This is a genomic window from Mesorhizobium sp. M4B.F.Ca.ET.203.01.1.1 (assembly GCF_004791025.1).
Lineage (GTDB): Bacteria > Pseudomonadota > Alphaproteobacteria > Rhizobiales > Rhizobiaceae > Mesorhizobium > Mesorhizobium abyssinicae.
On the sequence record NZ_SRUO01000002.1, the window covers coordinates 626,391 to 682,068 of the forward strand.

Sequence of the window (55,678 nt, forward strand, 5' to 3'; positions counted from 1 at the left end):
TCGTCACCGCCAGCGCGCCTTCCTCGCCCGCCGCGCCGGCGAGCGGCGATGAGGACTCGGATCAGACCACCATCGGCAATGCCGTCTCATCGGCCGACATCCGGGAACTTGGCGGCCAGGGGGTGCCATGGGCGAATGTCGGCACCGGGTCGCGCGGCTCGATCACTGAAATGGTCGAACTGAAGGACGCCGGCCTGACCTGCCGCCGCTTCACCGCCTCGCGCGAGAGTTTCGACGGCGTGTCGCTGTTCAAGGGCCAGCTCTGCATGGCCGCCGCCGGCGGCTGGCACATGCAGGAATTCAAGGCGCTCTGAATTCAGTCGCCGATCGCGTCTTGCGCCACTGGAATTTCTTCCTATGCGAGCGCATATAGGAAGCGACCATGAACTCATTTTCTCTTGCAGGCAGGATTAATGCGCGACCCCTATGAGGTGCTGGGCGTTGCCAAAAACGCATCGGCGAAGGACATAAAATCGGCGTACCGCAAGCTCGCCAAGAAGCATCATCCGGACCAGAATCCGAATGATCCCAAGGCGAAGGACCGTTTTGCCGCCGCCAACCAGGCCTACGAGATCGTCGGCGACGAGAAAAACCGCGCCGCATTCGATCGCGGTGAGATCGACGCCGACGGCAAGCCGAAATTCCAGGGTTTCGAGGGCGCTGCCGGCGGTGGCGACCCGTTCGCAGGCTTTCGCCGACAGCAAGGCCCGGGCGGCGCGCATTTCGAATTCCGCTCGGGCAGGCCGGGCGGCGATCCGTTCGATGGCAACAGCGACATCTTCAGCCAAATCTTCGGCGACGCCTTCTCCGGCGCCCGCGGCGCCGGCAGGAGCGGCGACCGCCGTCAGCCGGTCCAGGCCGCCGACCTCAACGTCACGCTCGACGTCACCATCGAGGAGGCCGCCACCGCCGACAAGGTGACGGCGATGTTCCCCGACGGTCGCAAGATGGCGGTGAAGCTGCCGGCCTATGTCGAGGACGGCCAGACCATCCGTCTGAAGGGCCAGGGCGAGCAGGGACCGGGCCAGCCGGGCGACGCGCTGGTCAAGATCCATATCCGCCGCCATCCGCGCTACCGTGTCGAGGGTCGCGACCTGCATGCCGATCTGCCGGTGGCGCTGGCCGACGCGGTGCTGGGCGCCAAGGTGGCGGTCGAGACACCAACCGGCCGCCTCGCGGTCAATGTCCCGGCATGGTCGAGCTCCGACAAGGTGCTGCGGCTGAAAGGCAGGGGTTTGCCGGAGAAAACCGGCGGCCATGGCGATCTCTATGTCCATGTCAGGCTGATGCTGCCCGAGGGCGGCGACAGCGAGCTGGAAGCGCTGATGCGTCGCCAAAAGGGCTGAGCTTTGGAGTTTTCTCCCCCGGACAGTCCGCTTTGAGCGCTTGAAGGGGCTCTGTGCCTGTGCGATAGGCTCTCCACAAAGCAGACATTCTTGCGGAGAACGCTCACATGGCGGGTGGACAGGGCCTGATGGCCGGCAAGCGCGGGCTGATCCTCGGCGTTGCGAACAATCGGTCGATCGCCTTCGGCATCGCCAAGGCGTGCGTCGATCATGGCGCCGAGATCGCGCTGACCTATCAGGGCGAAGCCTTCAAGAAGCGCGTCGAGCCGCTGGCGGCGGAGCTCAACGCCCATGTCGCCGGTCATTGCGACGTCACCGACCCGGCAAGCCTTGATGCCGTCTTCGCAGACATCGCCAAACATTGGGGCAAGCTCGACTTCCTCGTCCACGCCATCGCGTTTTCCGACAAGGACGAATTGACCGGCCGTTATGTCGAGACGACGCGCGACAATTTCCTGCGCACCATGGACATCTCGGTGTTCTCTTTCACCACCATCGCCAAGCGCGCCGAGCCGCTGATGACCGATGGCGGCTCGCTGTTGACGCTGACCTATTACGGCGCCGAAAAGGTGATGCCGCACTACAACGTCATGGGTGTGGCAAAGGCGGCGCTGGAAGCGAGCGTGCGTTATCTCGCCGTCGATCTCGGCGCCAAGAAGATCCGCGTCAACGCCATCTCCGCCGGCCCGATCAAGACGCTTGCCGCCTCCGGCATCGGCGACTTCCGCTACATCCTGAAGTGGAACGAGTACAACGCGCCGCTGAAGCAGACGGTCACCCAGGAAGAGGTCGGCGATTCCGGCGTCTATTTCCTGTCGGATCTGTCGCGCGGCGTTACCGGCGAGGTCCATCACGTCGATTCTGGCTACCACGTCGTCGGCATGAAGGCGGTCGACGCGCCCGACATCTCGACCGTCAAGGAATAGTTCTCTCCGCCGGCCCTCCGCCCAGACCCTGGCCCGACCTCCGGAAGACCTGATGTATCCGCTCGTCTATCTCGTGCGCCACGGCCAGACGCAATGGAACACCGAGCGTCGCCTGCAGGGTCAGGCCGATACCGACATCAATGCACTTGGACGCCAGCAGGCGACTGGCAATGGCCGGCGCTTGGCCGCGATGATCGGCAAGGGTGAGGATTTCGACTTTGTCGCCAGCCCGATGCGGCGCACGTGCGAAACGATGGAACTGCTGCGGGCGGCAATGGGGCTCGACCCGCTCGCTTACCGGACAGAACCGCGTCTGGTGGAATTGAGCTTCGGCGACTGGCAGGGTTTTACGTTTCGTGAGCTCGAAGCCCGGCTTCCGGGATCGACCCGCGGGCGCCGCTCGGCCAAATGGGATTTCCAGCCGCCCGGAGAGGGCGCGGAAAGCTATGAGATGCTGCTCGAGCGGATCAAGCCATGGTTCGACGCGCTCGACCGGCAGACGGTCTGCGTCACCCATGGCGGCGTGATGCGCTGCCTTTTCCGCTTCGTCATGGGCGTGTCAAAACAGGAGGCGGCGGGCCTGGAAATCCCTCAGGACCGCCTGCTCCGGCTGCAAGGGCGGAGCCTGGAGTGGCTGTGAAGGCTGCAGCCTGTCGAATTCAGATCAGGCCGGCCTCATCTTAGATTTAGTTGGCGTCGCTATCCGGCAGCTGCATGTCGGTGACCACATTCTCGCCATTGGTCACGTCAAAGGCGATGACGATGTCCATGCCCGGCTGCAGCGCGTCGAGATCGGTTTCGGCGTTGAGCTTGTAGGACTTGCCGTCGTCCAGCGTCAGCGTCAGCGTGTCCTTGTCGACCTTCTTGATCAGGCCCTCGGTCTGGCCGGCGAACGCGGCGGCGGTGGAAATCATCAGCATGGCGGCAACAGCGCCAATCAGGGTACGCATCGTCGTCCTCATTATCATTGCGCCGGCATGGCTAGCGGCGGGTCCTCAACGGCGGATGGAAGAAAGCAGAAACCAAGCGAATGTGTCAAAAGTAAAACTGGCTTCGTCACGACCTATTTCGCTCAAGGTGCGATCGCGAGTTCCAACGACGGTTCCTTTCACGAGAAATGAGTGGCAGCCACTCGCGCGGCGTGCTCTTGATCATTGCGGCAGGGTGGGGCAGCAGCCCTGGCCGTTCGTGGCAGCGCAGGTCTCCCCGCACACACAGTTTGACCGCTTTGCAAAACGCCAATAGAAGGCAGCGTGCAGCGCTGCGCGTGTTTTTTGACGCGCAAGGGACGCCGCACCACTTTGGACTTCCGGCTCCGCCGCCGGGCAGGGCGTTTTCCATGTCTCACAACACTTTCGGCCACCTGTTCCGCGTCACCACATGGGGTGAGAGCCATGGGCCGGCGCTCGGCTGCGTCGTCGACGGCTGCCCGCCCGGCATCCGTTTCAAGCGTGAGGACATCCAGACCGAACTCGACAAGCGTCGCCCCGGCCAGTCGCGTTTCGTGACGCAGCGCCGCGAGCCGGACGAGGTCAAGATACTCTCCGGCTTCATCCTCGACGAGGACGGCGAGACGATGATCACCACCGGCACGCCGGTGTCGATGCTGATCGAGAATGTCGACCAGCGTTCCAAGGATTATGGCGAGATCGCCCGCCAGTACCGGCCGGGCCATGCCGACTACACCTATGAGGTCAAATACGGCCTGCGCGACTACCGCGGCGGCGGCCGTTCCTCGGCCCGCGAGACGGCAGCTAGAGTGGCGGCAGGCGCCTTGGCCCGCAAGGTAGTGCCCGGCATGGTGGTGCGCGGCGCGCTGGTCTCGATGGGCGAGAAATCCATCGATCGCGCCAATTGGAACTGGAACTTCATCGGCGATGCCGACAATCCGTTCTTCACGCCGGACCCGGCATCGGTCCCCGTCTTCACCCAATATCTCGACGCCATCCGCAAGGCGGGCTCGTCGGTCGGCGCCATCATCGAGATCGCCGCCGAAGGCGTGCCGGCCGGCCTCGGCGCGCCGATATATGCCAAGCTCGACCAGGACATCGCGTCCGGCCTGATGTCGATCAATGCCGTCAAGGGGGTCGAGATCGGCAACGGTTTCGAGGCAGCCCGCATCACCGGCGAACAGAATGCCGACGAGATGCGCATGGGCAATGACGGCAAGCCGGTGTTTTTGTCCAACCACGCCGGCGGCATCCTGGGCGGCATCTCGACCGGGCAGGCGATCGTCGCCCGTTTCGCCGTCAAGCCGACATCGTCGATCCTGACCCCGCGCAAATCGATCGACAAGGACGGCAACGACGTCGAGGTGATGACCAAGGGCCGCCACGACCCCTGCGTCGGCATCCGCGCCGTGCCGATCGGCGAGGCCATGGTTGCCTGCGCCATCGCCGATCACTATCTGCGGCACAGAGGACAGACGGGGAAGGGAATAGGGGAGTAAGGCAATAGGGGAATATGTTACGTCGCGTTTCGCCACGCCAAACATTTTCCTTTTCCATACTCCCTTACTGCCCTATCCCCTACTCCCTGGCGAGCGAAGCGAGCATTTCCATGCCATACGACCAGAAGAAGATCGTCGAAGCCATCCGCGCCTTCGAGCGCGGCGAGATCGTCGTCGTGATGGACGATGACGGGCGCGAGAACGAGGGCGACCTGATCGTCGCCGCCGTCCACTGCACGCCGGAGAAGATGGCCTTCATCGTCCGCAATACCTCCGGCATCGTCTGCACGCCGATGCCGCGCGAGGAGGCAAAGCGCCTCAACCTTGCGCCGATGGTGGCCGACAACGATTCCGCCCACACCACCGCCTTCACCGTCAGCGTCGATTTCAAGCACGGCACCACGACCGGCATCTCCGCCGACGATCGCACGCTCACCGTGCGCAACCTTGCCAACGGCAATGTCGGCGCCTCCGATTTCGTCCGTCCCGGACATATCTTCCCGCTGGTCGCCCGCGAGGGCGGGGTGCTGATGCGCTCCGGCCATACCGAAGCGGCCGTCGACCTCTGCAAGCTTGCCGGCCTGCCGCCGATCGGCGTCATTTCCGAACTGGTCAACGACGACGGCACCGTCAAGCGCGGGCCGGAGGTTCAGGCCTTTGCCGAGCAGCATGGCCTGAAACAGGTCTCGGTCGCCGATCTCATCGCCTACCGGCAGCGCAAGGAAACGCTGGTCGAGCGCGTCGCCTGTTCCGACATCGACACGCTTGGCGGCAAGGCGCAGGTCTTCACCTACACGCTGCCCTGGGATTCGATGCATCACGTCGCGATCGTCTTCGGCGATATCCGCGACGGCGAGGAGGTGCCGGTGCGCCTGCATTCGGAGGATGTCGTCACCGACGTGTTCGGCACCAGCCACCGGCTCGACGCCATCATGAAGGCGATGGGCGAGCGAAAGCGCGGCGTCATCGTCTATCTGCGCGAGGGTTCGGTCGGCGTCGCCCATCAGGAGCGCAAGCGGCCGGTGAGCGGCGAGCGCGAGGATCATGAGGAAGCCCGCCGGCGCGAAAGCGAATGGCGCGAAATTGGCCTCGGCGCGCAGATCCTGAAAGATTTGGGCATTTCGTCGATCAACCTGATCGCCTCGCGCGAGCGCCACTATGTCGGCCTCGAAGGTTTCGGCATCCATATCGCCAAGACCGAGATCCTCTAAGGCGCCCGGCCCCTTGCAGGACCGGACGCGCACGACATCACTCCGCGGGAACCGCCTCCGCCTCACATCCGGCAAGATCGCAATCCGGACCGGCCAGGCTGCGCTGGCCGATAAGAACCGTCGCCAGCGCGATCGCGCCCGCCGCCACCGACACAAGAAAGCCGTTCTGCGCGCCGAACGCGTCCACCACCGCGCCGGCGGCGAAGGAGCCGAGCGCCATGCCGATGCCGATTCCGGTCGTCACCCAGGTGATGCCCTCGGTCAGCATCGCTTCGGGCACGCGCCGCTCGATCAGGCCGAAGGCGGTGATGAAGGTCGGCGAGATCGCCACGCCGCTGACGAACACGGCAAGCGCCAGCAGCGGTACCGTGCCGGCGGCCAGCAGCGGCAGCGTGGTGAGCGCGATGACGGCGACGGCGACAGCCAGCTGGCGTTGCAGCGGCATTTTCAGGTTGAGCGCGCCGATGATGATGCCGAGCACGAACGAGCCGAGCGCGTAGACGCCGATGACCAGGCTTGCCGCTTCCGGTTGGCCGAGCTCCTTGGTGATCGCCACGGTGCTGACTTCCGTGGTGGCGAAAGTGGCGCCGATGAAGATCAGGGCGAACGTTATGACCTGAACCGGCCGCAGGCGGATCGCCGAGCCGCGTGAACCATGTTCCTGTGGCCGCACGTTGGGTTCGGTCGCGCGCTGCAGGATGAAGGCCGCCGAGCCGAATGCGAGGAACAGAGTGCTGGCAAGCATGCCCGCTTCCGGGAACAGCGCGGTGCTCAACCCGACCGACAGCGATGCGCCGGCGATATAGACCAGTTCATCCGCTGCAGACTCGAAGGCGAAAGCGGTATTCAGCTCCGGGCGGTCACGGAAGATCTCCGTCCAGCGGGCGCGCACCATCGCAGGTATGCTGGGCATGGCAGCGGCAAGCAGCGCCGAGGCGAACAGCGTCCATATCGGCCAGTCCTGGTTGGCCGCCGCGATCAGCACTGCGAAGGCGAGCACGGCGATCACCGTGGTCGGCACGACGATGCGCGTCTGACCGAGGCGATCCACCAGCCGCGATATTTGCGGCGCAATAAACGCGTTCACCAGCGCGAAACTCGCCGAAACGGCGCCGGCCAGCCAGTATTCGCCATGCGTCTGCGACAGCATGGCGACGATCCCGATCGGCGCCATGGCGATCGGCAGCCTGGCAACGAAGCCGGCCGCCGCGAAACCCTTGGTGCCGGGGGCTCGAAATATTTCCGTATAGGGATTTTGCATGCTCTGGCTCCTCGACAAGGGACGGATCGGCAATTACATACGTTGCGTATGAAATCAGATAGATCATACGCCGCGTATGTCAATTGGCATACGATGCGTATGTAAGTTGGGCCAGACCGTATGCACCGACCTCGCAAGGAGATGATTGCCGAGACGCGCGCCAAGCTGATCGCGGCCGCCCGCCACGCTTTCGGCACCATCGGCTATGCGGACGCCTCGATGGATGATTTCACCGCCTCGGCCGGGCTGACGCGCGGCGCGCTCTATCACCACTTCGGCGACAAGAGGGGATTGCTGCAGGCGGTCATCGCCGAGATCGACGGCGAGATGGCTGCCCGGGTGAACGAGGTGGCGGCGAGGGCGCCGACCCGCTGGCAGCATTTCGTCGACGAATGCACCACTTACATCGAACTGGCGCTGGAGCCGGAGATCCAGCGCATCATGTTCCGCGATGCTCCGGCGGTACTGGGTGATCCCGCGCAGTGGCCGAACGCCAGCGCATGCACGGCGTCGATGACCGATCACCTGACCAGGCTGCAGGAGGAGGGGGTGGTCGTGGCCGACCTCGATCCCGAGACCACGGCGCGGCTGATCAACGGCGCGAGCAGCCAGGCTGCGCAGCGGATCGCCAATTCGCAGGATCCGGAAGCGACGTCGAAAAAGGCGGTGGCTGCGTTCAAGCAACTGCTCGAGGGGCTGCGCAAGCAGCCCTGAGCACACGGTCAGCTAACCATGACGCGCGGTTTGTGCACCGGTTTTAGGTCGGCGCGGCGTCGCCAAGATTGACAATCGCCGGGGCGAGCGCATCCTCCTCAACCATCTCTGAGGCGGGAGAGTCGGGCCATGTGGGACTTCAGCATCGGCCGGTCGGTGTCCATCATGATCAGGACATGGCCTTTCATCGTCTTTCGCATGGTTGTCTATTTCGGCATCACGCTGGCCTACATCATGGCGACCGGGACCGGGGCCAGCGTCGGCTATGGCGTCGGCCACATCTCCACCGATCCCGATGGGCCGCTCTCCTTCGCGCTATGGGGTGGCGTGGTCGGCTTCGGCATCGTCTCGGTAGCCGTCTACTGGATCCGCGAATACATCCTCTACGTCCTCAAGGCCGGGCATATCGCCGTCATGGTCCATCTGATCGACGGCCAGGACGTTCCCGACGGCCAGAACCAGATCTCCTATGCCAGGGCCGTGGTGACCGAGCGTTTCGCCGAGGCCAATGTGCTGTTCGTGATCGACCAGCTGGTCAAGGGCGCCATCCGAGCCATCACCGGCCTCATCGGCGGCATCGCCGCCTTCCTGCCCATTCCCGGTCTCAACGGCCTTGTCAGCTTCATCAACACGGTGATCCGCATGTCGCTGACCTATGTCGACGAGATCATCCTCGGCTACAACATCCGCATCAATTCCACCTCGCCCTTCGAGACCGCCCGGCAAGGCGTTGTGCTCTATGCGCAGAACGGCAAGACCATGGTCAAGAACGCGGTCTGGCTGGCGGTGATCATGTGGGGCGTGTCCTTCGTCATCTTCCTGTTGATGCTGGCGCCGGCCGGCGCCATCCTCTGGGTCATGCCAGGCCAGCTTGCCGGCTGGGCCTTCGTCCTGGCCATCGTTTTTGCCTGGGCCTTCAAGGCCGCCTTCATCGAGCCCTTCGCCATCGCCTCGCTGATGCAGGTCTATTTCGCCACCATCGAGGGCCAGGCGCCCAATCCGGACTGGGACCGCCGGCTGGCGGAAGCCTCCTCGAAATTCCGCGAACTGAAGGACAAGGCGCTGGCCTCGTTCGGAGGCTCGCGCTGGACGCAGCCCGCACCCCAATAGCCGGGAAACCAGCCTAATCCCTGTTGAACGTTCCTCTTTGGCGGCGCGAAAACATGGCCAAACCGGTCTTGCGCGCCTATATCGGGGCATGGTCACCAGACTTTACACCCACCCGGTCTTCCTCGAACACCTGACCCCGCCCGGCCACCCCGAGCGGCCCGATCGCCTGCGCGCCATCGAGCGCGTGCTGGACGACGAGGCATTTTCGGCGCTCGACCGGGTCAAGGCGCCGGAAGGCGACCAGGCGACCATCCTCTATGCGCATCCCGAGAATCACGTCGCACGCGTGCGCGCCGCCATTCCGGAAACCGGCATCGCTTCGATCGATGCCGACACCAGCGCCAGCCCGAAGAGCTGGCAGGCGGCGGTGACGGCGATCGGCGCCGCCAATGCCGCTGTCGACGACGTTTTCGACGGCCGCGCCGCCAATGTCTTCGTCGCCGCCCGGCCGCCCGGCCACCATGCCGAGAAGACCACGGCCATGGGCTTTTGCCTGTTCAACACCGCGGCGATCGCCGCTCGCTACGCGCAGAAGAGGCACCAGGCCGAGCGCGTCGCCATCGTCGACTGGGACGTCCATCACGGCAACGGCACGCAGGATATCTTCTGGGATGACCCTTCGGTGCTCTATTGCTCGACGCACCAGATGCCGCTTTATCCGGGCACCGGCGCCAAGAGCGAGACCGGCGCCGGCAACATTGTCAACGCGCCGCTGGCGCCGCGCACCGGCAGCGAGACGTTCCGTGACGCCTTCCTGTCGCGCGTGCTGCCGTCGATCGACAATTTCGCGCCCGACCTGATCATCATTTCCGCCGGATTCGACGCGCACCATCGCGACCCGCTGGCCGAGATCAACCTGACCGAGGAGGATTTCGACTGGGCGACCGGCCAGCTGATGGAGCGCGCCGCGCGCCACAGCGGCAACCGGCTCGTCAGCCTGCTCGAGGGTGGCTACGATCTGCAGGGACTGGCATTTTCGGTCGCCGCCCATGTCGGGCGGCTGATGAAGGGATGAACTATGGCTGGTGAAGCTAACGAGGACGTCAAGGCGATGAGCTTCGAGCAGGCGCTCGACGCGCTGGAGAAGATCGTCGACGATCTTGAACGCGGTGACGTGCCGCTCGACCAGTCAATCAAGATCTATGAGCGCGGCGAGGCGCTGAAAGTCCATTGCGACCGGTTGCTGAAGGCGGCCGAGGACAAGGTCGAGAAGATCAGGCTGTCGCGCGACGGCAAGCCGGTTGGCACGGAGCCGCTCGACGCCGAGTAAGGTGTATTGATATTCAGCCGGCCTGCAAATGGCGGCTTCCTGAGCTTCCGGTGGTGCACAATCCGGGCAGGAGGGGATCGGGCAGCAGGTAAGGAGTTTAAGCTATGTGCCGCAACATCAAGACCCTGGCCAATTTCGAACCGCCGGCAACCAATGACGAAGTGCATGACGCGGCACTTCAGTTCGTGCGCAAGCTGAGCGGATCGACCAAACCCTCAAAGCGCAATGAGCACGCCTTCCATCACGCCGTCGAGGCGATCGCCGCCATCGCGCGTGAATTGATCGACTCGCTCGAGACCAACCAGGAGCCACGCAATCGCGAGGAAGAGGCGGCCAAGGCGAAGGCCAGGTCCGCCCTCCGTTTCGCCTGAGGTCGAGATGAGCTTCTTTCCGGGAAACGATCCTGAGCCTGGCGATGCGTTCGCCTGCGACCAGATCGAGCTGATGGTCGTACCCAACGCCAAGGACATTGGTGGCTTCGAGGTTCGCCGCGCGCTGCCCACCGCGAAGCGTCGTCTGGTCGGCCCGTTCATCTTCTTCGATCGCATGGGCCCGGCCATCCTGCGCGCCGGCCACGCGCTCGATGTGCGCCCGCATCCCCATATCGGCTTGTCGACGGTGACCTACCTTTTCGATGGCAAGATCAGGCATCGCGATTCGCTCGGCACCGAAATGGTGATCGCGCCGGGCGATGTGAACCTGATGACCGCCGGCCGCGGCATCGTCCATTCCGAGCGGACGCCGGAGGAACTGCGCGGCGCGCCGATGTCGATCTCCGGCCTGCAGACCTGGCTGGCGCTGCCGGACGGTAAGGAGGAGGTTGCTCCGGTCTTCGAGAACACGGCCGTGATCCGCTTGCCCGAGATCGATGCCGAGGGCATCAGCGGCCGCGTCATCATCGGCGCTTTTTCCGGTCTGCGCTCACCGGTAACCGCAGCCTCGGACACCCTTTATGCCGATCTGAGGCTGGCGCCCGGCGCCAGCGTCAAGATCCCGCCCGATGCCGAGGAGCGCGCCATCTACACGCTGGAAGGCGAGGTCTCGATTGCGGGCGACCGTTTCCCGGCCGAGCGGCTGCTGGTGTTCAAACCGGGCGACGAAATCGTCGTTTCGTCCGAGCGCGGCGCCCATTTCATGCTATTCGGCGGCGCCTCGCTCGGCTCCAGGCGCTACATCTGGTGGAACTTCGTTTCGTCGTCGAAGGAACGCATCGAACAGGCGAAAGAGGAATGGAAGACCGGCCGCTTCGATATCGTTCCTGGAGACGAGGAAGAGTTCATTCCGTTACCGGACAATTAACGCCAGAAGCATCCGCGTCATTGACACGCATTTACATTCGCCGGGCGGCGGCATATTTCGCCCATGATCAACGTGCATGAACGTCAGGTTTGACCAGGCCCTTAGCCGTGAACGCAAAGCCCGATACGCCGCTCCTCGACAAGGTCCGCATCCCCGCGGATCTGAGGACGCTTGACGAAAGCGAGCTGCCGCAGCTCGCTTCGGAGCTGCGCGCAGAGCTGATCGACGCCGTCTCGCACACCGGCGGCCATCTTGGCGCCGGGCTCGGCGTGGTCGAGCTGACCGTTGCGCTCCACTATGTCTTCAACACCCCGGACGACCGGCTGATCTGGGATGTCGGCCACCAGGCCTATCCGCACAAGATCCTGACCGGCCGGCGCGACCGCATCCGCACCCTGCGGCAGGAGGGCGGCCTTTCCGGCTTCACCCGGCGTGCCGAGAGCGAATACGACCCGTTCGGCGCCGCCCATTCCTCGACCTCGATTTCCGCCGGTCTCGGCATGGCGATGGGCCGCGACCTCTCCGGCGGCCGCAACAACGTCATTGCCGTCATCGGCGACGGCGCCATGTCGGCCGGCATGGCCTATGAGGCGATGAACAATGCCGGCGCGCTCGATGCCCGGCTGATCGTCATCCTCAACGACAACGACATGTCCATCGCGCCGCCGACCGGGGCGATGAGCGCCTATCTGGCGCGGCTCGCCTCCGGCAAGGCCTATCTCGGCCTGCGTGATTTCGGCAAGAAGCTGACCTCTTATCTCGGCAAGCGCGCCGATCGCGCCATCACACGAGCCGTCGAGCATGCGCGCGGCTACGTCACCGGCGGCACGCTGTTCGAGGAGCTCGGCTTCTATCACATCGGCCCGATCGACGGGCACAATCTCGAGCACCTGATCCCGGTGCTGAAGAACGTCCGCGACAATGGTGACGGCCCGGTGCTGATCCATGTCGTGACCCAGAAGGGCAAGGGCTACGCGCCGGCCGAAGCCGCCGCCGACAAATATCACGGCGTCAACAAGTTCGACGTCATCACCGGCGCGCAGGCCAAGGCGCCTGCCAACGCGCCGAGCTACACCAAGGTCTTCGCCGAAAGCCTGGTCCAGGAGGCGCGCGAGGACGACCGCATCGTCGCCATCACCGCCGCCATGCCGAGCGGCACCGGCCTCGATCTCTTCGGCGAGGCCTTCCCGGCCCGGACCTTCGATGTCGGCATCGCCGAGCAGCATGCCGTGACCTTCGCCGCCGGCCTCGCCACGGAAGGCTACAAGCCTTTCTGCGCCATCTATTCGACCTTCCTGCAGCGCGCTTACGACCAGGTCGTCCACGACGTGGCGATCCAGAAGCTGCCGGTGCGCTTCCCGATCGACCGCGCCGGCTTTGTCGGCGCCGACGGCGCCACCCATTGCGGCGCCTTCGACACCACCTTCCTCGCCTCGCTGCCGGGCTTCGTCGTCATGGCCGCCGCCGACGAGGCGGAACTTCGCCACATGGTGCGCACCGCCGCTCACTATGACGAGGGTCCGATCGCTTTCCGCTACCCGCGCGGCAACGGCGTCGGCGTCGACATGCCGGAGCGCGGCTCGGTGCTCGACATCGGCAAGGGCCGCATTCTCAAGGAAGGCACCAAGGTGGCGCTGCTTTCCTTCGGCACCCGCCTGCAGGATTGCCTGATCGCTGCCGAGGAACTCGGCGCCGCCGGGCTTTCCGCCACCGTCGCCGACGCCCGCTTCGCCAAGCCGCTGGACGAGGATCTCGTGCGCCGGCTCGCCCGCTCGCATGAAGTGCTGGTGACGGTGGAAGAGGGCGCGGTCGGCGGCTTTGCCAGCCAGGTGCTACAGTTCCTCGCTCATCAAGGCCTTCTGGAAGGCGGCCTCAAGGTGCGCCCGCTCGTGCTGCCGGACGCGTTCACCGATCACGCCAAGCCCGAGAAGATGTACGCCGATGCGGGCCTGGACGCGGCCGGCATCGTGCGCACGGTGTTCGCCGCCCTCGGCCACGCGGCCAGCGCCAGAAGCGCCTGACTCAAGATATCAGCATCCTGAATCGCTTTGCCGGCTTGCTGTCGTAATCGATTGTTTACGCTGCCATTTGGCGCTTTGCTTACCCTGTCTCTTGGCCGTTTCTCAACGGCGGCCTGCTAGAAGCCTGCCGAGGGATAGGGGCAACGACAATGAACAGGTTTCTGTGCGGCATCGCCTTTTTGGCGCTCGCCGCTGGACCGGCGAAGGCCGAGACGCGCTACGACCGCAATCTCGAAAAAGCGGCGATGGACATAGTCGCCGGCAAGATCGGCGACATCCGCGGCGGCTTCTCCTACAAGCAGGTTCCGCAGCTCGTCGTGCTGCCCGAGAACGCGCCGGCGGTGCCGGTCGAGCCGCAGCGCCGGCAAGCTTCCGGCGACGGGAATGACGGTCTGGCGCCCGCCGTCGAACGGCCGGATTCGCGGACCATCTTCTAATCCCCTTCTTGCCTTCGCGACCGGCTTTCGCCAAGGAAGGCCGATGAACTCCACTTTGCTAGCCAGCGCGCGCCTCAGGCTCGACGAACTGCTCGTCCAGCGCGGCCTGTTCGCCAGCCGCTCGCGCGCCCGCGACGCCGTCGAGCGCGGCACAGTGACGGTTGACGGCACCATCGGCCGCAAGCCCGGCCAGAGCGTCCAGGCCGATTGCCACCTCGCAATCGACGACCCAGCGCAGGCTTATGTCTCGCGCGCGGCGCTGAAGCTGATCGCCGGCCTTGACCGGTTCGGCCTCGACCCCACCGGCAGCGAAGCGCTCGACATCGGCGCCTCGACCGGCGGCTTCACCCAGGTGCTGCTCGAGCGCGGCGCCGCGCACGTCACCGCGATCGATGTCGGCCACGGCCAGATGCATCCGGGGATCTCAGGCGATCCGCGCGTGACAGTCATCGAGGGCCGCAATGCCCGCGATCTCTCGTCCGCCGACCTGGGCGGCGTTGTCCCCGATTTCATCGTCTGCGATGTCAGCTTCATCTCGCTGAAGCTGGCGCTGCCGCCGGCGCTTGCCATCGCCGGGGATGGCGCCAGGGCGCTGCTTCTGGTCAAGCCGCAATTCGAGGCCGGCCGCGAGGCGATCGGCAAGGGTGGCCTGATCAGGGATCAGGCTGACGCCGAACGCATCGCCGGCCTGCTCGGCGACTGGCTTGGCGGCATTCCCGGTTGGCGCGTGCTGGGGCGGCATCCTTCGCCGATCGAGGGCGGCGACGGCAACCGCGAGTTCCTGCTCGCCGCCATCAAGGATGAAAAATGAGCGCGCGTTTCACCATCGCCAGGCTTGGCTCGCAGGGCGACGGCATCGCCGAGGCCGACGGCGGCGAGGTCTTTGTCCCTTTCACGCTGCCGGGCGAGACGGTCACCGCCGCCCGCGAAAAGCACCGCGCCACGCTGATGTCGGTGCTGGAGGCATCGCCGCTCAGGATCGATCCGGCCTGCCGGCATTTCACCGAATGCGGCGGCTGCGCGCTGCAGCATTTCGAGGCTGAGGCCTACCGCCAGTGGAAGCGCGAAAAGGTTGAGCAGGCGTTGAAGGTCAAGGGTATCGCTTGCGATGTTGCCGCGCTGGTGCCATGCGCGCCCGAGACGCGTCGCCGGGTCGTCTTCAGCGCCCGGCGCACCGAGGCCGGCATGCTGCTCGGCTTCGTGCGCGCGCTTTCCTCGGAGATCATTCCGATCGAGGAATGCCCGATCTCGCTGCCGACGATCGTTGCCGCGCTGGGTCGCCTGCGGGCGTTGGCCGACCTGGTCTGCGCCACTTCGAAAGCCTTCCACATGACCGTCACCGTGACCGCATCCGGTCTGGATGTCGCGGTCCAGGACGGAGGCAAGCTGGGCGATCATCAGCGCCGCATCGCGTCGAATTTCGTCACCGCCGAGGGGTTGGCCAGACTATCGGTCGATGGTGAGATCGTCGTCGAGCCGAAGAAGCCTGTGGTGCAGTTTGGATCGGTCGCCGTAGCCGTGCCGCCCGGCGCTTTCATCCAGGCGACCGAAGCCGCCGAGCGGACCATGGCCGAGCTGGTCGGCCAGCACCTGTCGCGCGCAAAAAAGGTCGCCGACCTGTTCGCCGGCTGCGGCAGCTTCGCGCTGCGGCTTGCGGCGAAGTCGGAGGTTCATGCCGTCGAAGGCGACGCGCCGGCCCTTGCAGCGCTCGACCGCGCCTTCCGTTTTGCCAGCGGACTGAAGCGGGTGACGAGCGAGCGCCGCGACCTGTTCCGGCGGCCGCTGACGTTCAAGGAATTGAACGCCTTCGACGGCCTGGTCTTCGATCCGCCGCGCGCCGGAGCCGAGGACCAGTCGAAGCAGATCGCCCGCTCGGACGTGCCGCTGGTGGCCGCAGTGTCCTGCAACCCGGTGACGCTGGCGCGGGATCTGCGCATCCTGATCGATGGCGGTTACGCGCTGAAAAGTGTCGCTCCGATCGACCAGTTCCTGTGGTCGCCGCATGTCGAGGCCGTCGCACTGCTGGAGAAGCCGAAGCGAAGGCGGTAATCGCTCAAACCCTGGTGCCGCCGACCGTCATCTGGTTCATCCTCAGGTGCGGCTGGCCGACGCCCACCGGCACGCCCTGTCCGGCCTTGCCGCACATGCCGATGCCGTTGTCGAGCTTCATATCGTTGCCGACCATGGTGACGCGGTGCATGGCGTCCGGCCCGTTGCCGATCAGCATCGCGCCCTTGATCGGCTGCGTCACCTTGCCGTCCTCGATCATGTAGGCCTCGGTGCAGCCGAAGACGAATTTGCCCGACGTGATGTCGACCTGGCCACCGCCGAAGGAGACCGCGTAGATGCCGTTCTTGACCGAGGCGATGATCTCTTCCGGCTGCATGTCGCCGGCGGTCATGTAGGTGTTGGTCATGCGCGGCATCGGCTGGTGCGCATAGCCTTCGCGCCGTCCGTTGCCGGTCGCCTTCATGCCCATCAGCCTCGCGTTCTGGCGATCCTGCATGTAGCCGACCAGCTTGCCGTCCTCGATCAGCACGTTGCGCGCCGAGGGCGTGCCCTCGTCGTCGACGGTCAGCGAGCCGCGCCGTTCGGGTAGCGTGCCGTCGTCGACGACGGTGACGCCTTTCGCCGCCACCTGCTGGCCCATCAGCCCGGCGAAGGCCGAGGTCTTCTTGCGGTTGAAGTCGCCCTCCAGCCCGTGGCCGACGGCCTCGTGCAGCATGACGCCCGGCCAGCCACTGGAGAGCACGATGTCGAATGTGCCGGCCGGCGCCGGCACGGCCTCGAGATTGACCAGCGCCTGCCTCAGCGCCTCCTTGGCTGCGTGCTTCCAGCTCTCCTCGACCAGGAACTCGCCGAAGCTCTTGCGGCCGCCCATGCCGTAGGAGCCGTTTTCCTGGCGGTCGCCGCTGCCGACCACGACCGACACGTTGATCCTGACCATCGGGCGGATGTCGCGCACCATCTGGCCGTCGGCGCGCACGATCTCGACATGCTGCCAGGAAGCCGCCAGCGAAGCCGTCACCTGACGCACGCGCGGATCCTCCGCGCGCAGCCAGGCGTCGATCTCCTGCAGCAGCTTCGCCTTGGTCTCGAAGGAAGGCGAGGGGATCGGGTTTTCCTCGCCATAGAGATGGCGGTTGGTGCGGGCGGGCGGCGCGGCAAGCGTGCCGGAATAGCCGCCCTTGACAGCCGAGACGGCGTCGGCCGCGCGCAGCAGCGAGGCTTCGGAAAGATCGCTCGAATGCGCATAGCCGCTGGCCTCGCCGGCCACCGCGCGCAGTCCGAAACCCTGGTCTGTGTTGAAGTTGGCGGTCTTCAGCCGGCCATTGTCGAACATCAGCGCCTCGCTCTCGCTGTATTCGAGGAAAAGCTCGCCGTCGTCGGCGCCGCTGATGGTCTCGGCGACGATCTTCTTGATGCGATCGTCGGAAATGTCGAATTGGCCGATCAGGCTGTTCATGGCAGGTCCGTCCGCAGGATTGGTCGTTTCCCCCGATGTAGGGGCGAAGGCGCGCCGAGACAATCGGCAACAGCGCCGATCACCGGCGGTGTCAGGCCCCCGACGTCGTCGAAGCCTTGCCGGCCAGGATCAGGGGAGGGCGGCAAAACCGTCGGCGAAACCCTTGAGGTCGACGGGAATGCCGATGCCTTCTTCCGGCGTCTGGAAGACGATGAAGGTGGCCGAGGTGCCGGTCTTCAGCGTATCGAGCAGCGGCTTTTCGAGGATCACCTCGGCATAGCAGCCGTCCTGGAAGCAGCGCACGAAATAGGCCCGCCCGATGTCCTTGCCGTCGACGTTGAGGCCAAGCCCGTTGGGCAGGAGAACGCCGAGCGGCGCCAGCACGCGCAGGATCTCGGCCTTGTTGTCGGCGGTGCGCAGCACGACCACCGACAGCCCCATCTCCGGACGGTCCTCGGCGACGACGTTCTGCATCATCACGCATTGCTCGGAGGTCGCGCCGGCCGGCGTGTCGCAGATGATCGACCACGCGCCATGCGTCGAGCGCACCGTGCCGCTCGGTTGCTGCGCGGCATTGGCCTGGGCAGCATTCGACGCGCCAGTTCCGGACAGGCCGGCGCCAAGCACGGCGGCGAGAAAGATGACCTTCGCCAAGGTTCTCGAAAGCCAGGGTCTCATGACGGCTCCATTGCGAATCACGGCACTTTGAAGCCGCGCGACTGCCAAGTAAAGGACGGGACCGGGGCCGGCCCGCCCGGATATGGGCAATCAAGCGCTTTTCCAAGCCAATTTCGCCCGAATTGCGACCGTCCGGCGGACTGCCCCGGGGTGTTCGTCGCCGATCACGCGGCGGTGATCGGCAGAGGCCGCTTTGCCCTCTTCAAGGCGCGGCTGCACTTGCGCGCAAAAATGCCGCACGGTTTCCTCCGCTCCTTTCTTGCGGAGGCAATTAGAGTATGGTTTGAACCACCCTTGGGACTGTCCGGGATTCCCGTCCCGGCGCTATTCGATATTCTTGCGCGCACGGCCGCGAGGAAATGGGAGATGATGAGGGCGATGAGAAAATTCCTAGCAAGCGCCGCTGCCGCCGCCGCAGTCTTTGCCGGCGCATCCGCCCATGCGGCCCAGCCGCAGCCGTGGGAGATGACCTTCCAGCCCGCCGCCACCGACATCATGCGGCAGGTCACCTGGTTCGAGCACTACACGCTGTGGTTCATCGTGCCGATCACGCTGTTCGTGCTGTTTTTGCTCGCCTATTGCATCGTGAAGTTCCGCGCCAGCGTCAATCCGGTGCCCTCGCGCACCAGCCACAACACGCTGATCGAGGTGATCTGGACGGTCGGGCCGGTCGTCATCCTGCTTTGCCTTGCCATCCCTTCCTTCCAGCTGCTGACCGCGCAATACACGCCGCCGGAAGAAGCCAAGCTGACCCTGAAGGCGACCGCAAACCAGTGGAACTGGGACTATGAGTACCAGGTCGACAAGACGCTCACCTTCAACTCCGCGATCCTCCAGGACGCCGACCGCGCCGCCGCCGGCAAGGAAGACCGCAAGCTTTATCCGCGCCTGCTGGCCGTCGACAATGAGATGGTCGTGCCGGTCAACACCATGACCCGCGTCCTGGTGACGGCGACCGACGTGATCCACGCCTTCGCCATGCCGTCCTTCGGCGTCAAGACCGACGCCGTGCCCGGCCGCATTAACGAGATCTGGTTCAAGGCCGAGAAGGAAGGCCTCTACTACGGCCAGTGCTCGGAACTGTGCGGCAAGGATCACGCCTTCATGCCGATCGCCATCCGCGTCGTCTCCGACGCGCAATACAACACCTGGCTGGCCGCAGCCAGGACCGACCTGCCCGGCGCCAACAAGGCGCTGATGGCCGAGGTCGATGCTCAAGACAAGGTAGCGGCCGCCGGCAACTGATGCCGCGGCCAGGAAAGATCAGGGAACGGAGCGGAACATGGCAGAGGCTGCAGCTCACGACGATCACGACCACAAGCCCTATCATGGCTGGGTCCGCTGGGTCTATTCGACCAACCACAAGGACATCGGCACGCTCTATCTGATCTTCGCGATCTGCGCGGGCATCATCGGCGGCGCGCTCTCGGTCGTCATGCGCATGGAGCTGCAGGAGCCGGGCATCCAGATCTTCACCGGTCTGGCGCAGATGGTCTACGGCATGAGCGGTGACGCCGCCATCGACGGCGGCAAGAGCATGTACAATGCCTTCACCACCGCGCATGCGCTGATCATGATCTTCTTCATGGTCATGCCGGCGCTGATCGGCGGCTTCGCCAACTGGATGGTGCCGATCATGATCGGCGCGCCGGACATGGCCTTCCCGCGCATGAACAACATCTCCTTCTGGCTTCTTCCGCCGGCCCTGATCCTGCTGCTCACCTCGATGTTCGTGCCGAGCGCGCCGGGCGCCTTCGGTGTCGGTGGCGGCTGGACGATCTATCCGCCGCTGTCGACATCCGGTCAGCCTGGGCCCGCCATGGACCTGGCGATCCTGTCGCTGCACATCGCCGGCGCTTCGTCGATCCTCGGCGCCATCAACTTCATCACCACCATCTTCAACATGCGCGCGCCGGGCATGACGCTGCACAAGATGCCGCTGTTTGCCTGGTCGGTGCTGATCACCGCCTTCCTGTTGCTGTTGTCGCTCCCGGTCCTGGCCGGCGGCATCACCATGCTGCTCACCGACCGCAATTTCGGCACCACCTTCTTCACGCCGGATGGCGGCGGTGACCCGATCCTGTTCCAGCACCTGTTCTGGTTCTTCGGTCACCCGGAAGTCTACATCCTGATCCTGCCGGGCTTCGGCATCGTCAGCCACATCGTCTCGACCTTCTCGAAGAAGCCGGTGTTCGGCTACCTCGGCATGGCTTACGCCATGGTCGCGATCGGCGCCGTCGGCTTCATCGTGTGGGCGCACCACATGTACACGACCGGCCTGTCGCTCGACACGCAGCGCTACTTCGTCTTCGCCACCATGGTCATCGCGGTGCCGACGGGCGTGAAGATCTTCTCCTGGGTCGCCACCATGTGGGGCGGGTCGATCTCGCTCAAGACCCCGATGCTGTGGGCGATCGGCTTCATCTTCCTGTTTACGCTGGGCGGCGTCACCGGCGTCCAGCTCGCCAATGCCGGCCTCGACCGGCCGCTGCATGACACCTATTACGTCGTCGCGCACTTCCACTACGTGCTGTCGCTCGGCGCCGTCTTCGCCATCTTCGCCGGCTGGTACTACTGGTTCCCGAAGATGACCGGCTACATGTACTCGCCCGTCATCGCCAACACCCATTTCTGGGTCACCTTCGTCGGCGTCAACCTGATCTTCTTCCCGCAGCACTTCCTCGGCCTGTCGGGCATGCCGCGCCGCTACATCGACTATCCGGATGCCTTCGCCGGCTGGAACATGGTCTCGTCCTACGGCTCCTACATCTCGGCTGTCGGCGTCGTGATCTTCCTCTACGGCGTGTTCGAAGCCTTCCAGAAGAAGCGGGTGGCCGGCGCCAATCCGTGGGGCGAGGGTGCGACCACGCTGGAATGGCAGCTGCCGTCGCCGCCGCCGTTCCACCAGTGGGAACAGCTGCCGAAGATCAAGTAGGCGGCAGCCTTGCTTGAATACGAGACCGCCGGCTCGTCCGGCGGTCTTGGCCAACGGAAATAGTGGACTTTAAGTACGCATGGCCCTTGTCGACGAGAGATTGATTGACGAAGCGGGCTTTCGCATGTCGGAAGCGACGGCGGGTGATTTCTTCGCCCTCCTGAAGCCGCGCGTCATGTCGCTGGTGGTGTTCACCGCCTTTGTCGGCCTGGTTGCGGCGCCCGTCACCATCAATCCGCTGCTGGCGGTGATCGCCATCCTGTCGATCGCTATCGGAGCGGGCGCCTCCGGCGCGCTCAACATGTGGTACGACGCCGACATCGATCGGGTGATGACCAGGACCAAGAGCCGTCCGGTTCCGGCTGGCCGCGTCACGCCCGGCGAGGCGCTGAGCTTCGGCCTGGTGCTGTCGGTGCTGTCGGTGATGACGCTGGGCGTGCTGGTCAACTGGCTATCGGCGTCGCTTCTTGCCTTCACCATTGTCTTCTACGCAGTCATCTACACGATGTGGCTGAAGCGCTGGACGCCGCAGAACATCGTCATCGGCGGTGCCGCCGGCGCCATCCCGCCCGTCATCGGCTGGGCGGCGGTGACCGGCAATGTCAGCCTGGAAAGCCTGATCCTGTTCCTGATCATCTTCCTGTGGACGCCGCCGCATTTCTGGGCGCTCGCGCTGTTCAAGTCCGAGGACTATCAGCGCGCCGGCATCCCGATGATGCCGAACGTCGCCGGGCAGGCCTCGACCCGCCGCCAGATCTTCGCCTATTCGGTCATCCTGGCGCCGGTTGGCGTGCTGCCCTGGGCGCTTGGTTTCACCACGGCAGCCTATGGCGCCGTTGCCGCCGTGCTTGGCGCCGGCTTCGTCTGGTACGCCTGGAAAGTGCTTGGCATGGCCGATGACGACAAGGAGATGAAGCCGGCCAAGGCGCTGTTCGGTTATTCGCTGCTCTATCTCTTCGCCATCTTCGCCGTCTACCTCGCCGACTGCGTGGTCGGGCGCGCGCTCGCCATGGGGGGGATGTGATCGTGGCCGACAAGAACCTCGAGCTCGTAACGCTGACCGAACGCCAGCAGAAGGCGCGGCGCAGCCGCTCGGTCGCCATCGGCGTGGCGCTGGCGGTGCTGGTCATCATCTTCTACATCGCGACCATCGTTAAGTTCGGCCACAATCTCTCCGGGACGATGTGAGGTCGATCATGGCGCGCGAAACGGTCACCGATCCCACCAAGAAGAACACCAACCGCGTCGTCGCCGGCGTCTGCATCGCCTTCTTCGGCGGCATGATCGGCATGGCCTATGCCGCTGTGCCGCTCTACACCATGTTCTGCCAGGCCACCGGCTATGGCGGCACGGTCAAGCGCGCCACCCAGCAATATGCCGACCGGGTGCTCGACCGCGACATCACCGTCCGCTTCGACGCCAACACCGCCGGGGTTCCTTGGGAGTTCCAGCCGGTCGCCCGCTCGGTCACCATCAAGATCGGCGAGACGGTGCAGGCGCATTTCAGCGCCACCAACAAGTTCGACCGCCCCTTCACCGGCCGCGCCACCTTCAACGTGCAGCCTGAACTGGCCGGTCCCTACTTCAACAAGGTGGAGTGCTTCTGCTTCACCGACACGACGCTGAAGCCCGGTGAATCGCTGGACATGCCGGTCGTGTTCTATGTAGATCCCGACATCGTCAACGTGCCGGAACTGAAGGACTTGAAGACCATCACCCTGTCCTACACCATGTTCCCGGTCGACAAGAACAAGCCCGTCGCATCGTCGGCGCCGGCCCAAAGCACCAACAAAGTTCCGAATACCGAAGCAAGCCTCGGGGGTTGATATGGCAGACGCACACGCAAAACCACAGCACGACTACCATCTCGTCGACCCCAGCCCGTGGCCGTTCCTGGGCTCCGTCGGCGCCCTGGTGACCGCCATCGGCGGCGTCTGCCTGATGCAGTATCTGAAGGCCGGCAGCTTCCCGATCTTCGGCCACAACATCGCCAATCCGTGGCTGTTCTTCATCGGCCTCCTGATCGTGATCTACACCATGTTCGCCTGGTGGTCCGACACCATCAAGGAAGCGCATGAGGGCCATCACACCCGCGTCGTGTCGCTGCATCTGCGCTACGGCATGATCATGTTCATCGCTTCCGAGGTGATGTTCTTCGTCGCCTGGTTCTGGGCCTTCTTCGACGCCAGCCTGTTTCCGGGCGAGACGCAGCAATATGCCCGCACCGCCTTTACCGGCGGCGTCTGGCCGCCGAAGGGCATGGAGGTCCTCGACCCCTTCCACCTGCCGCTCTACAACACCATCATCCTGCTTTTGTCGGGCACGACGGTGACCTGGGCGCACCATTCGCTCATCCATGGCGACCGCAAGGGCCTGATCAACGGCCTCGTGCTGACCGTCGGCCTCGGCATGCTGTTCACCATGGTGCAGGCCTACGAGTACATGCACGCGCCGTTCGGCTTCAAGGATTCCATCTACGGCGCCACCTTCTTCATGGCCACCGGGTTCCACGGCTTCCACGTCATCATCGGCACCATCTTCCTGCTGGTCTGCCTGGTGCGCGCGATGAAGGGCGACTTCACCCCGAAGCAGCATTTCGGCTTCGAGGCGGCTGCCTGGTACTGGCACTTCGTCGACGTGGTCTGGCTGTTCCTGTTCAGCGCCATCTACGTCTGGGCCTCGAACGGCGCGATGATCGAAGCCCACTGACAGCAGTCCGAGGAATGTGACGAGGCGGCTGCGGCGACGTGGCCGCCTTATCTTTTGCTCGTAATGATCTAGGATGCCTGCAATGAGCGAGGACAAGGCCATCTGGCCACCGATCGAGCCGATCTCGGCCGGCCTGCGCGGCCGCTGCCCGCGCTGCGGCGAGGGCCGGCTGTTTTCGGGCTTCCTCAGCGTTGGCAAGCGCTGCGTCAATTGCGGCCTCGACTATTCCTTCGCCGATGCCGGCGACGGGCCTGCCGTGTTCGTCATCCTGATCATCGGATTCATTGTCGTCGGCCTGGCGCTGTGGATGGAGGTGACGCTCGGGCCGCCGCTCTGGGTGCACCTGCTGCTTTGGATACCGCTGGCCCTGGCGCTGTGCCTGACGGCGCTCAGGCTGATCAAGGGCGTGCTCGTGACGCTGCAATACCGCAACAAGGCCGCCGAGGGCAGGCTGGACACCGACCAATGAGCGAGGCATCCGGCGTGGCGGCGGGCCGCTCGCGGCCGAAGCGGGCGTTGCTGCTCATCCTCGGCATGGCGCTGTTCGCCGTCCTGATCGGCCTTGGCACCTGGCAGGTCCAGCGCCTGCACTGGAAGGAAGGCCTGCTCCAGACCATCGAGCAGCGCACGCATTCGGCGCCACGCCCTCTGGCCGAGCTCGAAAAGCAGTTCGCAGCCACAGGCGACGTCGACTACACGCCGGTCACGGTGACCGGCACCTTCCTGCACCTGGGCGAGCGCCATTTCTTCGCCACCTGGGAAGGCGCCTCCGGCTTCGACGTCTTCACGCCCCTGCAGCTCGACGATGGCCGCTTCGTGCTCGTCAACCGCGGCTTCGTCCCCTACGACCTGAAGGATGCTGCCAAGCGGCCGCAAGGCGAGGTCGCCGGCAAGGTCACGATTACCGGGCTCGCCCGCAATCCGCTGGCGGGCAAGCCCTCGATGATGCTTCCCGACAATGATGTGCAAAAGAACATCTTCTACTGGAAGGACCGCGATGCGATGGCTGCGAGCGCCGGCCTGCCCGCCGGGGCCGGACTGGTGCCGTTCTTCATCGATGCCGACAAGACGCCGAATCCCGGCGGTCTGCCGGTCGGTGGCGTCACCATCATCGATCTGCCGAACAGCCACCTGCAATACGCCGTCACCTGGTACGGCCTTGCCGCCGCGCTTGCCGGCGTCCTGCTGTTCAGGCTTCGCCGCCCGGCGAAAGCAGGGTGATGGAGACGCTGCCCTTGACAGGGCAGGGGTGCGCGCCTCATTTCGCGCCCTAGGTATTCGCGCTTGAGTTAGTTCCGATCAACCGGTCCGCAATCATGCTTCAGACAAAGCCACCGCTGACGATCAGGCTCTGCCAGCCGCGCGGCTTCTGCGCCGGCGTCGACCGCGCGATCCAGATCGTCGTGCTGGCGCTGAAGAAGTATGGCGCGCCGGTCTATGTCCGCCACGAGATCGTGCACAACCGCTATGTCGTCGAGGGGCTGCAGAGCCTGGGCGCGGTGTTCATCGAGGAACTGTCCGAGATACCTGCGGAGCATCGCCAGAGCCCGGTCGTTTTTTCCGCGCATGGCGTGCCGAAATCGGTGCCGGCCGATGCCCAGGCGCGCAACCTCTTCTACCTCGACGCCACCTGCCCGCTGGTGTCCAAGGTGCACAAGCAGGCAATGCGTCACCAGCGCCTTGGCCGCCACGTGCTCCTGATCGGTCACGCCGGCCACCCGGAGGTGATCGGCACGATGGGCCAATTGTCGGACGGCGCCGTCACGCTGATCGAGACCGAGGCCGATGCCGCCGTCTTCGAGCCGGCCGACCCCGCAGCCCTCGGCTTCGTCACCCAGACGACGCTCTCGGTCGAGGACACCGCCGGCATCATCCGGGCGCTCGAGCAGCGCTTTCCAGAGCTGCACGCGCCGGCCGCCGAATCGATCTGCTACGCCACCACCAATCGCCAGGAAGCGGTGAAGGAGACCGCCGCCGGCGCCGATCTCTATCTCATCGTCGGCGCCCCCAACTCCTCCAACTCGCGGCGTCTTGTCGAGGTCGCCGAACGCGCCGGCGCCAAGATGTCGCTTCTCGTGCAGCGTGCCGCAGAGATTCCGTGGAATGACATCGCCAGTATCTCGACGCTCGGCCTGTCGGCGGGCGCCTCGGCGCCCGAGATCATCGTCGACGAGATCATCGATGCCTTCCGGCAGCGCTTCGACGTGACGATCGAACTGGCGGTGACGGCGACCGAAACGGAGGACTTTCCGGTGATGCGGGTTCTGCGCGATGTCGAACTGACGGCGGCCGACATGGCCTTCGTCAACGGAGCCGCGTGAACAGCCCATGGCCGTCTATACCGATGTCAACGAGGGCGAGCTCGGCGCGTTCCTGAAGGCCTATCCGGTCGGCGAATTGCTGTCCTATAAGGGCATCGCCGAAGGCACCGAGAATTCCAACTTCCTGCTGCACGCCACCAGCGGTTCCTACATCCTGACGCTCTACGAAAAGCGCGTCGACAAGGCCGACCTGCCGTTCTTCCTCGGCCTGATGGGCCATCTCGCAAGGAAAGGTATTTCCTGCCCGCTGCCGGTCACCGCGCATGACGGCACCGTCATCGGCCAGCTCGCCGGCCGGCCCGCCGTCATCATCACCTTTCTCGAAGGTCTGTCGCTGCGGCGGCCGACAGCGGCGCATTGCGGCGAGGTCGGCAAGGCGCTGGCCGAACTCCATCTTGCCGGCCGGGATTTTGCGATGCGGCGACCGAATGCGCTCGCCATCGATGGCTGGCGCAAATTGTGGGACGCTTCTCGCGACCGTGCCGACGAGGTTGAGCCGGGCTTGGCGGCCGAGGTCGATGCCGATTTCGCCGATTTTGAGCGCAACTGGCCGAAGGACCTGCCGCAAGGCATCATCCATGCCGACCTTTTCCCGGACAATGTCTTCTTTCTCGGCGAGAAACTGTCCGGCCTGATCGATTTCTATTTCGCCTGCGACGACCTCTACGCCTATGACGTTGCCACCTGCCTCAACGCCTGGTGCTTCGAGAAGGATTTTTCCTTCAATCTGACCAAGGGCACGGCGCTGCTCGCCGGTTACCAGAGCGTGCGGCAGCTTTCCGGCGACGAGAAGGCGGCGCTGCCGATGCTGGCGCGCGGCTCGGCGCTGCGCTTCATGTTGACCCGGCTCTACGACTGGCTGACCATTCCCAATGGCGGGCTGGTGATGAAGCGCGACCCGACCGAATACATCCGCCGCATGCGCTTCCATCGGGCGATCAGATCTCCTTCCGAATACGGATTGCTATGACCAAGCATGTTGAAATCTTCACCGACGGCGCCTGCTCGGGCAATCCGGGCCCTGGCGGCTGGGGCGCCATCCTTCGCTTCAACGGCAAGACCAAGGAACTGTCGGGCGGCGAGGCCGAGACCACCAACAACCGCATGGAACTGCTGGCCGCCATCTCCGCGCTTGAAGCGCTGAAGGAGCCCTGCGCGGTCGAGCTTCACACCGACAGCAAATACGTCATGGACGGCATTTCCAAGTGGATCCACGGCTGGAAGAAGAACGGCTGGAAGACCGCCGACAAGAAGCCGGTCAAGAACGGCGAGCTCTGGCAGGCCCTCGATGCTGCAAATAGACGCCATCAGGTGACCTGGAACTGGGTCAAGGGTCATGCCGGCCATGTCGAGAACGAGCGCGCCGACGAGCTCGCTCGCGAAGGCATGGCGCCATTCAAGAAGGGCCCGATCAGGCCTGCTGCCGCGCCGCAGCCGGCGGCACAGCCAACACGACCGACGGTCGCAAAAGCACGGCGCTCGACGCAGAGCTATTGATTGCGGGAGCGGTCCGCTCGCCGGCAGGAAGAACCTCTATCGTGCCGATCGCATACTACATCACGCATCCCCAGGTTCAGGTCGATGCCAACGTTCCGGTGCCGGAATGGGGGCTGTCCGACATCGGAAAGGCAAGGGCGGTCGCAATGCTCGATCAGCCCTGGATCGGGTCGATCCGGCGTATCGTGTCGTCGGCTGAACGCAAGGCGATAGAGACCGCCGAAATCCTCGCGACGCGTCTGCGCCTCGCGGTCGAGGTAAGGGAGCGGATGCATGAGAACGACCGGTCGGCGACGGGTTTCCTGCCGCCGCCGGAGTTCGAAGCCGTCGCCGACCAGTTCTTCGCCAATCCAAACGACAGCATTCGCGGATGGGAGCGGGCCATCGATGCCCAGCGCCGCATCGTGAGCGAGGTCGACGCGGTGCTCGGCAACGACGATCCCGGCGATACCGCTTTCGTCGGCCATGGAGGCGTGGGGACGCTCCTGCTGCTTTCTCTGACCGGGCGGGCAATCAGCCGCGAGGCGGATCAGCCGGCGGGCGGCGGCAACTATTTCGCCTACGATATCGGCGCTCACAGCCTCATCCACGGATGGCGGCCGATCGACAGGGCCTCACCGCGCCTCGATGATTGAGTTGGCCGGACCGGGACAAATCGAGGCTTCGGATTAAATTCAATTTTACGCGTGACGCGATAGACTGCCGCGATCGACCTGGCACGAGGTATTGCGAAGATGTTCGGGCGCAGGACCTTCGGCAAGCAAAAGCACAGCTTTGCCGACCTCAAGAAGATGATGCGTCCGACGCCCGATTCCGATGGCGTGACGCGCGTCTTCTCCAAGGAACTCTGGAACGATCCGAAAATCGGCTCGATGCTGCGCGAACTCGGCTTCGCGCCGGACGACCAGCGCAACATCATGCGCACGGCCGACGACTACATCGCCCTTTTTGCAGCTGCCCGGTACCGGCTTCAGCAGCGCACCGAAACCTTCAACAGCGAGATGACGGCACGCCACGGCTATTGCCGTGCCGCTCCCTTCCTGGTCATCGGCGACACGATCTGGGACGGCGAGCACGGGGCGTTCCTCTATGCCCAGATGGATCTGATCGGCTTCGACGACTGGAATGTCGTCATGCTGGCTGCGGATGCGCGGACCACGCAATTGTGCGGCCTGCCGGCGCATCCGGGCTCGGTGCCGGCGCACACCCAGGCGATGACCGGGCATGTGATCAGATGGAAGACGCGCTACGAATTCGCGCTGGAGGAATTCGGCGTCACCGCCACCGGCGGTCAGGGCGTCACGCGAGAGCAGTTCGAGGCGCAGAAGGGCGCGCTGCGCCAGGAAATCATCGACACTGTCGCCTCGATGAAGCCACGCGCCGCCAGCGGATCGTGACCATTCGCGCCGTCCCTCAGCGGATCAGCAGGGCGGTGCCGTAGAGCCCCAGCGCGAACACCGTGTGCGCGACGAGGTTGAGGGCGCGGATCTGCATTGGATTTGGCCGCTTCGAGGCGGCCCAGCCGGCGCCCATGCCAGGCGCAAGCAGGAACCAGCCGGCGCCGACGGTGACGATCCCCAGGATGAAGGCCGGCAGGAAAGTCGGCTGGGTGAGCCAGGCCGTTCCGGCCAGCACGACCAGGATGATGCCGTAGACGATGCCAACGAAATAATGGAAAGCCCAGCCCAACGCCGCTTCATGCCGGTAGGGCACGGCATCGCCGATGTCGTCGTGGAAGATTTTGCTCCTGAGGTGCCAGACCCAGCGGCCGACCGGCCCCCAGTTCGGCCGCGGCTGGGCAAAGGCCTTGTGGAGGAAAATGGCCCAGACATCCATCAACGCCGTGGCGCCAATGCCGATCGCCACGCTGCGCCAGATCACGTCGAGCATCGGTCAGGTCCCCCAATAGGCAAGAAACGCCAAGCGCTGTCGGGCGCGATCCTTGGCGGTGTGTGGCTCGTCCCGGCTGCGGGCTAGAGCTGTTCCAGGATGTGAGCAGCGCCCGACGTGTCGACACCGGGCTTGGTCTCGACGTTGAGAGCGGTGACCTTGCCGTCTTCGACGATCATCGAAAAGCGCTTCGAGCGCAGCCCCATGCCGCTTGCCGAAAGGTCGTTGTCGAGACCGACCGACTTGGCGAAGTCGCCACTGCCGTCGGCCAGATAGAGGATCTTGTCTTCGCCGCCGGTGAAGCGCGCCCAGGCGCCCATGACATGCGCGTCGTTGACAGAGACGACGGCGATCGTGTCGACGCCGCGCGCCAGAATGGCGTCACGGTTTTCCAGATAGCCGGGCAAATGGTTGTTGCTGCAGGTCGGCGTGAAGGCGCCGGGCACGCCGAACAGCACCACCTTCTTTCCTGCGAAGATCTCGGCCGCCGTGATCGGCTTGGCGCCGTCGGCGGTCATCGTCTTGAAGGTCGCTTCGGGCAGTTTGTCGCCAACGGAGATCATGGAATACCTCGTTCGATGATTGGGAGAGATGGAGGGCAGGACGTGCCCCTGCGATAGCGAAGTCGGATGCTGCCCGCAACTGCCGGGCCGCCTGGAGCAAGAGATGTTGCGATCTGCGTCACGGGAAAGGTAGCAGACCCTCGACCGCGCCGTCGGCGCTGGTCAGCGTGTAGTGCAGCCCGCCATCGGTTGGCGTCGTCGACGGCCGGTCGAGGATCGGCACCGTGAACACCAGCTTGCCGTCCTTCTGGCTGCGCAACGGGGCGCCGAACATATAGTCCCGCTCGCCGGCGACGAAGAAGTCGGCCGCTTCCGGATCGCCCGGGAAGCTCGCTTCGACGACCAGCGTCTCATGGTCGCCCGGCAGCACGTTGACGCCGAAATCGGGCCGTGGCGGCGCCGGCAGCGCCGCGAATGCCGCCTTCACCTGCGCCGCATCCTTGGCGTTGTCCGCGTCGGAAGCCGGGTCGATGGTCAGTCGCGTCTGCACAGGAATGCAGATCGTCTCGCAGATGCCGAGGAAGACATCGGCCACGATGATGGCCGGCTGGTCGGCGGCCGACAGCGTGAAGGTCACCGGCAGCGACACCGGATGGTCGTAGCCGGCCCATTTGCCGTAGCCGTCGTCATGGCGCTGCGGTGGCGGAAACGAGAAGGCGGCGCTCGCCACGTTGGTGCTCGGCGAAATGTCGATCTGCGGCGGCACGCCAGCATCGCCAGGGTCGCGCCAATAGGTTTTCCAGCCGGGCTTCAGCGCAATGTCGAGCACGCCCTGGACGCGCCCGGCCTCGTCGGGCTTGCCGCTGGTGACGAGCCGCACCTGGCCGCCTTCGCTGTTGTACCAGATCGAGGAGGAGGCCGAGGCGGGAATGCTCGTTCCCAATCCAAAGGCGGAGCAGAGCAGCAGGATCTTCAAGCTTTGCATGGCGGTGATTTGATCGTCAGTTCATGGCTGCGCAATGATTTCATCAGCCATTCGGTATCATATTTGCGTGACATCGTGCGCGTGCCAAAAAGCGCGCGGCGCAATCGGCAGCGGCACGCCGGCCGCAAATCGCGCGCGGCGCATCTTTCCGACGCCCGGGAAACGCGTTACCCTCCCATCCATGGACTTGTTGCGCCACAAGAAGACGGCCGCCGGACGCGGCTTTCTCGACGATCAGTTCCTGATTGCCATGCCCGGCATGAAGGACGACCGCTTCACGCGCTCCGTCATCTACATCTGCGCCCACAGCGACGAGGGCGCGATGGGCCTGATCATCAACCAGACGCAGCAGATGCTGTTTCCGGACCTCCTGGTGCAGCTCGGCATCATGAACGAGCAGGAGGCGATCCGCCTGCCGGCGCATGCGCGCGATTTCGTCGTGCGCAACGGCGGGCCGGTGGACCGCAGCCGCGGCTTCGTCCTGCATTCCGGCGACTACCGGGTGGAATCCTCGCTCAGCGTTTCCGACGACATCTGCCTGACCGCCACCGTCGACATATTGCGCGCCATCTCGTCCGGCCGCGGTCCCCGCCATGCGCTGATGGCGCTCGGCTATTCCGGCTGGGGCGCAGGCCAGCTCGAAAGCGAGATCGCCGAGAATGGCTGGCTGACCTGCCCGGCGACGCCGGAACTTCTGTTCGACGCCGACATCGAGCGCAAATACGACCGCATCCTCGCCTCGATCGGCATCGATCTCGCGCATCTCAGCCTGGCCGCCGGCCACGCCTGATCAGGCCTGCGTCAGCGGATACTGTTCCTTCAGCGTCTTCAGCACCTGGTCGCCGGGCATCGGCGCGCCGAACATGAAGCTCTGCACATATTCGCAGCCCATCTGGCGCAACTCCAGCGCATCGCTTTCGTCCGAGATGCCTTCCGCCACGACGGACAGGCCAAGCTCGTGCGCCATATTGACCATGGACTTGAGCAGCACGGCGCGTTTCGGCGTCGCGTCGTCGACGAAGCTCTTGTCGATCTTGATCGTGTCGAAGGGGAAGCGCGTCAGATAGGACAGCGACGAATAGCCGGTGCCGAAATCGTCGAGCGACAGCCCGATGCCGAGCTGCTTCAGCTTGGTCAGCACATGCGAGGTCTGCTCGGGGTTGTCCATCACCAGCGATTCGGTGAGCTCGAGGCGGAAGCAGCGCGGCTTCAGATTGGCGCGCGCGATGACCGAGCGCACGTCGCTGACCAGGTCGCGGCGGATCAGCTGGCGGCTGGAGAGGTTGACCGAAACCGACAGCGGCGCGTCGCCGATCTGCTTCTGCCAGGTCGCCAGGTCCTCGGCCGCCTGCTGCATGGCGAACAGGCCGAGCTGCACGATCAGCCCGCAATTCTCGGCGACGGGAATGAAATCCGCCGGCGGGATCATGCCGCGGCGCGGATGGTCCCACCTGAGCAGCGCCTCGAAGCCGGCGACGCTGCCGTCCTCCAGCCGCACGATCGGCTGGTAGGCGAGGGTGAACTCACGCCGTTCGATGGCGCGGCGCAGGTCGGATTCGAACTGCAGCCGGTCGGTGCCGACGGTGCGGAAGGCCGGCCGGAACGGTTCGATCCTGTCGCCGCCGAAGCGCTTGGCCTGGTGCATGGCAAGCTCGGCGTCCTTGACCATGTCCTCGGACGAGGTCTGCGCCGTCGTCCAGGTGATCAGCCCGATCGAGGCGGTCAGCACGATCTCGCGCTTGGCGAAGGTGATCGGGTTGTTGATTGCATGCTTGATGGCGTCCGCCACCGCGGCGATGCGGGCCGGATCCTGTTCCGACAGCAGCATCAGCGCGAACTGGTCGCCGGCAAAGCGCGACAGCGAATCCTTCGGCTTCAAGAGCCGGTGCAGACGGCGCGCGATGGTGAGCAGGATGGTGTCGCCGGCCGAGATGCCGAGGCCGTCATTGACCTGCTTGAAGCGGTCGATGTCGATGACGAAGACGGTCGGGCGCACCTTGTCTTCGGTGCGGGCGATCGAGATGATCGCCTCCAGCCGGTTCATGAACAGTTCGCGGTTCGGCAGGCCGGTCAGATTGTCGTGCACGGCATCGTGCAGCAGCCGTTCCTCGGATTTCTTCTGCTCGGTGACGTCGACCATGGTGCCGACGCAGCGGATCACCTCGCCGTCCGAGCCGATCACCGGGCGGGCGCGCAGCGCGAACCAGTGATAGTGGCCGTCGGCGCCGCGCAGGCGGAAATTCTGCGCCACCCGGCCGCGACGGTGCTCCAGCACAACGTCGAGCGTGGTGCGGAAGGTGTCGCGGTCGTCGGCGTGCAGTACCGGCAGCCAGTTGCGGGCCGCCCCGCCTAGGCTGTTGGGGGCAAGGCCAAGCTGCAGGCTGACATCCGGCTTGGTGACGACGCGGTCGCGCAGCACGTCCCAGTCCCAGACGATGTCGCCCGATCCGGCGACGGCGAGCGCCTGCCGTTCGAGATCGGAGAACAGGCCCTGATGGGCGCCACCGCCGGCGAAGGCGTGCTGCATGACGGTGAAGCCGATCAGAAGGATGATCAGGATCAGGCCGCCGCCCAGCGCTGGCTGGGCGATATCGTTGTCGAGCATGCCGGTGATCGCCATCCACGACCCGCATAGCCACAGCAAGACCATAACCCAACTCGGCACCAGCATGATCGCACGGTCATAGCCACGAATGCCGAGGAAGATGATCAGGCCGAGCCCGGTCAGCGCGGTTGCCGCGAACGAGATGCGGGCAATGCCGGCCGCCACCGCAGGATCGATGATGGCGACGCCGGCGATCAAGAGCAGGCCGAGGATCCAGACCAGCGCGCCGTAGCTGAAATGGCCGTGCCAGCGGTTGAGGTTGAGATAGGCGAACAGGAACACAACGAAGGTCGCCGCCAGCGCCACCTCCGTTCCGGCGCGCCACATCTGTTCATTGCCGGGCGATATCTCGATGATCTTGTTGAGGAAGCCGAAATCGACGCAGATATAGGCAAGCACCGCCCAGGCAAGCGCGGCCGTCGCCGGGAACATCGAGGTGCCCTTGACGACGAACAGGATGGTCAGGAACAGCGCCAGCAGGCCGGCGATGCCGATGACGATGCCGCGGAACAGCGTGTAGGAATTGACCGAGTCCTTGTAGGATTCCGGATCCCAGAGGTAGACCTGCGGCAGTTTCGGCGAGGCAAGCTCGGCGACAAAGGTGACCACAGTGCCGGGGTTCAGCGTCACCCGGAAGACGTCGGCATCGGGGCTGGTCTGGCGGTCGAGCGCGAAGCCTTCGCTGGGCGTGATCGCGGCGATACGTGTCGCGCCGAGATCGGGCCAGAAGATGCCGGAATTCACCAGCCGGAAATGCGGCGCCACGATCAGCCGGTCGAGTTGCTGGTCGGTGGTGTTGGCGAGCGCGAACACGGCCCAGTCGCCACTCGATCGCGAATCCTTCGCTTCCACCTCGATGCGCCTTACGATGCCGTCGGGGCCGGGGGCTGTCGAGACCTGGAAATTCTCGCCCTGATTCGGGTACAGATCGAAGGCGCGCGAGAGATCGAGCGCCACGTCGTCGCGGGCGATCTTGATCGGCTCGACGGCGAACGCCGGCGAGGCTGCGCAGAGCGCAACGACCATCGCCAGGACAAGGGCGAGCAGCGACGCGAATCGCAAAAAATTCGTCAACTATCAGCCCTTCGTTCCAGCGCCCGGCGGATCGTCCGCGATCCGGGCGTAGAGGTAATGATCCTGCCAGATACCATTGATCCTGAGGTAGGATCGCAGAAGTCCTTCGCGCCGGAATCCGGCTTTTTCAAGCACGCGGATCGACCGGGCGTTGTCGGGAATACAGGCCGCTTCGATCCGGTGCAACCTCAGCGTATCGAAGGCGAAGCGCGACACCAGCTTGACCGCCTCAGTCATCAGACCGCGGCCGCCATAGCGCTCGCCGATCCAGTAGCCGATATGGCCGCTTTGCGCGACGCCATGGCGGATGTTGCCGAGGGTGATGCCGCCGGCGAGCTTGCCGCTCGACTTCTCGAAGATGAAGAAGGCGATCGCGGTGCCTTGCGCGTAATCCTCGCGATAGCGGCTGATGCGCAGCCGCCATGCCGTGCGGTCGAGCTCATCCGGCGTCCAGCGCGGCTCCCACGGCTCCAGGAACGCGCGGCTTTCACCGCGCAGCGTCGACCAATCGCGATAGTCGTTGGTCAGCGGCACGCGCAGCGTGACCTTGTCGCCCTTCAGTGCCGGCAGGTCGCGGCGAAAGAAAGGGAGCGCGAACATGGCGCTTGAGCAGGACTAGACGGCGAGCTTGCGGGCCGTCGTCTGCGGACCCGAAAGCGAATCGAGAATCGCCTCATAGGGCGCCAGCGTCCCCACGGGTCCGACGGCGGTGAGCGTCGGCTTGGTCGAAAACAACCGCGACGAGAGATCGGTGAGCCGCTCGGTGGTGAGCGCCGCCAGCCGTTCCATCAGCTCTTCCTTGGCGATCGGCCGGCCGAACAGAAGCAACTGCCTGGCGATCTGCGAGGCGCGGCTGGCCGGGCTTTCGGCCGACATGATCAAACCGGCGCGGTATTGCGCGCGCGCCCGGTCGAGCTCCTCCTGCAGGATGTTCTCGCCGGCCTTCTGCAATTCGTCAATGATGACCGGCACCAGCTTGGCGATATCGCTCTGCCCGGTCGCGGCGTGCACGCCGAATATGCCGGTGTCGGAAAAGCCCCAGTGGAACGCGTAGACCGAGTAGCACAGGCCGCGTTTCTCGCGCACCTCCTGGAACAGCCTCGACGACATGCCGCCGCCAAGGATCATCGACAGCACCTGCGAGGCGTAGAAATCGCGCACATGATAGGCGCGGCCCTCGAAGCCGAGCACGATCTGCGCGTCCATCAGGTCGCGATCCTCGCGGAAGTCGCCGCCGACATATTGCGCGTATTGCGGAATGCTGCTCTCGGCCTTGGCGCGGAAGCCGCCGAGCCGCTTCTCCACCTCGCGCACGAAATTGTCGTGCTTGATGTCGCCGGCGGCCACGACCACCATGCGCTCGGCGCCGTACTGGCGCTCGATGAAATTGTGCAGCTGCTTGGAGGTGAAGGATTTGACCGTTTCCGGGGTGCCGAGGATCGAGCGGCCGATCGTCTGGTGGCGGAAGGCGGTTTCGGTGAAGCGATCGAAGACGATATCGTCGGGCGTGTCGTGCGCGGCGCCGATTTCCTGCAGGATCACATGCTGTTCGCGCTCGAGTTCTTCAGGGTCGAATTCGGACTCCTGCAGGATGTCTGCCAGGATGTCGACCGCCAGCGGCACGTCGTCGGAGAGCACCCTGGCGTAATAGGAGGTGGTCTCGACGCTGGTGGCGGCGTTGATCTCGCCGCCGACATTCTCGATTTCCGAGGCGATCTCGAAGGCGGTGCGCCTTTTCGTGCCCTTGAAGGCCATATGCTCGAGCAAATGGGCCATTCCGTGCTCTTCCTCACGCTCATTGCGTGCGCCCGACTTGACCCAGGCACCGAGGGCAACGGATTCGAGGCTTGGAAGGGTTTCGGTTGCGACTGTCAGGCCGTTCGACAGACGGCTTACCTCAACACCCATATGGCAAGTACTCCTTAACGCGCCGCCCGCGTGTGGCGTCCGACGTAATCTTCCACCATTTTCAGGTCGGAGGGAAGTACCGTGTATTTTTCGTCGGCTGTCATCAATGCGCCCAGCCATGCCGGCAGGGCCGGCGTGATGCCGCTGGCGGCCTCGACCGCGGCCGGGAACTTGGCTGGATGCGCGGTGCCCAGCACCACCATGGGGACTGCGCCATCGACCTTGCCGGCGGCAACGTGCACGGCCGCCGCCGTGTGCGGGTCGAGCAGATAGTTGCTCGCCGCGAGCGTCGAACGGATGGTGGCGGCGACCTCGTCGACGCTTGAGCGGCCGGCGTCGAATTCGGCGCGGATCTTCGCGATTTCGCCCGCCTCGATGGTGAAGGCGCCGGACTGCTTCAGCCCGTTCATGTAGCGCCGCACGGTCTCGGCATCGCGGTCGGCCGCCTCGAACAGCAGGCGCTCGAAGTTCGACGACACCTGGATGTCCATCGACGGCGAGGTCGTGGCGAACACGCCCTTGGTGTGGTATTCGCCGCTCGCCAGCGTGCGCGCCAATATGTCGTTGTCATTGGTGGCGATGATCAGCCGATCGATCGGCAATCCCATTCTTTTCGCGGCATAACCGGCGAAGATATCGCCGAAATTGCCGGTCGGCACGGTGAACGACACCGGCCGGTCGGGCGCGCCGAGCGACAGCGCCGAGGAGAAATAATAGACGATCTGGGCCATGATGCGTGCCCAGTTGATCGAATTGACGCCCGACAACGAAACCCGGTCGCGAAAACCGTGGTCGTTGAACATGTCCTTCACCAGGCCCTGGCAATCGTCGAAATTGCCTTCGATCGAGAGTGCATGCACGTTCGCCGCGCTTGACGTCGTCATCTGCCGCTGCTGCACCGGCGAGACCTTGCCGTGCGGGAAAAGGATGAAGATGTCGGTGCGGTCGCGGCCGGCGAAAGCATCGATCGCGGCGCCGCCGGTGTCGCCGGAGGTGGCGCCGACGATTGTGGCGCGCTGACCGCGCTCGGCCAGCACATGGTCCATCAGTCGCGCCAGCAGTTGCATGGCGACGTCCTTGAAGGCGAGCGTCGGGCCGTGGAAGAGTTCGAGCACGAAAGTGTTCGCCCCGGTCTGCACCAGCGGGCAGACGGCCTCGTGGCGGAAGGTGGCATAGGCCTCGCGCACCAGCCGCTCGAAGACGGGCGCCGCGATCTCGCCGCCCAGGAACGGCGTCAGCACGCGAATGGCAAGGTCGGGATAGGCGAGTCCGCGCATGGCGCGGATGTCGGCGGCGGAAAACTGCGGCCATTCGCGCGGCACATAGAGCCCGCCGTCGCGGGCCAGCCCGGCCAGCACCGCGTCGGAAAATCCAAGCACGGGCGCGTCCCCGCGGGTACTCACATATTGCATCGTCACAAGTCCATTGCAGCCGGCGGGTTCATCCACCGCCAATTGGTTAATTTTCCGAGCCGGCTCAGTCGCATTTTCGCCGCGCCGTTGATATACGTCACCAGCTTTGCGAGAGGGAAGTGGAGTTCATGGCGTTTCATTCGGTCAACCGTCGTTTTGTCGCGGGTCTGGCGCTTGCCGGCTTTATGCTTGCCGCCGCCGGCTGCCAATCGAGCGACAATGGCATACTGAGCTTTGGTCTGGGCAAGAAGGACACCCAGGCGCCGCCGCCGCCGCAGGACCCCAAGGTGCTTGCCAGCCAGTTGGAGGCCTATTGCCCGAAAGTAACGCTGCGCGACGGCACCGCCTACTTCAACACCTATGCCAAGGGCGGCGCCAAGCCCAGGAAGAAGGCCGACGCCGCGCAGGACGCCGAGGCCGCCGCCGCCCAGACCGCGCCTGATGGCACCATTGTCGATCCCGATCGCGATCCCGCCAAGGTCATCTATCAGGCCTCGATCACCGACGTGACCCGCGATTGCATGCGCGCCAACGGCCAGCTGTCGATGAAGATAGCGGTGGCCGGCAAGGTCGTGCCTGGGCCGATGTTCGCGCCCGGCACCATCACCATGCCGATTCGCGTCGCGGTGATGCACGGCACCGATGTGCTCTACTCGCAGATCCACCAGTACCAGGTCCAGGTCTCCGACCCGTCGGCCGCGACGCAGTTCGTCTTCACCGACCAGAACGTCCTGGTGCCGGAACCGACCGCCAAGGACTACCAGGCCTTTGCCGGATATGACGAAAACACGCCGAAAGCCGCGACCGACAAGGGCAAGCGGAAGAAAAAGGCCGCTCCGGCGACAAACTGAGGTGGGCTGGGGCGGACGCTTCAAGCGTCCGCCGACCATTCCGACAGCGCGGCAATCACGCTTTTCAACTCGGCCCAGCGGCGGATGACCGTCTCCGCGCCGGCTTCGGTCAGCGCGTCGGCGTGGCCGGGATAGCTGTGCGCGGCGCCGGTGAAGCCGATGACGCGCATGCCGGCCGTCCTGGCGCCGGTGACGCCATGCACCGAGTCCTCGATGACGAAGGTATTTTTCGGATCGGCGTTGAGCCTTTCGGCGGCGTAAAGGAACACGTCCGGAGCCGGCTTGGTCTTTTTGCTGGGGATGTCGAGCCCCGAAAAGATGCGGCCGGCGAAGAACGGCAGTAGCCCCACCTTCTCCAGCATGAACTCGACCCGCTCCGTGCGCGAATTCGAGCAGACGCAGCGCCGCACCGTCACCGCCGCGACCGCCTCGCGCGCGCCGTCGATGGCGCGCACGTCGCTGCGCAGCTTGCGGTCGACCAGCTCTTCGGCGCGGCCGATCAGCGAGGCCTGGAACGGGATGGCCGATTTCTCCTCGACCCGCATCATGATGTCCTTGAAGGTCAGTCCGGCATAGGTCTCGGCCAGTTCCTCGGCCGAGATCTCATACCCGGCCGAGGTCAGGAGCTCGGCCTCGATGCGCGCGGCGATGATTTCGGAATCGACGAGCACGCCGTCGCAATCGAAGATGACAAGGTCTGGCTGGGGCATGGCAATCCGGAACGCGGGAGAAAGCTGGCCTGATACGGCTCAGGCGGCGCGGCATACACCAAGCGGCCGGGCTTCGCAAATTCACGGCAGGTCTCGACCGGGGCAGTCCCGCCCTTCACCGAATATTTACGCTGATCGGTAACCATAACGGACAGTAAACAGTAACGCGTGCCTTGGGTGTAAAAATGTCAGCCGTGCGTCTTCTCGACGAGCTCTCCCGCGCTCCCCAGCAATCCGAATGGCTGAACACCATCCTCAAGGGCGACTGCATCGCGGCCCTCGAGCGGCTGCCCGAAAAGTCCATCGACGTCATTTTCGCCGATCCGCCCTATAACCTGCAGCTCGATGGCGACCTGCACCGGCCCGACCAGTCCAAGGTCGATGCCGTCGACGACGACTGGGACCAGTTCGAGAGTTTCGAGGCCTATGACGCCTTCACCCGCGCCTGGCTGCTGGCGGCGCGGCGCGTGCTAAAGCCGAACGGCACCATCTGGGTCATCGGCTCCTATCACAACATCTTCAGGGTCGGCGCCAAGATGCAGGATCTCGGCTTCTGGATCCTCAATGACGTCGTCTGGCGCAAGACCAACCCGATGCCGAACTTCCGCGGCCGCCGCTTCCAGAACGCGCATGAGACGATGATCTGGGCCTCGCGCGACCAGAAGGCCAAGGGCTACACCTTCAACTACGAGGCGCTGAAAGCCTCGAACGACGACGTCCAGATGCGCTCCGACTGGCTGTTCCCGATATGCACCGGCCAGGAGCGGCTGAAGAACGACAATGGCGACAAGCTGCATCCAACGCAGAAGCCGGAAGCATTGCTCGCCCGCATCATGATGGCCTCGACCAAGCCGGGTGACGTCGTGCTCGATCCCTTCTTCGGATCCGGCACCACCGGCGCGGTGGCAAAGCGCCTCGGCCGCCACTTCGTCGGCATCGAGCGCGAGCAGGCCTATATCGACGCCGCCAATGAGCGCATCGACGCGGTGCGGCCGCTGGAAGGCGCCGACCTGACCGTATTGTCCGGCAAGCGCGCCGAGCCGCGCGTCGCCTTCATCAGCCTGATCGACACCGGACTGATGCAGCCCGGCGCCACCCTCTACGACGCCAAGAAGCGCTGGGCGGCCAAGGTGCGCGCCGACGGCACGGTGGCGATCGGTGACAGCGCCGGCTCGATCCACAAGATCGGCGCCGAGGTGCAGGGGCTGGACGCCTGCAACGGCTGGACCTTCTGGCATTATGAGCGTAGCGGCGGCCTCACCCCGATCGACGAGCTGCGCCGCATCGCCCGCCTCGGCATGGAGCGGGCAGGGGCCTGAGATCCCGCTGTTAAAGTTGAATCAGAACTTCAGCGGATCGTCCGAAGCGATTCAAATCAGGCCCTGATCCCGTAACGCTCGAGGTCCGCCTTGAGCGTTACGGCGTCGGTGAACAGCACCGACTGCCAGCCGGCCGCCCTGGCGCCGTCGACATTCTTCTGGCTGTCATCGATGAACAGCGTCGCGGACGGTTCGAGGCCGAACGCGGCGACATGATGATCGTAGATGGCGCGATCCGGCTTGATCTGCCGGATGTCGGCCGAAACGGTCACGCCGCGCGGACGGTTGAGGAAGCCGAAACGCTGCCGGGCTTCGGCAAGCGTATCCGAGGCAAAGTTGGTCAGCATGGTGACATCGTGGCCGGCCTCGATCAGGCCGATCATGATGGCGACGCTGTCGTCATAGGCATGCGGCACCATCTCGTGCCAATGCCGGCGGAAATTGCGAATATTCTCCGCATGGCCCGGGTATTCGCCGATCAGCAGCGCTTCGGCCTCTGCCCATGTCCGGCCGCGGTCCTGCTCGAGGTTCCAGTCATGCGTGCAGACATTGTCGAAGAACCATTTCCGCTCCTCGGCATCGGGGATCAGGCGGCTGAAGGGAAGGTCCGGATCGTAGTGGATCAGCACCCTGCCGATGTCGAACACGATGTGGCGGATTTCGGTCATGCCTGTCCTTTCAATGCGGGCGCTGCCTTAGCGCATGTCACCCAAAAGTGCAGCGGTTTGGGATAGCGTGTCGCGCGTGACCCGGTCACACGCGACGCGCTTTGGTCGCGCCCGGTATCGCTGCCTCGATTACCTTTTTCATGACGGTGGGCAGCGCCTCCCCGGAAATCTCATGGGCCAGCGACCAGAAATGCCCTTCCGGCGCATCACCTTTCATGTGGGCATGAAAGACTTCGAGTTCGAGCGCGAAATGGGTGAAGACATGCGCGATCCGGCCGGCGCGTCGCCAGTCAGCCGCAAACGGCGCCCCAGCCTCCGTGGTCGCGCCGTCCACCCTTGCGCTCCACGCCGTCGTCGGCACTTCGGTCATGCCGCCGAGCAGGCCCTTTTCCGGGCGCTTGCGAAGCAGGATGGCGCCATCCCTGCGCTGGGCCACGAAGGCCGCACCCCGCCTGAGCGGCTTGTCGTCCTTGGGCCGGCGGACGGGGAAACGCTCGGGATCGCCCGAGACAATGGCGCTGCAATCCGCGCGCAGCGGGCACAGCATGCAGCGCGGCCGCCGCGGCGTGCAGATCGTGGCGCCGAGATCCATCATCGCCTGGGCGAAATCGCCCGGCCGCCTTGCCGGAACCATCCGCTCGACCAGCGCGCGGATTTCTGGCTTGGCCTCCGTGAGCGGCGTCGCGATCGAATTCAGCCTGGACACGACCCGCTCGACATTGCCGTCGACGACGGCCGCCGGCCGGTCGAAGGCGATGGCCGAGATCGCCGCCGCCGTGTAGGTGCCGATCCCCGGCAACTCCCTGAGGCCGGCCTCCGTGTCCGGAAAGCGGCCGCCGCGCTGAGCGACAAGATCGGCGCAGGCCTTGAGGTTGCGCGCCCGCGAATAGTAGCCGAGCCCGGCCCAGGCTTTCATGACGTCCTCGGCGGGCGCCGCCGCCAGCGCCCGGACGTCAGGCCATTTTTCGAGGAAGGCGCGAAAATAGGCTTTGACCGCTTCGACCGTGGTCTGCTGCAGCATCACTTCCGACAGCCAAACCCGGTAGGGATCGGGGTTGGCTCCCTCCGCCAGCGCCTTGGGCGCGACGCGCCACGGCAGGTCGCGGTGATGCGCGTCGTACCAGTCAAGCAGGCGGGAGGCGACTGAAACGGCTTCGCTGCTTTCGCCGGATGCGGCCTTGCGGGTCTGGTCGTGCGATGCCATTGATCGGGTGAGCTCGGGGATTGGAGAACGCACATGGCAGGGAAAAGGCCCTACGGCAATCCCGTCCCGGTGAGCGATCTCGCAACCGAGATCCTCGATCCGGTGCTGAAGAAGCGGGCCGGCATCTCGATCGGGCTGGTGCAGTCCTGGGAGGAGATCGCCGGGCCCCGGCTAGCCGGCCGCTCGCGCCCGGAAAAGATCCAGTGGCCGCGCCGCCTGCATGAGGACGATCCGTTCGAGCCGGCGCTGCTGATCATCGCGTGCGAGGGCATGGCGGCGCTCCACCTGCAGCACGAGGCAGGCGAAATCATCAATCGCGTCAATGCTTTCCTCGGCTTCAACGCCATTGGCCGCATCAAGATCGTGCAGAAGCCGGTGCTGTCCGAAAAGGCCCGGCCGAAACCGGCGCCGAGACCGCTCAACGACGCCGAGAAGGCGAAGCTTTCGCGAACCGTGGGCAAGATCGAGGACGATGGCCTGCGCGCCTCGCTGGAGCGCCTCGGCGCGACAATTCTGGGGCAGAAAAGACCATAGGATTGTCGCTAATCTCGCGTATTCGTGAACGCACGCCAAAATTTGGCGATTGGAATGGGGACGGCGATGCCTTAATTCGCGCCAACTCTCGCCTTTTCTAGCCTTTGCATTGCAAAATCCAACCGATATCAGGTGATTCGCATGAACCGTCCTTTGTCTCGCAGAAACCTTCTGACCTCGCTGGCCGCCATTCCGGCGGTGGCTCTCATCGCCGCATGCAGCGACTCGGGCGAGGACGCAAAGGCCGCCGATGTGAAGCCCGCCAACCCGTCGACGCCCGCCAAGCCGGCAACGCCGGCGGCCGCAAAGGTGCCGGAAGCGCAGGGCACGGTCGACATGGCGCAGCTGCTGAAGCCGGGCGCGCTGCCCGAAAAGCAGCTTGGCAAGGACGACGCCAAGGTCACCATCGTCGAATATGCCTCGATGACTTGCCCGCATTGCGCGCACTTCAACGAAACCACCTTCCCTGAGTTGAAGACCAAATACATCGACAGCGGCAAGGTGCGCTACATCCTGCGTGAATTTCCCTTCGACCCGAGCGCCGAGGCCGGCTTCATGCTGGCGCGTTGCGCCAAGGATAACTATTTCCCGATGGTCGACGTGCTGTTCAAGCAGCAGCCCAGCTGGGTCGGCGTCAACAACACCAAGGAAGCACTGCTGCAGATCTCCAAGCTCGCTGGTTTTACACAGGAGTCCTTTGAGGCCTGCTTGACGGACCAGAAACTTCTGGACGATGTGAGAGCAGTCCAGAAACGCGGCGCGGACGAGTTCAAGGTCGACTCGACGCCGACCTTCTTCATCAATGGAAAGACCTACAAAGGGGCGATGTCGATTGAGGAAATGTCGGCCATCATCGACCCTCTGCTCTGACGTCCAGGCCGCGCCGAAGCGGCCCGGCTTCGGCGCGCGCGCCTGTAGTGTGGGGCGGCGCGAATGAAATTTTCGCGCCTTCGCCTCCTCGGTTTCAAGTCCTTCGTCGAGCCCGGCGAGTTCGTCATCGAACGCGGGCTTACCGGCATTGTCGGGCCGAACGGCTGCGGCAAGTCGAACCTTGTCGAGGCGCTGCGCTGGGTGATGGGCGAAAGCTCCTACAAGAACATGCGCGCGTCCGGCATGGACGACGTCATCTTTTCCGGCTCGGGCACGCGGCCGGCCCGCAATACCGCCGAAGTCACGCTTTTCCTCGACAACACCGACCGTACCGCGCCTGCAGCCTTCAACGACGCCGATGAATTGCAGGTGTCGCGCCGCATCGAGCGCGAGGCGGGCTCGCTCTATCGCATCAACGGCAAGGAAGCCCGCGCCAAGGACGTGCAGCTTCTGTTCGCCGACCAGTCGACCGGCGCGCGCTCGCCCTCGATGGTCGGGCAAGGCCGCATCGGCGAACTGATCCAGGCCAAGCCCCAGGCGCGTCGGGCGCTGCTCGAAGAGGCGGCCGGCATTTCCGGCCTGCACACGCGCCGCCACGAGGCCGAGCTCAGGTTGAAGGCCGCCGAGCAGAACCTCGAACGGCTGGATGACGTCGTCGGCGAGCTGGAGAGCCAGATCGACAGCCTGAAGCGCCAGGCGCGCCAGGCCTCGCGCTTCAAGAACCTGTCGGCCGATATCCGCAAGGCCGAGGCGACGCTTCTGCATCTGCGCTGGACGCTGGCCAAGACCCAGGAAGGCGAGGCGCGTTCCGCGCTGGCCGCCGCGACGACGCTGGTCGGCGATCGCGCCGCCGCGCAGATGGCCGCCGCGAGAGAGCAAGGCATCGGCGCCCACCGGCTGCCGGACCTGCGCGACGCCGAGGCTGCCGCGGCCGCCGCCTTCCAGCGCCTGTCGATCGCCAAGACACAGATCGAGGAAGAGGCCGGCCGCATCCGCTCCCGCCAGGCCGAGCTTGAGCGCCGGCTGCAGCAGCTCGACGGCGACATCGCCCGCGAGGAGCGCATGGTGCGCGACAATGCGGACATCCTCGAGCGCCTTCGCACCGAGGAAGCCTCGCTCAACTCCGAGAACGCCGGTGCCGCCGAGCGCGAGGCCACCACCCGGGCCGCCTTCGAACAGGCCGGCGCGACGCTCGCGCAGAGCGAGGCAAAGCTAGCCGCGCTGACCGCGGAGCGAGCCGAAGCCGCCGCCTCGCGCCATCAGATCGAGCGCACTTTGCGCGAGACCGCCGAACGTCGCGACCGCTTCGCCCGCCAGCTCGCAGAGGTCGACCGCGAGCTGTCCGACATCGTCGCCCGCATTTCCGGCCTGCCCGATCCGGCCGAGAAGCGGCTGCTGGTCGAGGATGCCGCGGCGCGGCTGGAAGAGAGCGAGGCCGGCGCCATTGCGGCCGAGCAGGCGGTCGCCGAGGCGCGTGGCGCCGAAAGCGCCGCCCGTCCGCCGCTACAGGACGCCAAGGCTGAGTTGCAGCGCATCGAGACCGAAGCCCGCACCCTTTCCAAGATTCTGAATGCCGCCAGTGGCGATCTTTTCCCCTCCGTGCTGGAGCAGCTCAGCGTCGAGCGCGGCTACGAGACGGCCCTTGGCGCCGCTCTCGGTGAAGATCTCGACGTGCCGCTCGACCGCAGCGCCCCCGTGCATTGGGGCGAGAGCGCCGTCCAGCCGGGCGACGCCGCGCTGCCCGAAGGCGTGAAGAGCCTTGCCAGCGTGGTGCGAGCGCCCTCCCAGCTTGCCCGCCGGCTGGCGCAGATCGGCATTGTCGAGGCCGCCGACGGCCGTCGTCTGCAGGCGCTGCTCGCGCCAGGCCAGCGGCTGGTCAGCCGCGACGGCGCGCTGTGGCGCTGGGACGGCTTGACCGCCAGCGCCGACGCGCCGACCGCCGCCGCGCAGCGGCTGGCGCAGAAGAACCGGCTGGCCGAGCTCGACGCCGAGGCGGTGCAGGCCACCCGCGTCCTGCGCGAGGCCGAGGCAGCCCTTGCCCAGGCCGAACAGGCGCTGCGCCAGGCAAGCGAAGAAGAGCGCAATGCCCGCCAGGCCGGCCGCGACGCCCAGCATGGGTTGGATGCCGCCCGCAACGCGCTTGCCGAGGCCGAGAAGGCCGGCGGCGAGCTGGTAAGCCGGCGTGCCGCGCTCGACGAAGCCCGCGCCCGCGTCGTCGACAGCCATGAGGAAACCCAGGCGGCTTTCGTGGAAGCCGAGATGCTGCTGCAGGACGCGCCCGATCTCGGCGACCTGCAGCTGCAGCTCGAACAGTCCTCGGCCAATGTCTCGCGCGATCGCGCCACCCTCGCCGACGCGCGCGCCGTCCATGAGGGCTTGCGGCGCGAGGCCGAGGCCCGCACCCGCCGCCTCGAAGCGATCGGCGCCGAGCGCCGCAACTGGCTGGAGCGGGCCGAGAACGCCTCGACGCAGATCGCCGCTCTTGGCGAGCGCAGGGCGGAAGCCGAGGCCGAGCGCGAGCGGCTGGCCGACGCTCCGGACGAGATCGACGCCAAGCGCCGCGCGCTGCTGTCGCAATTGACCGAGGCGGAGACTCTGCGCCAGGCGGCGGCCGACCGTTTGCAGGAAGCGGAGAACCGGCAGGCCGAGCTCGACAAGGCCGCGACCGCGGCGATTCAGTCGCTGGCCGAGGCGCGCGAAACCCGTGTCCGCGCCGAGGAGCGGCTGACGGCCGCCGATGAGCGGCGGCTGGAGGTCGAGGCGCGTATCCAGGAGACGCTGAACACGCCGCCGCACCTGGTCATCCGCCACACCGGTCTGGAAGCCGATGACCCGATGCCCGAAATGGCCGAGGTCGAGCGCCAACTCGACCGGTTGAAGGTCGAGCGCGAGCGGCTCGGCGCCGTCAACCTGCGCGCCGAGGAAGAGCAAAAGGAGCTGTCCGACCGGCTGGAGACCATCGTTTCCGAGCGCGAGGACATCATCGAGGCGATCCGCAAATTGCGGCAGGCGATCCAGAGCCTCAACCGGGAAGGGCGCGAGCGGCTGCTGTCGGCCTTCGAGGTGGTCAACGGCCATTTCCAGCGCCTGTTCTCGCATCTGTTCGGCGGCGGCACCGCCGAATTGCAGCTGATCGAATCCGAGGATCCGCTGGAAGCCGGGCTCGAAATCCTTGCCCGCCCGCCGGGCAAGAAGCCGCAGACCATGACGCTGCTCTCCGGCGGCGAGCAGGCGCTGACGGCGATGTCGCTGATCTTCGCCGTGTTCCTCACCAATCCGGCGCCGATCTGCGTGCTCGACGAGGTCGACGCGCCGCTCGACGACCATAATGTCGAGCGCTTCTGCAATCTCATGGACGAGATGTCCCGCACCACAGAGACGCGCTTCGTCATCATCACCCACAACCCGATCACCATGGCCCGCATGGACCGGCTGTTCGGCGTCACCATGGCTGAGCAGGGCGTCAGCCAGTTGGTCTCGGTCGACCTGCAGGCGGCCGAAGCCATGCGCGAGGCGAGCTGAATCGCGCCAGCAACGCGCGGGCTTGCTCCGGGGTGTTGGCGAGGTCCTTAGTGGCCCGCTTGGCTGACTGTCGAGGTGCTTGTAATTGGGCTGTGCATCAGCGCGCCCTTGGTCCCAGAATACGCGCGACATGCTCCGCGATCGCCAGGCTGGACGTCAGTCCGGGGCTTTCGATGCCGAACAGATTGACCAGGCCTTCGATGCGATGGGTTGCCGGATCCTGGATGACGAAGTCGCTGTTGGCCTCGCCGGGTCCGGAGAGCTTTGGGCGAATGCCGCTATAGGCCGCCTGCAGGCTGCCGTCGGCGAGCTCCGGCCAGTATTTGCGGATGGCATCATAGAAGCGCTCGCCGCGCGCAGGGTCGACGCGGTAGTCGAGCCTGTCCGTCCATTCGACATCCGGCCCGAAGCGCGCCGTGCCGGCGAGGTCGAGCGTCAGATGGACGCCGAGCCCGCCGGGTTCGGGCACGGGATAGACAAGCCGCGAGAACGGCGCGCGCCCGGCCACCGAAAAATAATTGCCCTTGGCGTAGCGAAGCGTGGGCAGGAACTGCCGGTCGAACCCGTCGAGCGAGGCGGCAAGCGCCACCGCGCCGAGACCGGCTGCGTTGATCAGGTGTGAGGCGGCGATCTCGAAACGCTCGCCGCTTGCGCTGTCCATCGTCTCGAGGACGATGCCGCCGCCGGCGCCGATCCGACCGGAAACGATGCGCGTGTTGAGCGACAGCATGGCGCCGTTCTCTTCGGCCTCGCCGAGCAGGGCGAGCATCAAAGCGTGGCTGTCGATGATGCCAGTGGAGGGCGACAGCAATGCCTTGGTGCAATGCAGCGCCGGCTCCAGCGTTTGCGCCTCGGCTGCGGAGAGAAACCGCAGGTCGTCAACGCCGCAAGCGGCGGCATTGGCGCGAATGGAGGCAAGCACCGGCTCCTGTGCCTCGTCGGTTGCGACGATGAGCTTGCCGCAGCGCCGGTGCGGGATCGACCGCTCCGCGCAGTAGCGGTACAGAAGCTCGCGCCCGTCAACGCAGTACCGCGCCTTCAGTGACCCCCTTGGGTAGTATATGCCGGCGTGGATGACCTCCGAATTTCGCGAGCTCGTCTCGGTGCCGATGGCGTCGGCGGCTTCGAGGATCAGCGTGTCGAGGCCTTGTGCGGCCATGGTGCGCGCAACCGCCAGGCCGATGACGCCGGCGCCGGCGACGATGCAATCGACCTGTTCCATGCCCCCGTCCATTTTGGTTGCGCAAGCGGCGCCTCACAGCCTTCAAGGATCATAGGCTTGTTGTCCAGTGCCGGCGATCATGCGCCTGGCCGCGGCATTGGGGTGGTGCGAAGCAGCGTTGGGAACTGCATGGCGCTATCGATCATGACAGAGCGGCTCTTGCGGCCGCCTGCCGCCATGATGCATCAAGCCTCTCAAATGCGAGGCGGAACCTTGGACTTCTCATCACAGAGACGGTCTGTTTGGCCCGCACGCCTGCAGACAGGAGCCAGCATGGACGCCCAACCCAATTCCCCTGAAGCCCGCGACATCCGCTACCACCTGCATGCCTACACCAATGCCCGCAAGCATCAGGAAACGGGTCCGCTGGTCATCGAAAAGGGCGACGGCATCTATGTCGAGGACATTGCCGGCAACCGCTATATCGAGGCGATGGCAGGGCTGTGGAGCGTTGCGGTCGGCTTCTCGGAAAAGCGCCTGGTCGAGGCCGCGACCCGGCAGATGTCGAAGCTGCCTTTCTATCATGACTTCGGATCGAAAGCGCATTCGCCGCTGATCGACCTGGCCGAGAAGCTGGTGCAGATGGCGCCGGTGCCGATGAGCAAGGCCTATTTCACCAATTCCGGCTCCGAGGCCAACGATACGGCGCTCAAGATGATCTGGTACCGCTCGAACGCGCTCGGTCAGCCGGCGCGCAAGAAGATCATCAGCCGCAAGCGCGGCTACCACGGCGTCACCATAGCCGCGGCAAGCCTGACCGGGCTGCCGAACAACCATCTCTCCTTCGACCTGCCGATCGCCAATGTGCTGCACATATCGACGCCGCACCATTGGCGCGACGCCAGGCCGGGCGAGAGCGAGGAGCAGTTCTCGAGCCGTCTTGCCGACGAGTTGGAGAGCCTGATCCTTGCCGAGGGACCGGAGACCATTGCCGCCTTCTTCGGCGAGCCAATCATGGGCGCCGGCGGCGTCGTCGTACCGCCTGCCTTCTATTGGGAGAAGGTCCAGGCCGTGCTGTCGAAATACGACATCCTGCTCGTTGCCGACGAGGTCATCTGCGGCTTCGGCCGGACCGGCGAGATGTTCGGCTCGCAGGCCTTCGGCATCAAGCCCGACATCATGGTCCTGTCGAAGCAGATTTCGTCCTCATACCTGCCGATCTCGGCCCTGCTCATCAACGACAAGGTGTTCGAGCCGATAGCCGACGAAAGCAATCGCATCGGCACCTTCGGTCACGGCTTCACCGGTGGCGGCCATCCGGTCGCGGCAGCGGTCGCGCTTGAGAATGTGAAGCTGATCGAGGAGCGCGACCTTGTCGGCAATGCGCGCAGGGTCGGCGCGCATTTGCAGGCGCGGCTGCGCAAGCTCGCCTCGCATCCGCTGGTCGGCGAGGTGCGCGGCGTTGGTCTGATCGCCGCCGTCGAGCTGGTCGCCGACAAGGCGAGCAAGGCGCCATGGGGCAAGCCTGCCGCTCTCGGTGCGCTGGTCAACGGGTTGCTGCAGCAGAATGGCGTCATCTCGCGCAACATGGGCGACGCCATCGCCTTTTGCCCGCCGCTGATCATCACCGAGCCTCAGGTCGATACGCTGGTCGATGCGTTCGAGCGGTCGCTCGATGCCGCCCTGCCGCAAGTTCATGCGCAAGGCTGAAAACGGGCCGCTCAAAGCGACAAGTCGCTGATGTCTCGTGCTGTTGGTTTGGCTGGGGCGCCAGGATTCGAACCTGGGAATGTCGGTACCAAAAACCGATGCCTTACCACTTGGCGACGCCCCAACAGCCGCAACGTGCCGTTGCGCGCGGCCTTATAGGACGAGCCGGCGCAAAGCTCAATGCTCGGACAGGTCTCATCCAAGGTAATCTTGCCGCATGTTTCGCCGTCGACTGACCGGCGCGCCTGTCCGAGGGGCGGCCCGAGGACCGGTCAGTTTGCGTCTATTCGCCCCAGACGGCCAGCTCGTTGCCGGCCGGATCGGTGAAATGGAAGCGTCGTCCGCCTGGAAACGAGAAGATCGGCTTGACGATGGCGCCGCCGGCATTCTCGACCGCCGCAAGCGTTTCCTCCAGCGCCTCCGAATAGAGCACCGGCAGCGGCTTCGCGGCGGCTTCGCCGGCATCGGCCTGGAAACCACCGTCCAGCCCCTCGGCAAAGGCCGAATAGGTCGGCCCGTAGTCGGTGAAGGACCAGCCGAGCGCGGCGCTGTAGAAGGCTTTCACGCTATCCAGCGTGCCGCCGGTCGCCGGCAGTTCCAGATAGTCGAGCTTCCCGGTCAGTTTCATGGCGCAACTCCTTGCTATGTTCTTGTTATGTTCTATAACGCCGAGCTTCGTCCCGCAAGTCCGTCCGGGCAGTCGACGATCCTGACGTCTTTCTCGATGCCAAGCCATTTCAGGCGCGTCGTGTTGACGTCGGCCGTGCTCGATCGCCGCGCAAGTCCGTGGACCTAATACCCCTTTGCCAGCAGGAGTTCCGCCAGATAGGCGCCGTCCTGTCCGGTGATGCCGGTTATCAATGCTGTCTTTGTCATCAATGCTCTCGGTGTGTCTGATGTTTGCCCCGTCCCAGCCCCTGTGTGTGTAGTTTTTGCCCGCCAACCCTGCGAGCCAATGAATTGTCAGGTGCGACCGCATACGTCGTCGAACCGCACGATGTCATCCTCGCCGAGATAATCGCCGCTCTGGACTTCGATGATCACCAGGTCGATCTTGCCCGGGTTCTCGAGCCGATGCTTGTGGCCGCACGGGATGTAGGTCGACTGGTTGGTCGCCAGGAACAGCTCCTCGTCGCCATTGAAGATCTTTGCCGAGCCGCTGACCACGACCCAGTGCTCCGAGCGATGGTGGTGCATCTGCAGGCTCAACCGCCGGCCAGGCTTCACCTCGATGCGTTTTATCTTGAAGCGCTCGCCTTCCTCCAGAACCGTGTAGGTGCCCCACGGCCGGTGCACGGTGCTGTGAAGCAAATGCGCTTCATGTCCGGAAGCCTTGAGGGATTCGAACAGTTTCTTGACGTCCTGGACGCGGTCGCGGGCTGCCACCAGCAATGCGTCCGGGGAATCGACGATCACCAGGTCGCTGACGCCGACCGTGCCGATAAGGCGTTTGTCGGAGCTGACGTAGCTGCCCGCGGTGTCGACCATGCGAACGTCGCCGCGAATTCGATTGCCGCTCTGGTCGGGGGCGACCAGTTCGGCCATCGCGTTCCACGATCCGATGTCGTTCCATTCCATGTCGCAGGGAACGACGGCCAGGTTTTGCGCCTTTTCCATCACCGCATGGTCGAGTGAAATGCGCGGCGCCACGGCGAAATGCTCCGCCGAGAGTTCGATGTTCGCAAAGCCTTCGCCCCGGCTGATCCGCTGTCCTCATAGCTGGCGAGAACGGCCTCGATCACCGCGGGACAATGCTTGGCCATTTCTTCGAGCATGACCCGTGCTTGGAAACAGAAGATGCCGGCGTTCCAGGAAAAGCGCCCGGACGCGACATAGGCCCTGGCGGTCTCCAGATCCGGCTTCTCGACGAAGCGGGCGACCTTTTCGCCGTCCGCCTCGATATAGCCGAAGGCCGTGTCCGGTCTGGTTGGGTTTATCCCCAGCGTCGCGATGCGTCCTTGCCCGGCATGTTCGATGGCCCTGGCCATGGCCGCCACGTTTCCAATCATGTGGTCCGCAGGGAAAATGCACAGAATGGCCTCGGGGCCTTGCGTTGTCCTGACGTGGATCGCGGCCGCGACCACCGCGGCGGCGGTATCGCGCCCCTTCGGCTCGAGCAGGAAGGTGCGCTGCGCAACGACGGGGTCGAGTTCGTCGAAATCGTCCGTCGTCAGGAAGAGGTGCTCCCGCGACGTCACGGTGACAAGCTCGACGACGTCCTTGATCGAGGCGGCGCGCAAGGCGGTGTGCTGGATCAGCGAATGCCCGTCCGCCACCTTGAGGAAGGGTTTGGGGTGCGACTGCCGCGAGGCGGGCCACAGGCGCGAGCCGGCTCCGCCGCTGATGATGACCGGAACGACTTTCATGAGGCGACCTCTGGGCCGGTGGATGCGAATGCCCGCGCCTTCTCCAGCGTCAGCGCCACGATCGCAGTCGCCCTGTGATAGGTCGCGGCCTCCGAATAGCAGCGCAATTCCGGCGCATTTCCGGACGGCCGCAAATGGATGATCTCACCGCTATCCATCCGCGCCCTGAGGCCGTCGGTTTCATCGATTTCGGCGACGGTACCGAACGGGGCCAGGAACTGCTGCAGCGCATCCGGGCCAGCGAGCTCGGTCATCAATTTGCGCGAGCTCTCGAGCGGGAAGTTCTCGAGGCGCTCGCTGGCGCAGAATGGAAGGTGCCAAAGCTCGCGCAAGCGCGACAGTGGTCTTTTCGTAGATGCGACGGTGCCAAGCACGGCCAGGATCGGGAGGAGCGAGTCCCGCGTCGGCAACGCGGGCAACGTCTTTCCATTCAACTGGCAATTCGACCCCAGGAGAACGCCGCCATTGGCCTCGAAGCCGATGACGACCGTGCCATCGCGGTACGCCGCTTCCATGCCGGCGATGACGAAGGGGGACCCGACCTTCGTTCTCCTCACCTCGAAACCCAGGGCATCTGAAATGCCCGAATTGGAGGTCACGGGCGTCACCACCGTATCCGCCGCGACGAAAAGAGCCGTAACCAGCCCGATCAGGTCGCCCCGGAACAGATCACCGTTCCCGTCGGCGACAAGCGGGCGGTCGGCGTCGGCGTCCGTCGACACGATGGCGTCGAGCGCGAATTCGCGGGCCCAGCCCTTCAGCTTCGCAAGCGTGCCTGCATCCACGGCTTCGGTATCGACGGGCACGAAGGTTTGGCTCTTTCCGACAGGAACTGCCTCGGCGCCGAAAGACCGAAGGACCTGCACCAGCAATTCCGCCGCGACCGAACTGTGCTGGTAGACGCCGATTCTCATTCCGGATAGCGAATCCGGCCCCAAAATGCCGTTGGCGCGCTCTAGGTAGCCGGCAACGGCTTCATCGTGATGCGATGGCCAGGCCGTTTCGGCAGGCGCCGGCGGATCGTACACGTTTGACCTTTCGGCGACATACTGCGTTATCGCAGCCTCGTCCGCTTTGTCGATCTCGCCATTCGGGCGATAGAATTTGATGCCGTTGCGGTCGGCGGGAATATGGGAGCCGGTCACCATCAGGGCGGCCGCGCCATGCTTTTGGGCATAAAGGGCAAGGGCCGGGGTGGGGATGACGCCGCAATCGATCGGTTGGAATCCGCTCGCGGCCAGTGCCGCCATGCAATTGTCGGCAATCGCGGGGCTGCTGTCGCGCTTGTCGCGGCCGACAAAGACCGGGCCGCTCGACTGCAAGCCGCTTGAAGCCAGGCGCCAGGCGAACGCCGCGGTATAGAGTCCGCTGGGCTTCCCAACCAATTCCGAGGCCAAACCTCGGACGCCGCTCGACCCGAATTTCATCATTCGCTTTTTCTGTTTGGAAAGTTAGGCCGGTAATATTGGAGTGGGGTTCGCTGTCAACAAAAAATCATACGGGCACGTCTGCTGACGTGGTTGACCGAAATCCTGGCCGCTCGATTTCGGCAGCGCCTGGATCTATCGCGCGGAATTTTAGCGGCTCTGCATTTTGCAATGTATTCCTGATGATGAGACCTATGACAGGTTGCATGGCGCTCTCCGGATACTCTCGTTGCATCCATTCTGGTGGCCTCGGAATCATTCGGTCTTTTTGACGCAGCTTTTAGTTAATCGATTTTAGCGGTTTTCCTTAATCGATTGTAGCGGCCGGCCGGCTTTGCCGACGCCTTGCCTTTCGCAGTGCAGCATCATATCGCTCGATTCGGACAGGGCGGAGCCAAGGCCACAGGCTTCGCCAACCTGCAATCTGCGACCGTTGGAGGGCGAGCATGACCAAGTGGGTTTATACCTTCGGCGATGGCGCTGCAGAAGGCCGTGCCGGCGACCGCAATCTCCTCGGCGGCAAGGGTGCCAACCTGGCCGAGATGTGCAGCCTCGGGCTGCCGGTGCCGCCGGGCTTCACCATCACCACCGAGGTCTGCAACGCCTATTACGCCAACGGCCGCACCTATCCGTCCGAGCTCGAGGCGGATGTCGCGGTAGCGCTCGATCATATCGGCCGGCTGACCGGCCGCCGTTTCGGCGATCCGGCGAAGCTGCTCCTGGTGTCGGTCCGCTCAGGCGCCCGCGCTTCCATGCCGGGCATGATGGACACCGTTCTCAATCTCGGTCTCAACGACGAGACGGTCGAGGCGCTGGCCACCGATTCCGGCGATGCCCGCTTTGCCTATGACAGCTACCGCCGCTTCATCCAGATGTATTCCGACGTCGTCATGGGTCTCGACCATGAGGTTTTCGAGGAGATCCTGGAGGACGAGAAGGCGAACCTCGGCCATGAGCTCGACACCGAGGTGACGGCACTCGAATGGCAGGGCGTGATCACGCTTTACAAGGCCAAGGTCGAGGAGGAACTGGGCAAGCCGTTTCCGCAGGATCCGAAAGAACAGCTCTGGGGCGCGATCGGAGCGGTGTTCTCTTCCTGGATGAACAACCGCGCCATCACCTATCGGCGCCTGCACGACATCCCCGAGAGCTGGGGCACGGCGGTCAATGTCCAGGCCATGGTGTTCGGCAACATGGGCGACACGTCCGCCACCGGCGTCGCCTTCACCCGCAACCCGTCGACCGGCGAAAAACAACTCTATGGCGAGTTCCTGGTCAACGCCCAGGGCGAGGACGTCGTCGCCGGCA

General features: G+C 64.9%; 54 protein-coding genes, 1 tRNA gene and 2 pseudogenes (2 of these 57 only partly in view). 37 read left to right on the top strand and 20 right to left on the bottom strand.

Translation table 11 applies throughout. The features are described 5' to 3' along the window. From EN846_RS06290 to EN846_RS06305, 4 genes are all read left to right on the top strand, one after another. Positions 1-314, top strand: partial view of an RT0821/Lpp0805 family surface protein gene (locus EN846_RS06290; protein WP_127283566.1) — the 3' portion only. The gene continues 151 nt to the left of window position 1, outside the view; only the last 314 of its 465 coding nucleotides appear in the window; its start codon lies off the left edge, out of view; its stop codon occupies positions 312-314. Between the two features lie 99 nt (positions 315-413). Further along, positions 414-1,346 (top strand): J domain-containing protein, encoded by a 933-nt coding sequence (locus EN846_RS06295; RefSeq protein WP_127391317.1) that lies wholly within the window; start codon positions 414-416, stop codon positions 1,344-1,346. A gap of 107 nt (positions 1,347-1,453) precedes the next feature. Continuing rightward, entirely contained in the window at positions 1,454-2,272 is an 819-nt protein-coding gene (fabI, locus tag EN846_RS06300; RefSeq protein WP_127282527.1) for an enoyl-ACP reductase FabI, read from the top strand. Between the two features lie 52 nt (positions 2,273-2,324). Beyond that, the gene (locus EN846_RS06305) at positions 2,325-2,912 is read left to right on the top strand and encodes a histidine phosphatase family protein (RefSeq protein ID WP_127282526.1); all 588 of its coding nucleotides are present in this window, start codon (positions 2,325-2,327) and stop codon (positions 2,910-2,912) included. Between the two features lie 46 nt (positions 2,913-2,958). On the opposite strand, the gene EN846_RS06310 is transcribed toward EN846_RS06305, so the two are convergent. Continuing rightward, positions 2,959-3,222, bottom strand: a complete 264-nt coding sequence (locus EN846_RS06310; protein WP_127282525.1) for a DUF1344 domain-containing protein — start codon at positions 3,220-3,222, stop codon at positions 2,959-2,961. A gap of 389 nt (positions 3,223-3,611) precedes the next feature. Here EN846_RS06310 and aroC point away from each other — a divergent pair, with 389 nt between their 5' ends. After that, a complete protein-coding gene (gene aroC / locus EN846_RS06315; RefSeq protein WP_127282524.1) occupies positions 3,612-4,721 on the top strand; it encodes a chorismate synthase in 1,110 nt (369 codons plus the stop codon). A gap of 110 nt (positions 4,722-4,831) precedes the next feature. After that, positions 4,832-5,932 carry a 3,4-dihydroxy-2-butanone-4-phosphate synthase gene (ribB, locus tag EN846_RS06320; RefSeq protein ID WP_127310679.1) on the top strand — a complete coding sequence of 367 codons (1,101 nt, stop codon included), beginning with the start codon at positions 4,832-4,834 and terminating at the stop codon, positions 5,930-5,932. 37 nt (positions 5,933-5,969) lie between these two features. On the opposite strand, the gene EN846_RS06325 is transcribed toward ribB, so the two are convergent. After that, complete coding sequence (locus tag EN846_RS06325) at positions 5,970-7,193, bottom strand: MFS transporter (RefSeq protein ID WP_127310678.1); 1,224 nt, start codon at positions 7,191-7,193, stop codon at positions 5,970-5,972. 120 nt (positions 7,194-7,313) lie between these two features. Here EN846_RS06325 and EN846_RS06330 point away from each other — a divergent pair, with 120 nt between their 5' ends. The 10 genes from EN846_RS06330 to EN846_RS06375 all read left to right on the top strand — a co-directional run bounded on the left by EN846_RS06330 (position 7,314) and on the right by EN846_RS06375 (position 16,093). After that, entirely contained in the window at positions 7,314-7,907 is a 594-nt protein-coding gene (locus EN846_RS06330; protein WP_126055934.1) for a TetR/AcrR family transcriptional regulator, read from the top strand. A 129-nt stretch (positions 7,908-8,036) separates the two neighbouring features. Further along, entirely contained in the window at positions 8,037-9,017 is a 981-nt protein-coding gene (locus tag EN846_RS06335) for a hypothetical protein (RefSeq protein ID WP_127282521.1), read from the top strand. An 88-nt stretch (positions 9,018-9,105) separates the two neighbouring features. Further along, on the top strand, positions 9,106-10,032 hold the full coding sequence (locus tag EN846_RS06340) for a histone deacetylase family protein (RefSeq protein WP_127310677.1): 927 nt from the start codon (positions 9,106-9,108) through the stop codon (positions 10,030-10,032). A 3-nt stretch (positions 10,033-10,035) separates the two neighbouring features. After that, complete coding sequence (locus EN846_RS06345; protein ID WP_127282519.1) at positions 10,036-10,287, top strand: exodeoxyribonuclease VII small subunit; 252 nt, start codon at positions 10,036-10,038, stop codon at positions 10,285-10,287. Positions 10,288-10,391: 104 nt separating this feature from the next. After that, positions 10,392-10,658 carry a DUF2277 domain-containing protein gene (locus tag EN846_RS06350; protein ID WP_127282518.1) on the top strand — a complete coding sequence of 89 codons (267 nt, stop codon included), beginning with the start codon at positions 10,392-10,394 and terminating at the stop codon, positions 10,656-10,658. 7 nt (positions 10,659-10,665) lie between these two features. Further along, entirely contained in the window at positions 10,666-11,586 is a 921-nt protein-coding gene (locus EN846_RS06355) for a pirin family protein (RefSeq protein ID WP_127391315.1), read from the top strand. A gap of 107 nt (positions 11,587-11,693) precedes the next feature. Next, the gene (dxs, locus tag EN846_RS06360) at positions 11,694-13,607 is read left to right on the top strand and encodes a 1-deoxy-D-xylulose-5-phosphate synthase (RefSeq protein WP_127391314.1); all 1,914 of its coding nucleotides are present in this window, start codon (positions 11,694-11,696) and stop codon (positions 13,605-13,607) included. A 149-nt stretch (positions 13,608-13,756) separates the two neighbouring features. Then, positions 13,757-14,044: a hypothetical protein gene (locus EN846_RS06365; RefSeq protein ID WP_127391313.1), complete on the top strand. Its 288-nt coding sequence runs from the start codon at positions 13,757-13,759 to the stop codon at positions 14,042-14,044. A gap of 43 nt (positions 14,045-14,087) precedes the next feature. Beyond that, a complete protein-coding gene (locus EN846_RS06370; RefSeq protein ID WP_127391312.1) occupies positions 14,088-14,855 on the top strand; it encodes a TlyA family RNA methyltransferase in 768 nt (255 codons plus the stop codon). Continuing rightward, a complete protein-coding gene (locus EN846_RS06375) occupies positions 14,852-16,093 on the top strand; it encodes a class I SAM-dependent RNA methyltransferase (protein WP_135858553.1) in 1,242 nt (413 codons plus the stop codon). Before EN846_RS06370 ends, EN846_RS06375 begins: the two co-directional genes overlap by 4 nt. Before the next feature lie 4 nt (positions 16,094-16,097). Here the strand turns inward: EN846_RS06375 and tldD are convergent, their stop codons facing one another. Together tldD and EN846_RS06385 are read right to left on the bottom strand one after the other, a co-directional pair. Beyond that, positions 16,098-17,510: a metalloprotease TldD gene (gene tldD / locus EN846_RS06380; RefSeq protein ID WP_127392057.1), complete on the bottom strand. Its 1,413-nt coding sequence runs from the start codon at positions 17,508-17,510 to the stop codon at positions 16,098-16,100. A 129-nt stretch (positions 17,511-17,639) separates the two neighbouring features. Next, positions 17,640-18,188, bottom strand: coding sequence for an invasion associated locus B family protein (locus EN846_RS06385; protein WP_127282511.1), 549 nt, complete (start codon positions 18,186-18,188; stop codon positions 17,640-17,642). 378 nt (positions 18,189-18,566) lie between these two features. Here EN846_RS06385 and coxB point away from each other — a divergent pair, with 378 nt between their 5' ends. The 13 genes from coxB (at position 18,567) to EN846_RS06450 (ending at position 29,047) form a co-directional block, all read left to right on the top strand. Beyond that, positions 18,567-19,433 (top strand): cytochrome c oxidase subunit II, encoded by an 867-nt coding sequence (gene coxB, locus EN846_RS06390; protein ID WP_187331211.1) that lies wholly within the window; start codon positions 18,567-18,569, stop codon positions 19,431-19,433. A gap of 37 nt (positions 19,434-19,470) precedes the next feature. Beyond that, a complete protein-coding gene (gene ctaD / locus EN846_RS06395) occupies positions 19,471-21,123 on the top strand; it encodes a cytochrome c oxidase subunit I (RefSeq protein WP_127282509.1) in 1,653 nt (550 codons plus the stop codon). Between the two features lie 79 nt (positions 21,124-21,202). Beyond that, positions 21,203-22,147, top strand: a complete 945-nt coding sequence (locus tag EN846_RS06400) for a heme o synthase (RefSeq protein WP_127392058.1) — start codon at positions 21,203-21,205, stop codon at positions 22,145-22,147. Positions 22,148-22,149: 2 nt separating this feature from the next. Further along, complete coding sequence (locus tag EN846_RS06405) at positions 22,150-22,311, top strand: hypothetical protein (RefSeq protein ID WP_127282507.1); 162 nt, start codon at positions 22,150-22,152, stop codon at positions 22,309-22,311. An 8-nt stretch (positions 22,312-22,319) separates the two neighbouring features. Further along, positions 22,320-22,949, top strand: coding sequence for a cytochrome c oxidase assembly protein (locus EN846_RS06410; RefSeq protein WP_127392059.1), 630 nt, complete (start codon positions 22,320-22,322; stop codon positions 22,947-22,949). 1 nt (position 22,950) lies between these two features. Further along, complete coding sequence (locus tag EN846_RS06415; protein WP_127282505.1) at positions 22,951-23,832, top strand: cytochrome c oxidase subunit 3; 882 nt, start codon at positions 22,951-22,953, stop codon at positions 23,830-23,832. A gap of 82 nt (positions 23,833-23,914) precedes the next feature. Beyond that, a complete protein-coding gene (locus EN846_RS06420) occupies positions 23,915-24,301 on the top strand; it encodes a DUF983 domain-containing protein (protein ID WP_127392060.1) in 387 nt (128 codons plus the stop codon). Next, positions 24,298-25,053: an SURF1 family protein gene (locus EN846_RS06425; RefSeq protein ID WP_187331210.1), complete on the top strand. Its 756-nt coding sequence runs from the start codon at positions 24,298-24,300 to the stop codon at positions 25,051-25,053. The genes EN846_RS06420 and EN846_RS06425 overlap by 4 nt, the downstream gene beginning before the upstream one ends. 95 nt (positions 25,054-25,148) lie before the next feature. Continuing rightward, positions 25,149-26,153: a 4-hydroxy-3-methylbut-2-enyl diphosphate reductase gene (gene ispH / locus EN846_RS06430; RefSeq protein WP_127392061.1), complete on the top strand. Its 1,005-nt coding sequence runs from the start codon at positions 25,149-25,151 to the stop codon at positions 26,151-26,153. Positions 26,154-26,160: 7 nt separating this feature from the next. Then, on the top strand, positions 26,161-27,123 hold the full coding sequence (locus EN846_RS06435) for a homoserine kinase (protein WP_127392062.1): 963 nt from the start codon (positions 26,161-26,163) through the stop codon (positions 27,121-27,123). After that, entirely contained in the window at positions 27,120-27,650 is a 531-nt protein-coding gene (rnhA, locus tag EN846_RS06440; protein ID WP_127282501.1) for a ribonuclease HI, read from the top strand. Before EN846_RS06435 ends, rnhA begins: the two co-directional genes overlap by 4 nt. Before the next feature lie 41 nt (positions 27,651-27,691). Continuing rightward, positions 27,692-28,285, top strand: coding sequence for a histidine phosphatase family protein (locus EN846_RS06445; RefSeq protein ID WP_127282500.1), 594 nt, complete (start codon positions 27,692-27,694; stop codon positions 28,283-28,285). Between the two features lie 99 nt (positions 28,286-28,384). Further along, a complete protein-coding gene (locus EN846_RS06450) occupies positions 28,385-29,047 on the top strand; it encodes a hypothetical protein (protein WP_127282499.1) in 663 nt (220 codons plus the stop codon). Positions 29,048-29,063: 16 nt separating this feature from the next. Here the strand turns inward: EN846_RS06450 and EN846_RS06455 are convergent, their stop codons facing one another. From EN846_RS06455 to EN846_RS06465, 3 genes are all read right to left on the bottom strand, one after another. After that, entirely contained in the window at positions 29,064-29,540 is a 477-nt protein-coding gene (locus EN846_RS06455) for a DUF2938 domain-containing protein (RefSeq protein ID WP_127282498.1), read from the bottom strand. An 83-nt stretch (positions 29,541-29,623) separates the two neighbouring features. Further along, the gene (locus EN846_RS06460) at positions 29,624-30,103 is read right to left on the bottom strand and encodes a peroxiredoxin (RefSeq protein ID WP_127282497.1); all 480 of its coding nucleotides are present in this window, start codon (positions 30,101-30,103) and stop codon (positions 29,624-29,626) included. Between the two features lie 118 nt (positions 30,104-30,221). Continuing rightward, positions 30,222-31,028, bottom strand: a complete 807-nt coding sequence (locus tag EN846_RS06465; protein WP_128346055.1) for a protein-disulfide reductase DsbD domain-containing protein — start codon at positions 31,026-31,028, stop codon at positions 30,222-30,224. 181 nt (positions 31,029-31,209) lie between these two features. Between EN846_RS06465 and EN846_RS06470 the strand changes: the two genes are divergently transcribed. Next, positions 31,210-31,818 carry a YqgE/AlgH family protein gene (locus tag EN846_RS06470; protein ID WP_127282495.1) on the top strand — a complete coding sequence of 203 codons (609 nt, stop codon included), beginning with the start codon at positions 31,210-31,212 and terminating at the stop codon, positions 31,816-31,818. On the opposite strand, the gene EN846_RS06475 is transcribed toward EN846_RS06470, so the two are convergent. The 4 genes from EN846_RS06475 to thrC are packed head-to-tail and all read right to left on the bottom strand — an operon-like array spanning position 31,819 to position 38,027. Further along, positions 31,819-34,707 (bottom strand): EAL domain-containing protein, encoded by a 2,889-nt coding sequence (locus EN846_RS06475; RefSeq protein ID WP_128346056.1) that lies wholly within the window; start codon positions 34,705-34,707, stop codon positions 31,819-31,821. It lies immediately after the preceding gene. A 3-nt stretch (positions 34,708-34,710) separates the two neighbouring features. Next, the gene (locus tag EN846_RS06480) at positions 34,711-35,307 is read right to left on the bottom strand and encodes a GNAT family protein (protein ID WP_127282493.1); all 597 of its coding nucleotides are present in this window, start codon (positions 35,305-35,307) and stop codon (positions 34,711-34,713) included. 15 nt (positions 35,308-35,322) lie between these two features. Then, on the bottom strand, positions 35,323-36,615 hold the full coding sequence (locus EN846_RS06485; protein WP_127282492.1) for a pitrilysin family protein: 1,293 nt from the start codon (positions 36,613-36,615) through the stop codon (positions 35,323-35,325). Between the two features lie 14 nt (positions 36,616-36,629). Then, complete coding sequence (gene thrC / locus EN846_RS06490) at positions 36,630-38,027, bottom strand: threonine synthase (protein WP_127392248.1); 1,398 nt, start codon at positions 38,025-38,027, stop codon at positions 36,630-36,632. 128 nt (positions 38,028-38,155) lie between these two features. Between thrC and EN846_RS06495 the strand changes: the two genes are divergently transcribed. Continuing rightward, positions 38,156-38,878: a hypothetical protein gene (locus EN846_RS06495; protein WP_127392249.1), complete on the top strand. Its 723-nt coding sequence runs from the start codon at positions 38,156-38,158 to the stop codon at positions 38,876-38,878. A 20-nt stretch (positions 38,879-38,898) separates the two neighbouring features. Here the strand turns inward: EN846_RS06495 and EN846_RS06500 are convergent, their stop codons facing one another. Continuing rightward, the gene (locus EN846_RS06500) at positions 38,899-39,588 is read right to left on the bottom strand and encodes an HAD family phosphatase (RefSeq protein WP_127392250.1); all 690 of its coding nucleotides are present in this window, start codon (positions 39,586-39,588) and stop codon (positions 38,899-38,901) included. Positions 39,589-39,773: 185 nt separating this feature from the next. Here EN846_RS06500 and EN846_RS06505 point away from each other — a divergent pair, with 185 nt between their 5' ends. Continuing rightward, positions 39,774-40,907 carry a site-specific DNA-methyltransferase gene (locus tag EN846_RS06505; RefSeq protein ID WP_127392251.1) on the top strand — a complete coding sequence of 378 codons (1,134 nt, stop codon included), beginning with the start codon at positions 39,774-39,776 and terminating at the stop codon, positions 40,905-40,907. A gap of 56 nt (positions 40,908-40,963) precedes the next feature. Here EN846_RS06505 and EN846_RS06510 read toward each other — a convergent pair whose 3' ends face one another. Both EN846_RS06510 and mutY read right to left on the bottom strand, forming a co-directional pair. Then, positions 40,964-41,575, bottom strand: a complete 612-nt coding sequence (locus EN846_RS06510) for an HAD family phosphatase (RefSeq protein WP_127392252.1) — start codon at positions 41,573-41,575, stop codon at positions 40,964-40,966. An 85-nt stretch (positions 41,576-41,660) separates the two neighbouring features. Continuing rightward, positions 41,661-42,779, bottom strand: coding sequence for an A/G-specific adenine glycosylase (mutY, locus tag EN846_RS06515; protein WP_127392253.1), 1,119 nt, complete (start codon positions 42,777-42,779; stop codon positions 41,661-41,663). A 33-nt stretch (positions 42,780-42,812) separates the two neighbouring features. On the opposite strand from mutY, the gene EN846_RS06520 reads away from it, so the two are divergent. From EN846_RS06520 to smc, 3 genes are all read left to right on the top strand, one after another. Next, on the top strand, positions 42,813-43,313 hold the full coding sequence (locus EN846_RS06520) for a DUF721 domain-containing protein (protein ID WP_127392254.1): 501 nt from the start codon (positions 42,813-42,815) through the stop codon (positions 43,311-43,313). A 141-nt stretch (positions 43,314-43,454) separates the two neighbouring features. Further along, positions 43,455-44,183 carry a DsbA family protein gene (locus EN846_RS06525; RefSeq protein ID WP_127284006.1) on the top strand — a complete coding sequence of 243 codons (729 nt, stop codon included), beginning with the start codon at positions 43,455-43,457 and terminating at the stop codon, positions 44,181-44,183. A 63-nt stretch (positions 44,184-44,246) separates the two neighbouring features. Next, entirely contained in the window at positions 44,247-47,705 is a 3,459-nt protein-coding gene (gene smc / locus EN846_RS06530) for a chromosome segregation protein SMC (RefSeq protein WP_135859958.1), read from the top strand. 97 nt (positions 47,706-47,802) lie between these two features. Here the strand turns inward: smc and EN846_RS06535 are convergent, their stop codons facing one another. After that, positions 47,803-48,927 carry an NAD(P)/FAD-dependent oxidoreductase gene (locus EN846_RS06535; protein ID WP_127284008.1) on the bottom strand — a complete coding sequence of 375 codons (1,125 nt, stop codon included), beginning with the start codon at positions 48,925-48,927 and terminating at the stop codon, positions 47,803-47,805. A 273-nt stretch (positions 48,928-49,200) separates the two neighbouring features. Between EN846_RS06535 and EN846_RS06540 the strand changes: the two genes are divergently transcribed. Then, positions 49,201-50,577, top strand: coding sequence for an aspartate aminotransferase family protein (locus tag EN846_RS06540; RefSeq protein WP_127284009.1), 1,377 nt, complete (start codon positions 49,201-49,203; stop codon positions 50,575-50,577). Between the two features lie 49 nt (positions 50,578-50,626). Here the strand turns inward: EN846_RS06540 and EN846_RS06545 are convergent. The 5 genes and pseudogenes from EN846_RS06545 to EN846_RS06565 form a co-directional block, all read right to left on the bottom strand. Further along, positions 50,627-50,701, bottom strand: a tRNA-Gln gene (locus EN846_RS06545). 159 nt (positions 50,702-50,860) lie between these two features. Continuing rightward, on the bottom strand, positions 50,861-51,205 hold the full coding sequence (locus tag EN846_RS06550; RefSeq protein WP_127284010.1) for a VOC family protein: 345 nt from the start codon (positions 51,203-51,205) through the stop codon (positions 50,861-50,863). Between the two features lie 101 nt (positions 51,206-51,306). Next, positions 51,307-51,453: pseudogene (locus EN846_RS06555) on the bottom strand (GDP-mannose 4,6-dehydratase); the annotation flags it as partial. An 87-nt stretch (positions 51,454-51,540) separates the two neighbouring features. Next, positions 51,541-52,943 (bottom strand): annotated as a pseudogene (locus EN846_RS36510) (mannose-1-phosphate guanylyltransferase/mannose-6-phosphate isomerase). After that, entirely contained in the window at positions 52,940-54,370 is a 1,431-nt protein-coding gene (locus EN846_RS06565; RefSeq protein ID WP_127284016.1) for a phosphomannomutase, read from the bottom strand. Before EN846_RS06565 ends, EN846_RS36510 begins: the two are co-directional and overlap by 4 nt. A 446-nt stretch (positions 54,371-54,816) precedes the next feature. On the opposite strand from EN846_RS06565, the gene ppdK reads away from it, so the two are divergent. After that, on the top strand, positions 54,817-55,678 hold the start of the coding sequence (gene ppdK, locus EN846_RS06570) for a pyruvate, phosphate dikinase (protein WP_128346061.1). 1,823 nt of this gene lie beyond the right edge of the window; 862 of the gene's 2,685 nt are visible here — the first part of the coding sequence; the start codon lies at positions 54,817-54,819; its stop codon lies beyond the right edge, outside the window.

What these genes read in the sequence shown, in the direction of transcription:
- EN846_RS06295 (WP_127391317.1), top strand. Translation starts at nt 414, where the DNA reads ATGCGCGACCCCTATGAGGTGCTGGGCGTTGCCAAAAACGCATCGGCG.
- fabI (WP_127282527.1), top strand. Translation starts at nt 1,454, where the DNA reads ATGGCGGGTGGACAGGGCCTGATGGCCGGCAAGCGCGGGCTGATCCTC.
- EN846_RS06305 (WP_127282526.1), top strand. Translation starts at nt 2,325, where the DNA reads ATGTATCCGCTCGTCTATCTCGTGCGCCACGGCCAGACGCAATGGAAC.
- EN846_RS06310 (WP_127282525.1), bottom strand. Translation starts at nt 3,222, where the DNA reads ATGCGTACCCTGATTGGCGCTGTTGCCGCCATGCTGATGATTTCCACC.
- aroC (WP_127282524.1), top strand. Translation starts at nt 3,612, where the DNA reads ATGTCTCACAACACTTTCGGCCACCTGTTCCGCGTCACCACATGGGGT.
- ribB (WP_127310679.1), top strand. Translation starts at nt 4,832, where the DNA reads ATGCCATACGACCAGAAGAAGATCGTCGAAGCCATCCGCGCCTTCGAG.
- EN846_RS06325 (WP_127310678.1), bottom strand. Translation starts at nt 7,193, where the DNA reads ATGCAAAATCCCTATACGGAAATATTTCGAGCCCCCGGCACCAAGGGT.
- EN846_RS06330 (WP_126055934.1), top strand. Translation starts at nt 7,314, where the DNA reads ATGCACCGACCTCGCAAGGAGATGATTGCCGAGACGCGCGCCAAGCTG.
- EN846_RS06335 (WP_127282521.1), top strand. Translation starts at nt 8,037, where the DNA reads ATGTGGGACTTCAGCATCGGCCGGTCGGTGTCCATCATGATCAGGACA.
- EN846_RS06340 (WP_127310677.1), top strand. Translation starts at nt 9,106, where the DNA reads ATGGTCACCAGACTTTACACCCACCCGGTCTTCCTCGAACACCTGACC.
- EN846_RS06345 (WP_127282519.1), top strand. Translation starts at nt 10,036, where the DNA reads ATGGCTGGTGAAGCTAACGAGGACGTCAAGGCGATGAGCTTCGAGCAG.
- EN846_RS06350 (WP_127282518.1), top strand. Translation starts at nt 10,392, where the DNA reads ATGTGCCGCAACATCAAGACCCTGGCCAATTTCGAACCGCCGGCAACC.
- EN846_RS06355 (WP_127391315.1), top strand. Translation starts at nt 10,666, where the DNA reads ATGAGCTTCTTTCCGGGAAACGATCCTGAGCCTGGCGATGCGTTCGCC.
- EN846_RS06365 (WP_127391313.1), top strand. Translation starts at nt 13,757, where the DNA reads ATGAACAGGTTTCTGTGCGGCATCGCCTTTTTGGCGCTCGCCGCTGGA.
- EN846_RS06370 (WP_127391312.1), top strand. Translation starts at nt 14,088, where the DNA reads ATGAACTCCACTTTGCTAGCCAGCGCGCGCCTCAGGCTCGACGAACTG.
- EN846_RS06375 (WP_135858553.1), top strand. Translation starts at nt 14,852, where the DNA reads ATGAGCGCGCGTTTCACCATCGCCAGGCTTGGCTCGCAGGGCGACGGC.
- tldD (WP_127392057.1), bottom strand. Translation starts at nt 17,510, where the DNA reads ATGAACAGCCTGATCGGCCAATTCGACATTTCCGACGATCGCATCAAG.
- EN846_RS06385 (WP_127282511.1), bottom strand. Translation starts at nt 18,188, where the DNA reads ATGAGACCCTGGCTTTCGAGAACCTTGGCGAAGGTCATCTTTCTCGCC.
- coxB (WP_187331211.1), top strand. Translation starts at nt 18,567, where the DNA reads ATGAGAAAATTCCTAGCAAGCGCCGCTGCCGCCGCCGCAGTCTTTGCC.
- ctaD (WP_127282509.1), top strand. Translation starts at nt 19,471, where the DNA reads ATGGCAGAGGCTGCAGCTCACGACGATCACGACCACAAGCCCTATCAT.
- EN846_RS06400 (WP_127392058.1), top strand. Translation starts at nt 21,203, where the DNA reads ATGGCCCTTGTCGACGAGAGATTGATTGACGAAGCGGGCTTTCGCATG.
- EN846_RS06410 (WP_127392059.1), top strand. Translation starts at nt 22,320, where the DNA reads ATGGCGCGCGAAACGGTCACCGATCCCACCAAGAAGAACACCAACCGC.
- EN846_RS06415 (WP_127282505.1), top strand. Translation starts at nt 22,951, where the DNA reads ATGGCAGACGCACACGCAAAACCACAGCACGACTACCATCTCGTCGAC.
- EN846_RS06420 (WP_127392060.1), top strand. Translation starts at nt 23,915, where the DNA reads ATGAGCGAGGACAAGGCCATCTGGCCACCGATCGAGCCGATCTCGGCC.
- EN846_RS06425 (WP_187331210.1), top strand. Translation starts at nt 24,298, where the DNA reads ATGAGCGAGGCATCCGGCGTGGCGGCGGGCCGCTCGCGGCCGAAGCGG.
- ispH (WP_127392061.1), top strand. Translation starts at nt 25,149, where the DNA reads ATGCTTCAGACAAAGCCACCGCTGACGATCAGGCTCTGCCAGCCGCGC.
- EN846_RS06435 (WP_127392062.1), top strand. Translation starts at nt 26,161, where the DNA reads ATGGCCGTCTATACCGATGTCAACGAGGGCGAGCTCGGCGCGTTCCTG.
- rnhA (WP_127282501.1), top strand. Translation starts at nt 27,120, where the DNA reads ATGACCAAGCATGTTGAAATCTTCACCGACGGCGCCTGCTCGGGCAAT.
- EN846_RS06450 (WP_127282499.1), top strand. Translation starts at nt 28,385, where the DNA reads ATGTTCGGGCGCAGGACCTTCGGCAAGCAAAAGCACAGCTTTGCCGAC.
- EN846_RS06455 (WP_127282498.1), bottom strand. Translation starts at nt 29,540, where the DNA reads ATGCTCGACGTGATCTGGCGCAGCGTGGCGATCGGCATTGGCGCCACG.
- EN846_RS06460 (WP_127282497.1), bottom strand. Translation starts at nt 30,103, where the DNA reads ATGATCTCCGTTGGCGACAAACTGCCCGAAGCGACCTTCAAGACGATG.
- EN846_RS06465 (WP_128346055.1), bottom strand. Translation starts at nt 31,028, where the DNA reads ATGCAAAGCTTGAAGATCCTGCTGCTCTGCTCCGCCTTTGGATTGGGA.
- EN846_RS06470 (WP_127282495.1), top strand. Translation starts at nt 31,210, where the DNA reads ATGGACTTGTTGCGCCACAAGAAGACGGCCGCCGGACGCGGCTTTCTC.
- EN846_RS06480 (WP_127282493.1), bottom strand. Translation starts at nt 35,307, where the DNA reads ATGTTCGCGCTCCCTTTCTTTCGCCGCGACCTGCCGGCACTGAAGGGC.
- EN846_RS06485 (WP_127282492.1), bottom strand. Translation starts at nt 36,615, where the DNA reads ATGGGTGTTGAGGTAAGCCGTCTGTCGAACGGCCTGACAGTCGCAACC.
- thrC (WP_127392248.1), bottom strand. Translation starts at nt 38,027, where the DNA reads ATGCAATATGTGAGTACCCGCGGGGACGCGCCCGTGCTTGGATTTTCC.
- EN846_RS06495 (WP_127392249.1), top strand. Translation starts at nt 38,156, where the DNA reads ATGGCGTTTCATTCGGTCAACCGTCGTTTTGTCGCGGGTCTGGCGCTT.
- EN846_RS06500 (WP_127392250.1), bottom strand. Translation starts at nt 39,588, where the DNA reads ATGCCCCAGCCAGACCTTGTCATCTTCGATTGCGACGGCGTGCTCGTC.
- EN846_RS06505 (WP_127392251.1), top strand. Translation starts at nt 39,774, where the DNA reads ATGTCAGCCGTGCGTCTTCTCGACGAGCTCTCCCGCGCTCCCCAGCAA.
- EN846_RS06510 (WP_127392252.1), bottom strand. Translation starts at nt 41,575, where the DNA reads ATGACCGAAATCCGCCACATCGTGTTCGACATCGGCAGGGTGCTGATC.
- mutY (WP_127392253.1), bottom strand. Translation starts at nt 42,779, where the DNA reads ATGGCATCGCACGACCAGACCCGCAAGGCCGCATCCGGCGAAAGCAGC.
- EN846_RS06520 (WP_127392254.1), top strand. Translation starts at nt 42,813, where the DNA reads ATGGCAGGGAAAAGGCCCTACGGCAATCCCGTCCCGGTGAGCGATCTC.
- EN846_RS06525 (WP_127284006.1), top strand. Translation starts at nt 43,455, where the DNA reads ATGAACCGTCCTTTGTCTCGCAGAAACCTTCTGACCTCGCTGGCCGCC.
- smc (WP_135859958.1), top strand. Translation starts at nt 44,247, where the DNA reads ATGAAATTTTCGCGCCTTCGCCTCCTCGGTTTCAAGTCCTTCGTCGAG.
- EN846_RS06535 (WP_127284008.1), bottom strand. Translation starts at nt 48,927, where the DNA reads ATGGAACAGGTCGATTGCATCGTCGCCGGCGCCGGCGTCATCGGCCTG.
- EN846_RS06540 (WP_127284009.1), top strand. Translation starts at nt 49,201, where the DNA reads ATGGACGCCCAACCCAATTCCCCTGAAGCCCGCGACATCCGCTACCAC.
- EN846_RS06550 (WP_127284010.1), bottom strand. Translation starts at nt 51,205, where the DNA reads ATGAAACTGACCGGGAAGCTCGACTATCTGGAACTGCCGGCGACCGGC.
- EN846_RS06565 (WP_127284016.1), bottom strand. Translation starts at nt 54,370, where the DNA reads ATGAAATTCGGGTCGAGCGGCGTCCGAGGTTTGGCCTCGGAATTGGTT.